The sequence below is a fragment of the bacterium genome, from assembly GCA_028820935.1.
In the GTDB taxonomy this organism is placed as follows: domain Bacteria; phylum Actinomycetota; class Acidimicrobiia; order Spongiisociales; family Spongiisociaceae; genus Spongiisocius.
Genome location: JAPPHZ010000031.1, coordinates 115,343 through 173,013, shown reverse-complemented (window position 1 = coordinate 173,013; position 57,671 = coordinate 115,343). Strand labels below are relative to the sequence as shown.

The 57,671-nt window shown below is 66.2% G+C and carries 47 protein-coding genes (2 of these 47 running past the window's edge); 28 read left to right on the top strand and 19 right to left on the bottom strand.

The window, feature by feature from the left end:
- The 6 genes from OXM57_09150 to OXM57_09125 all read left to right on the top strand — a co-directional run.
- Window positions 1-319: part of a hypothetical protein coding region (locus OXM57_09150; protein ID MDE0352848.1), annotated on the top strand (this coding region is incomplete at its 5' end). The annotated region extends 241 nt beyond the left edge of the window; the window shows 319 of its 560 annotated nt.
- Window positions 312-1,511, top strand: coding sequence for a restriction endonuclease subunit S (locus tag OXM57_09145; protein MDE0352847.1), 1,200 nt, complete (start codon window positions 312-314; stop codon window positions 1,509-1,511). The genes OXM57_09150 and OXM57_09145, both read left to right, overlap by 8 nt.
- Window positions 1,508-4,759, top strand: a complete 3,252-nt coding sequence (locus OXM57_09140) for a type I restriction endonuclease subunit R (GenBank protein MDE0352846.1) — start codon at window positions 1,508-1,510, stop codon at window positions 4,757-4,759. The genes OXM57_09145 and OXM57_09140 overlap by 4 nt, the downstream gene beginning before the upstream one ends.
- The gene (locus tag OXM57_09135; protein ID MDE0352845.1) at window positions 4,756-5,490 is read left to right on the top strand and encodes a SprT family zinc-dependent metalloprotease; all 735 of its coding nucleotides are present in this window, start codon (window positions 4,756-4,758) and stop codon (window positions 5,488-5,490) included. The genes OXM57_09140 and OXM57_09135 overlap by 4 nt, the downstream gene beginning before the upstream one ends.
- A 361-nt stretch (window positions 5,491-5,851) precedes the next feature.
- Window positions 5,852-6,709, top strand: a complete 858-nt coding sequence (locus OXM57_09130; protein ID MDE0352844.1) for a hypothetical protein — start codon at window positions 5,852-5,854, stop codon at window positions 6,707-6,709.
- A 1,485-nt stretch (window positions 6,710-8,194) separates the two neighbouring features.
- Window positions 8,195-9,289, top strand: coding sequence for a hypothetical protein (locus tag OXM57_09125; GenBank protein ID MDE0352843.1), 1,095 nt, complete (start codon window positions 8,195-8,197; stop codon window positions 9,287-9,289).
- Between the two features lie 21 nt (window positions 9,290-9,310).
- Here the strand turns inward: OXM57_09125 and OXM57_09120 are convergent, their stop codons facing one another.
- The 4 genes from OXM57_09120 to OXM57_09105 all read right to left on the bottom strand — a co-directional run bounded on the left by OXM57_09120 (window position 9,311) and on the right by OXM57_09105 (window position 11,884).
- Window positions 9,311-10,141, bottom strand: coding sequence for a hypothetical protein (locus tag OXM57_09120; protein ID MDE0352842.1), 831 nt, complete (start codon window positions 10,139-10,141; stop codon window positions 9,311-9,313).
- Window positions 10,111-11,127 carry a hypothetical protein gene (locus OXM57_09115; GenBank protein MDE0352841.1) on the bottom strand — a complete coding sequence of 339 codons (1,017 nt, stop codon included), beginning with the start codon at window positions 11,125-11,127 and terminating at the stop codon, window positions 10,111-10,113. The genes OXM57_09120 and OXM57_09115 overlap by 31 nt, the downstream gene beginning before the upstream one ends.
- A gap of 229 nt (window positions 11,128-11,356) precedes the next feature.
- A complete protein-coding gene (locus OXM57_09110; protein MDE0352840.1) occupies window positions 11,357-11,527 on the bottom strand; it encodes a hypothetical protein in 171 nt (56 codons plus the stop codon).
- Window positions 11,528-11,539: 12 nt separating this feature from the next.
- Entirely contained in the window at window positions 11,540-11,884 is a 345-nt protein-coding gene (locus OXM57_09105) for a hypothetical protein (GenBank protein ID MDE0352839.1), read from the bottom strand.
- 386 nt (window positions 11,885-12,270) lie between these two features.
- Between OXM57_09105 and OXM57_09100 the strand changes: the two genes are divergently transcribed.
- From OXM57_09100 to OXM57_09080, 5 genes are all read left to right on the top strand, one after another.
- Window positions 12,271-13,731, top strand: a complete 1,461-nt coding sequence (locus OXM57_09100) for an SDR family oxidoreductase (GenBank protein ID MDE0352838.1) — start codon at window positions 12,271-12,273, stop codon at window positions 13,729-13,731.
- A 155-nt stretch (window positions 13,732-13,886) separates the two neighbouring features.
- On the top strand, window positions 13,887-17,267 hold the full coding sequence (recC, locus tag OXM57_09095; GenBank protein ID MDE0352837.1) for an exodeoxyribonuclease V subunit gamma: 3,381 nt from the start codon (window positions 13,887-13,889) through the stop codon (window positions 17,265-17,267).
- Window positions 17,264-20,566, top strand: a complete 3,303-nt coding sequence (locus tag OXM57_09090; GenBank protein MDE0352836.1) for a UvrD-helicase domain-containing protein — start codon at window positions 17,264-17,266, stop codon at window positions 20,564-20,566. Before recC ends, OXM57_09090 begins: the two co-directional genes overlap by 4 nt.
- The gene (gene recD, locus OXM57_09085) at window positions 20,563-22,410 is read left to right on the top strand and encodes an exodeoxyribonuclease V subunit alpha (GenBank protein ID MDE0352835.1); all 1,848 of its coding nucleotides are present in this window, start codon (window positions 20,563-20,565) and stop codon (window positions 22,408-22,410) included. Before OXM57_09090 ends, recD begins: the two co-directional genes overlap by 4 nt.
- Complete coding sequence (locus tag OXM57_09080; protein ID MDE0352834.1) at window positions 22,407-22,538, top strand: hypothetical protein; 132 nt, start codon at window positions 22,407-22,409, stop codon at window positions 22,536-22,538. Before recD ends, OXM57_09080 begins: the two co-directional genes overlap by 4 nt.
- A 77-nt stretch (window positions 22,539-22,615) precedes the next feature.
- Here OXM57_09080 and OXM57_09075 read toward each other — a convergent pair whose 3' ends face one another.
- Window positions 22,616-22,825 (bottom strand): hypothetical protein, encoded by a 210-nt coding sequence (locus OXM57_09075; GenBank protein ID MDE0352833.1) that lies wholly within the window; start codon window positions 22,823-22,825, stop codon window positions 22,616-22,618.
- A 170-nt stretch (window positions 22,826-22,995) separates the two neighbouring features.
- Between OXM57_09075 and OXM57_09070 the strand changes: the two genes are divergently transcribed.
- Entirely contained in the window at window positions 22,996-24,642 is a 1,647-nt protein-coding gene (locus tag OXM57_09070; protein ID MDE0352832.1) for an acyltransferase family protein, read from the top strand.
- Here OXM57_09070 and OXM57_09065 read toward each other — a convergent pair.
- The 8 genes from OXM57_09065 to hutU all read right to left on the bottom strand — a co-directional run bounded on the left by OXM57_09065 (window position 24,586) and on the right by hutU (window position 33,967).
- Entirely contained in the window at window positions 24,586-25,389 is an 804-nt protein-coding gene (locus OXM57_09065; GenBank protein ID MDE0352831.1) for a PhnD/SsuA/transferrin family substrate-binding protein, read from the bottom strand. The genes OXM57_09070 and OXM57_09065 overlap by 57 nt on opposite strands.
- 80 nt (window positions 25,390-25,469) lie before the next feature.
- On the bottom strand, window positions 25,470-26,927 hold the full coding sequence (locus OXM57_09060; protein MDE0352830.1) for an FAD-binding oxidoreductase: 1,458 nt from the start codon (window positions 26,925-26,927) through the stop codon (window positions 25,470-25,472).
- Window positions 26,924-28,123 (bottom strand): imidazolonepropionase, encoded by a 1,200-nt coding sequence (gene hutI, locus OXM57_09055; GenBank protein MDE0352829.1) that lies wholly within the window; start codon window positions 28,121-28,123, stop codon window positions 26,924-26,926. The genes OXM57_09060 and hutI overlap by 4 nt, the downstream gene beginning before the upstream one ends.
- Window positions 28,120-29,487, bottom strand: a complete 1,368-nt coding sequence (locus tag OXM57_09050; GenBank protein ID MDE0352828.1) for a formimidoylglutamate deiminase — start codon at window positions 29,485-29,487, stop codon at window positions 28,120-28,122. Before OXM57_09050 ends, hutI begins: the two co-directional genes overlap by 4 nt.
- On the bottom strand, window positions 29,484-30,053 hold the full coding sequence (locus tag OXM57_09045) for a peptide deformylase (GenBank protein MDE0352827.1): 570 nt from the start codon (window positions 30,051-30,053) through the stop codon (window positions 29,484-29,486). Before OXM57_09045 ends, OXM57_09050 begins: the two co-directional genes overlap by 4 nt.
- Window positions 30,050-30,724: a hypothetical protein gene (locus OXM57_09040; GenBank protein MDE0352826.1), complete on the bottom strand. Its 675-nt coding sequence runs from the start codon at window positions 30,722-30,724 to the stop codon at window positions 30,050-30,052. The genes OXM57_09045 and OXM57_09040 overlap by 4 nt, the downstream gene beginning before the upstream one ends.
- Before the next feature lie 10 nt (window positions 30,725-30,734).
- Window positions 30,735-32,276, bottom strand: coding sequence for a trimethylamine methyltransferase family protein (locus OXM57_09035; GenBank protein MDE0352825.1), 1,542 nt, complete (start codon window positions 32,274-32,276; stop codon window positions 30,735-30,737).
- Window positions 32,276-33,967 (bottom strand): urocanate hydratase, encoded by a 1,692-nt coding sequence (gene hutU, locus OXM57_09030; GenBank protein MDE0352824.1) that lies wholly within the window; start codon window positions 33,965-33,967, stop codon window positions 32,276-32,278. Before hutU ends, OXM57_09035 begins: the two co-directional genes overlap by 1 nt.
- A 108-nt stretch (window positions 33,968-34,075) precedes the next feature.
- Here hutU and OXM57_09025 point away from each other — a divergent pair, with 108 nt between their 5' ends.
- Window positions 34,076-34,834 (top strand): helix-turn-helix domain-containing protein, encoded by a 759-nt coding sequence (locus tag OXM57_09025; GenBank protein MDE0352823.1) that lies wholly within the window; start codon window positions 34,076-34,078, stop codon window positions 34,832-34,834.
- Complete coding sequence (hutH, locus tag OXM57_09020) at window positions 34,831-36,357, top strand: histidine ammonia-lyase (protein MDE0352822.1); 1,527 nt, start codon at window positions 34,831-34,833, stop codon at window positions 36,355-36,357. The genes OXM57_09025 and hutH overlap by 4 nt, the downstream gene beginning before the upstream one ends.
- Here hutH and OXM57_09015 read toward each other — a convergent pair.
- Window positions 36,354-36,713, bottom strand: a complete 360-nt coding sequence (locus tag OXM57_09015; protein ID MDE0352821.1) for a PaREP1 family protein — start codon at window positions 36,711-36,713, stop codon at window positions 36,354-36,356. The two genes, hutH and OXM57_09015, sit on opposite strands and share 4 nt — an antisense overlap.
- Before the next feature lie 177 nt (window positions 36,714-36,890).
- On the opposite strand from OXM57_09015, the gene OXM57_09010 reads away from it, so the two are divergent.
- From OXM57_09010 to OXM57_09000, 3 genes are all read left to right on the top strand, one after another.
- Entirely contained in the window at window positions 36,891-37,265 is a 375-nt protein-coding gene (locus OXM57_09010) for a Rid family detoxifying hydrolase (GenBank protein ID MDE0352820.1), read from the top strand.
- Between the two features lie 127 nt (window positions 37,266-37,392).
- A complete protein-coding gene (locus OXM57_09005; protein MDE0352819.1) occupies window positions 37,393-38,676 on the top strand; it encodes a DUF4143 domain-containing protein in 1,284 nt (427 codons plus the stop codon).
- Window positions 38,677-38,764: 88 nt separating this feature from the next.
- Complete coding sequence (locus OXM57_09000) at window positions 38,765-39,931, top strand: adenosylhomocysteinase (GenBank protein ID MDE0352818.1); 1,167 nt, start codon at window positions 38,765-38,767, stop codon at window positions 39,929-39,931.
- A 61-nt stretch (window positions 39,932-39,992) separates the two neighbouring features.
- Here the strand turns inward: OXM57_09000 and OXM57_08995 are convergent, their stop codons facing one another.
- A complete protein-coding gene (locus OXM57_08995; GenBank protein ID MDE0352817.1) occupies window positions 39,993-41,030 on the bottom strand; it encodes an alcohol dehydrogenase catalytic domain-containing protein in 1,038 nt (345 codons plus the stop codon).
- Between the two features lie 95 nt (window positions 41,031-41,125).
- Here OXM57_08995 and OXM57_08990 point away from each other — a divergent pair, with 95 nt between their 5' ends.
- The 5 genes from OXM57_08990 (at window position 41,126) to OXM57_08970 (ending at window position 46,576) form a co-directional block, all read left to right on the top strand.
- Window positions 41,126-41,932 (top strand): ABC transporter ATP-binding protein, encoded by an 807-nt coding sequence (locus OXM57_08990; GenBank protein ID MDE0352816.1) that lies wholly within the window; start codon window positions 41,126-41,128, stop codon window positions 41,930-41,932.
- 20 nt (window positions 41,933-41,952) lie between these two features.
- A complete protein-coding gene (locus tag OXM57_08985) occupies window positions 41,953-42,825 on the top strand; it encodes an ABC transporter permease (protein ID MDE0352815.1) in 873 nt (290 codons plus the stop codon).
- A 58-nt stretch (window positions 42,826-42,883) separates the two neighbouring features.
- Complete coding sequence (locus OXM57_08980; protein ID MDE0352814.1) at window positions 42,884-43,957, top strand: ABC transporter substrate-binding protein; 1,074 nt, start codon at window positions 42,884-42,886, stop codon at window positions 43,955-43,957.
- A 96-nt stretch (window positions 43,958-44,053) separates the two neighbouring features.
- A complete protein-coding gene (locus OXM57_08975; GenBank protein MDE0352813.1) occupies window positions 44,054-45,559 on the top strand; it encodes an amidohydrolase in 1,506 nt (501 codons plus the stop codon).
- 36 nt (window positions 45,560-45,595) lie between these two features.
- The gene (locus OXM57_08970) at window positions 45,596-46,576 is read left to right on the top strand and encodes an amidohydrolase family protein (protein MDE0352812.1); all 981 of its coding nucleotides are present in this window, start codon (window positions 45,596-45,598) and stop codon (window positions 46,574-46,576) included.
- Here OXM57_08970 and OXM57_08965 read toward each other — a convergent pair.
- A complete protein-coding gene (locus OXM57_08965) occupies window positions 46,523-47,821 on the bottom strand; it encodes an amidohydrolase family protein (protein ID MDE0352811.1) in 1,299 nt (432 codons plus the stop codon). The genes OXM57_08970 and OXM57_08965 overlap by 54 nt on opposite strands.
- 62 nt (window positions 47,822-47,883) lie before the next feature.
- Here OXM57_08965 and OXM57_08960 point away from each other — a divergent pair, with 62 nt between their 5' ends.
- Window positions 47,884-48,318 carry an SRPBCC family protein gene (locus OXM57_08960; protein MDE0352810.1) on the top strand — a complete coding sequence of 145 codons (435 nt, stop codon included), beginning with the start codon at window positions 47,884-47,886 and terminating at the stop codon, window positions 48,316-48,318.
- Between the two features lie 40 nt (window positions 48,319-48,358).
- Here OXM57_08960 and OXM57_08955 read toward each other — a convergent pair whose 3' ends face one another.
- Entirely contained in the window at window positions 48,359-49,723 is a 1,365-nt protein-coding gene (locus tag OXM57_08955; GenBank protein MDE0352809.1) for a glutamine synthetase family protein, read from the bottom strand.
- Between the two features lie 152 nt (window positions 49,724-49,875).
- Here OXM57_08955 and OXM57_08950 point away from each other — a divergent pair, with 152 nt between their 5' ends.
- Genes OXM57_08950 through OXM57_08940 form a run of 3 tightly spaced genes read left to right on the top strand, consistent with a single transcriptional unit; the run spans window position 49,876 to window position 53,002 of the window.
- The gene (locus tag OXM57_08950) at window positions 49,876-51,219 is read left to right on the top strand and encodes an aminotransferase class III-fold pyridoxal phosphate-dependent enzyme (protein ID MDE0352808.1); all 1,344 of its coding nucleotides are present in this window, start codon (window positions 49,876-49,878) and stop codon (window positions 51,217-51,219) included.
- Window positions 51,206-52,180, top strand: coding sequence for a threonine/serine dehydratase (locus OXM57_08945; GenBank protein ID MDE0352807.1), 975 nt, complete (start codon window positions 51,206-51,208; stop codon window positions 52,178-52,180). The genes OXM57_08950 and OXM57_08945 overlap by 14 nt, the downstream gene beginning before the upstream one ends.
- A 21-nt stretch (window positions 52,181-52,201) precedes the next feature.
- Complete coding sequence (locus tag OXM57_08940) at window positions 52,202-53,002, top strand: DUF108 domain-containing protein (protein MDE0352806.1); 801 nt, start codon at window positions 52,202-52,204, stop codon at window positions 53,000-53,002.
- A 95-nt stretch (window positions 53,003-53,097) separates the two neighbouring features.
- Here OXM57_08940 and OXM57_08935 read toward each other — a convergent pair whose 3' ends face one another.
- Entirely contained in the window at window positions 53,098-53,898 is an 801-nt protein-coding gene (locus OXM57_08935; GenBank protein ID MDE0352805.1) for a phytanoyl-CoA dioxygenase family protein, read from the bottom strand.
- A gap of 145 nt (window positions 53,899-54,043) precedes the next feature.
- On the opposite strand from OXM57_08935, the gene OXM57_08930 reads away from it, so the two are divergent.
- Together OXM57_08930 and OXM57_08925 are read left to right on the top strand one after the other, a co-directional pair.
- Window positions 54,044-55,195 carry an MFS transporter gene (locus tag OXM57_08930; protein MDE0352804.1) on the top strand — a complete coding sequence of 384 codons (1,152 nt, stop codon included), beginning with the start codon at window positions 54,044-54,046 and terminating at the stop codon, window positions 55,193-55,195.
- A gap of 121 nt (window positions 55,196-55,316) precedes the next feature.
- Window positions 55,317-56,099, top strand: a complete 783-nt coding sequence (locus OXM57_08925) for a GNAT family N-acetyltransferase (protein ID MDE0352803.1) — start codon at window positions 55,317-55,319, stop codon at window positions 56,097-56,099.
- Between the two features lie 556 nt (window positions 56,100-56,655).
- Here OXM57_08925 and OXM57_08920 read toward each other — a convergent pair.
- Window positions 56,656-57,671, bottom strand: the 3' portion of a protein-coding gene (locus OXM57_08920; GenBank protein ID MDE0352802.1) for an alcohol dehydrogenase family protein. Its footprint extends 109 nt past the window's final position; only the last 1,016 of its 1,125 coding nucleotides appear in the window; the start codon falls outside the window, past its right edge — the gene reads right to left on this strand; it ends in the stop codon at window positions 56,656-56,658.

The window sequence follows — 57,671 nt, the reverse complement described above, 5'->3', positions numbered from 1 at the left end:
AGCGATCCAGAGGCTGAAGTCGGCGCGGGCCAAGGCCAAGAAGAGCCTCAGAGCCATTGACGGGTCACTGCTCGCCATATCTCGCCAGACCCTCGACGCCATGCCACCCGCCGACGCTCCAGCCAAGGCTATTGGAGTGCTACGGAACCGGATCGAGAAGCTTGTAACAGACCACTCCGCCACCATCGAACGTGACGCTCTCGCCTGGTATGACAACCTCGCCAATAGGTACGGCACCACCCTCCGCCAACTCGAGGCCGAACGAGACACAGCCACTGCCCGCCTCCACCAGCACCTCAAGGAGTTGGGATATGGATAGGTTGCAGGCATTGGGTGAAATCATCGAAAAACCGCAGGCTGGGTATTGGGGCGCCAGCGAGCGCTCTGGCGCGTCCACTGTTGCAGCAAGGGTGGTCCGGAATGGTGATGCCGCCAGGTCACAGACCATCACGACGGAGAAGCTCCCGCTCCGATGGTTCAGTCCGAAAGAGGTGGCTAGAGCTCAATTGCACATCGATGACACGGTTCTTGTTTCATCTGGAGAGGTTGGATTCGCAAGCAGAGTCGTAGGTTTGGATGCAGACTATCCGTCGCTCGCGTCCAACTTTGTACGACGAGTTCGTGCGGCAGACGGTCACAACCCGGTCTGGCTGGCACACCTTCTCCAACTGGCAGAAACTAAGCGGATTGCCGAGAGATTTTCGGGTGGAACGGCCATCCACAACCTTGGCAGCGACTTCTTTGGACGTTACCGAGTTCACGTGCCGCCGCTGGAGGAGCAGCGGCGGATCGGAGAGATTCTGGACACGGTCGACGAAGCCATCCAAACCACCGAACGCGTCATTGCCAAGCTTGATACGATCGCGGGCGCGCTCGCCGAGGCCTGCATTTCGAGAGTCGGCACAGAGGACCTTGTTCGCTTGGGCGATGAATGTCGTGTGCTCGGCGGTAAGCGGTTGCCTGCTGGACACGCCTACTCTCATACGCAAACGCCGTACCGTTACCTAAGGGTCGTTGACTTCTACAGGCGCAACGTGGACTACGACAGCTTGGCTGCCCTAAGCGAGGCGACATTCCAGGCGCTCGGTCGGTACGAGATTCGATCGGGCGAACTCTTCATCTCAATCGCAGGCTCTATTGGGTACGTGGGTGTCAACCAGCCCCCTCCCGGCATGAGAACCATCTTGACGGAAAACGCCGCTCGGATCGTGCCTTCGAAGTCCCTGGTACCTAGCTACTTGGCTCTCCAAATGAACTCCTCCGCCGTTCGAGCACAAGTGAGAGCTGAGATCGGGACTGGCGGGGGCGTACCCAAGCTCGCTCTGCATCGAGTCGCCAACGTCCGTGTCAGTTGTCCTGACACCAGAACCCAGAACGAGGTTGCCCAGTGGTACGAATCTGCGCGGGCAGCGAGGGACGCAGAGGCGAGGAGATTAGAGAAGCTGCGCAAATTTCGAGTAGGCCTAGCGGCCGATCTGCTCTCGGGCGAGGTTAGGGCGGTGCCAGCGTGAGCCTCGGACCCGAGTGGGAGTTGGTCGAGCATCCCTTACTGGACAACCTTGCTTCGCATGGATGGGAAACCCTGGTCTGGTCGGAACGACAACCGTCAGACAAGGTCAGCCGGTCGTCGGATCGTGATGCGCTCCTAGAGCAGCGGGTCCGTTCGGCGCTGGTGAGAATCAACCCTGGCCCGAACGGGGAGCCGTGGCTCAACGAGGCGCGGATCAAGGCGGCAGCTGCGGACCTGGGATCAATGCGGGCGGGGGTCAAGTTGCTCGAAGCCAACCGGCTGGCTACCAGGCTGTTACTCCGAGGGGTAACGGTCTCTGGGGTTGAGGGATGGGACGGGGGTCGGGACCGAACGATCAACTACATCGACTGGGAAGACTGGTCAGCGAACGACTACCTGGCTGTGTCGCAGTTCCCTGTTGCGACGCCTGGGAAGGCTCCGAACATCCGTCCCGACGTGACACTGTTCGTCAACGGGATCCCGCTGGTGGTCATCGAGGCTAAGCCTCCCGGCTCCGAGAGCGGTATCGCGGACGCGATCGATCAACTCCGCCGCTACGCCAACCAGCGGGGCACAGCAACTCCAGAAGGCGCGGAGCAGTTGTTCTGGACCAATCAGTTCACGGTCGCCACCACCGGAGAGCGGGCAGAGGCAGCGACGTTCACAGCCCTGCCCGAGCACTACATGGCCTGGAAGGACCCGTTCCCCTCCACCCGCGAGGAGGTGGCCCAGTCGTTGGGCAAGGCCGCAGGCGCGGTTACGCAGCAAGAACTCCTCACGGCGGGGATGCTGGCTCCGGAGCGATTGCTCGACATCGTCCGGCACTTCACTCTGTTCATGGAGGTTGGTGCTGGACGCACTGCCAAGATCGTTGGCCGGTACCAGCAGTACCGGGGCGTTCACAAGGCGATCCAGCGGTTGCTGACCGGGGAGACCAAGGCAAGCAACGGAGAGATCGACCGCCGAGGTGGGATCATCTGGCACACCCAGGGTTCGGGCAAGAGCCTGACGATGGCCTTCCTAATCAGAACGATGCGTAGCCATCCCGAACTTCGCAGGTTCAAGGTTGTCTTGGTCACCGACCGGACCGATCTTGAACGCCAACTCCGTGATACGGCAGCGCTCGTCGGGGAGACCATCAAGGTGGCTCGAAACGGTCCCCAGGCCCGAACCCTGTTGCGGCAACCGGGGCCTGCTGTGGTCATGGTGATGATCCAGAAGTTGGGCGACAAGAAGGGCCCAGGTGGCGAAGGAGTCGAGGAGGGGGAGATCTTCCCGATCCTCAACGAGTCGGAATCGATCCTGGTCATGGTCGATGAGGCGCACCGCTCTCACGCATCAGTGCTGCATGCCAATCTCATGAATGCTCTACCCAATGCGGCCCGGATCGGGTTCACCGGCACACCGATCATCATGGGTAAGCGGAAGAAGACCCGGGAAATCTTCGGCGGCTACCTCGACCGCTACACCCTTGCCGACTCCGAGGCAGACGGATCGACGGTACCGATTCTCTACGAGGGTCGCACCACAGACGCGGCCGTCAAGGGCGCTTCGAGGATGGATGAAGTTTTCTTCCGGTGGTTCGCTGATCTCACCGAGAGCCAGCGAGAGACCCTGCAAAGGAAGTACGCCACGGTCGGGCAGGTGCTGGAAGCCCCTGAGTTGATCGAAGCGAAGGCCAGGGACATCCTGCGTCATTACGTCAGCACCGTGATGCCCGATCGTCTCAAGGGCATGGTCGTAGCCACCAGCCGGAAGGCCTGTGTGCGATACCGCGCAGCTTTCAACAAGGCGCGCGATGAGCTCATCCGAGAGATCGAACAGAGACAGTTACACCCGACGAACGGATCTGGGCCTACTACGGATCCCGAAGAGTCGTTTCTGCGCAACGCGGCCGGCAAACGCGATCTGATCCGTGCGCTCGACTTCGTACCGGTCATCTCGGGCGACCACAACGACCCGCCGCACTATGCGCCGTGGACCAACAAGCCGGGTCAGCAGCGACAGATCGACAGCTTCAAGCTTCCTCTCGGTCTCGCCGACGAGAAGCAGAGTCCGGTGGCGCTACTGATCGTGAAGTCGATGCTCCTCACCGGCTTCGACGCGCCACAGGCACAGGCCCTGTACCTAGACCGGTTGATCCAGGAGGCGGAACTCCTCCAGGCCATCGCCCGGGTCAACCGGACCGCACCCAAGAAGGACCATGGCTTGGTTGTCGACTACTACGGAGTCTCCGCACAGCTCACCCGAGCTCTGACCGCCTACGCGAATGCGGACGGCAAGATCCTCGATCCCGATGTGGACGGAGCCCTCCGGCCGCTTACCACCGAGATCGAGAAGCTCGAACCGCAGCGCCAGCGCATACGGCAACTCTTCGTTCAACGCGGTATCGATCCCGTCCCGACCGTCGAGGCGATCGAAGCCTGTGTCCAGCTACTGGCCGACGAGCGCCTTCGAGCCGAGTTCGACGTAGCGCTACGGACCTTCCTCATCACCTTCGACACCGTCCTGCCGAGACCGGAAGCGCTTCCGTTCGTAGACGATGTGAACCTGTTCGGCGAGATCCAGATCCGGACCCGGCGCCGATACCGCGACACACCTGACGGTGACTTCGATCCCTACAAGTACAAGGAGAAGGTCCGCCGGTTGATCGACGATCACGTCACCGTCCTCGACCTCAGCCAGAAGATCCAACCGCTGAGGATCACCGATCCTGCCTTCCATGCTCATGTCAAAGCGATGGGCTCAGACCGGGCCCAGGCTTCAGAAATGGAACACGCGGCGCGTCACTACATACGCACGCACGTTGACGAAGACCCCGTCTACTACGCGAGGTTGTCGGAGAGGATCGACGAGATACTCGATCGCCTCGAAGAGCGTTGGGACCAGATCGCATTCGAGTTCGGAGAACTGATCGACGAGATCAACGCCGGCCGCACTGACGAAGACGACACAGGCCTCGACCCGGCGACCGAGCTCCCGTTCCACAACCAGATGGCCGAGAAGCTCGCGACATCCGAGTCTGATGCCGGCACACGCTTGATCAACCTGACCCGACACCTGGTCGATCGGATTCGTCAGATCATCCGCGTCGTGGGTTTCTGGGACAACGCCCACAAGCAAGACGAACTCCGAAAGGCCATCAAGCGGACACTCGATGACAGCGACCTCTTCGACTTCGAGAGCCTGGACGAGTCGTCAGCCGAACTCGTCGCCCTAGCCAAAGCCAACCAGCACCGGCTGACATGACAATCACAGCGGTCGCTGCACTCCACGATCTCCCCGAGTTGGTTGTCGGCGACCTCCTCTTCAAGGTGGCCCCACCCCGCGAACGAACGACGATCGAGATAGTCGTAGAACGCGACGCCTCCCTGGTGCTTAAGGCCCCACCGGCCGTAACGATCGAACGAGCCACCCGGTTCGTCAACGCCAAGCGCCAATGGGTCTACCGCAAGCTGATCGAAAAAGACGCCTTGTCGGGCCCACCAGTCGCCAAACGGTTCGTGGCGGGGGAGGGCTTCGCCTACCTAGGCCGCAGTTACCGACTCACCCTCACACCAGAGGGAACCGGAGTCCGTCTCGACCGAGGCCGCTTCCACCTCCCGGCCGACCAGGTCGATCACGGCGCCGAAGCCATGCAACGCTGGTACACCGAAGTCGGTACCAAGTGGCTCCGGAAGAGAATCCGCCCCTGGGCCGCCCGCCTCGGAGAAGAATCCGTGACCGTAGAGGTCCGCGATCTCGGCTTCCGCTGGGGCTCAGCCCGCCCACAGCCCGGCCCCCAACGTATCAACATCCACTGGGCCACCCTTCAACTCCCCCCGACCCTCATCGACTACGTCCTAGCCCACGAACTAGCCCACCTCCGCGAACTCAACCACACCCCCAAGTTCTGGTCCACCGTCGACCGCCTAATGCCCGGCTACGAGACCCAGAGGACCACCCTCGCCACCGCAGGCAAGAACATCTGGCTCGGTTAGCAGGCCCCCAAGGTTGATGAGTGGATCGCCGCAGACAAGGATGTTGCGATTGCTGTCAATCTCAGACAAACGATAACAGATTTATTGTGATCTCACACTATTGAAGTGTTCCTACGCTTGGGCACATGAAGCCCAAGTCACGTTTCATCCCCCCGGTTCTGATGATGAGCATTGAAGGCTCCGAGGGATAGCCTCCAAGACGTCTTGCGTAAGCATAAGGCTGTAACTACTCTAGTGTGATCAGACGTATGGCTCGGATAGACACCGACCTAGCGCATCGGTTTTGCTGGCACCTCAGCGCTGGAGGTCGGTCCGTCCGACCGACGCACGTCAGCATTACGGTTAGCCGGGCAGGTATCGAGTGGCCGAGTGGATTCCATTGAGTCAGAGAGAGAACCCTTCGGGAGATTTTGAAGGGCCATTTGAAGGAGTACCCGTCTGGCTCCGGGGTTCCTTGATTGATTGGGTGAGGCCTGCCTTGACTGGAGGCACTCCTTGGGACGGTTACTCCTTCTGGTCTATTGAGCAGATTCGATTTATAGAGCGCTCCTTGAGGCTGAAGCTTCCAACGGGTGACGAGGAACACCTGGGTCAGTGGATTCTCAGGCTGATGCAAGGCAATTCAGACTTTCTGCTGGATGTTGTAGACTTGGTACTTAGCAATCTTGCCAAAAGAACTAACGCGGTAGAGTTGCGGCGAATTCTTGAAGAAGCAGGTTCGATATGGACACCTGTACTCGAGGACCACCACTTCCGATTGGAGAGACGTGTCCAAGGGGAGGTCATGAAGAGAGCAAACCGCGTAATGGAAAGTCGGGACAATGCCAGCAAGCACTTGAAAGAAGCGTGGATTAGAGTATACGGCCGGAGTCCCGATCCTAGTTCTGCATATAGAGAAGCGGTACGGGCAGTTGAAGCTGCAGCTAAAACCGTAGTCAGTCCTAATAACAAGCTGACTACTCTGGGAACTATAATTGCTGACGTCAAGAGCAGGCCTACGAAGTTTGCTGTGTCCTTAGAGCCTGGCACAAGGGACAAGGATCCGGTTGAGGGCCTTGTCTATATGTTAAGGCTACTTTGGAAGGCACAGATAGATCGACATGGGACTGATGATCAGAACGCGCGGTTACATGTCAGTCTAGAGGAGGCGGAGACGGCTCTCCATCTGGCCATTACCCTCGTGCACTGGTTTCGAGAGGGATTGGTAACTGCTAGGTAGGTAGCGATACCTAGTCTACGGCTTATGCGCGCGTTATGCGCGCGAGGTTAGCTAAGTTTAGGAGACATGCCGAAACATATAGATCAGGCCGTACAGTATGAGTATTCCCTTCGGTTTTATCTAGCTTAATCGACAGGCCACCCCGGACTAGAATCTCATCTGTGGTAGATATTTTTTGAGATTAACCTCACCGCCTTGCAGTTGAAATAAGTATCTAGATACGAGTATATAGAACATCAAAAGAGCATGATCAGTATTGTAGCTAATGAACCTCCAGTCAGCACCATCAGGGATTGCATTTATGGTATCGCGCGCTGAGTCATACCAGCACATAATCCCAGTATTCAGACTCACTAGACAGTCAATTCGAGATGCCAGTGGGTAGCTGGCCGTAGCTTGTGTAAGGGAGTCTCGTATAGGCCTCAATTCACCGCTCTCAAATGCGAAGACAAAATATAGAGTAGGTGCTAGTTCGTATTCGTGGCCATACAGTTTCTTATAGATTTGAAGCACTGATGTGGCATTCCGACCGTAGTAACTAGACTTGTCCAGAGTCTTTACTGACCTCATATTGCTAACGATAGATTCCGCATCCGATGCACTAAGCCGTGTCTTCACTTCAACTACTGCGATTACGCTTTCCGATGGGAACAGGCGCTGGTCCTTTTCCTTGTCAGTCCATAGAGCGGGGGTCCTGAACGCGTCATATAGCACGACATCAAGTTGTCGAGTTCGTTGTCCGTTCTTGTCGACTATTTGCCCTCGACCCACCCCGATGGATGCTGGTAGCCGCTGGCGTAAGAATTCGCGTACTACAGATTCGTTCGCTTCTCCTATCGATAGATTGTGTGTTAGGGCAGCCCGTGACTGTTGCACACTAGATAGCATCTCGTCGGCTGCCCGGCCAAAGAGGTCAACCAAGTCATCCATGCCGACCATTCTATCAGCAAGCGAATATGTCGATCCCATCCCACCATAAGCTGCGGAAGGCGCCGGGCAGAGCGTGAAAAGTGGGAGAGTTGGTCGAGGCAGATCGGTCGTCCTCGTCGCGAGATTGCCTGATGAGGTTCCAGTAGCGGTTAGGGACAGGAGGAGGCTGCCTCCAGATTCTGAACAGTGCAGACACGTTGCTGGTCAACGAGGCGACTTTCGAAGAGGACTGAACCCCGGGCCGATGTGACCGGCCGTGATGTCGTTCGCTGGCGAACCGGCCCCAAGCCCTGGTCATGTCGGAGCGACGGAGGGCTGTTCACGGTCATACGGAGGGGCGGCTCAAACGCGGGTCTTGAATCGGGTGCCAGGATGGGTGACCGGTATGGAAGCCAAGCATGCACGCGAGCCTGCGCTCGAGGAAGCGATGGAGGCTGCCCGGCTCAGCCTGTACGGGGAATGACCATCGTCGTCGACGCCGGAGGGCTCATCGCCATCGACCGCATCCGCTGAGGGTCATGGCGGCCGGCGCGATCGGATAAGGTCGGAGTACGCATGACACAGTTTCCGTATATAAGCGACGAGCGGCGCATGGAGATGCTGGCGCCGCAGCTGGGCAGGGTTCGGGTCTTGATCGATACCGATGCGGCGAACGAGGTCGATGACCAGTTCGCCATAACCTGGGGGCTGCTGTCGCCGGAGCGGTTGAACATCGAAGCGATCGTGGCCGCGCCGTTCTCGCGTGCCTACTTCAGGGAGCCCCTCCTGGCGGCTGCGCGGGCGGACGTGGACGACTCGACCGCCGGCGAGGTCGATGACATCGCGGCCTGGTTGCATAGGCTGAGGGCTGCCGGAATCGAGCCAGAGGATGTCGAGTTCGAGACGACGGCCGAGGGTATGGAGTTGTCGTACGCCGAGATCGGCACCATCATGGGGTGGCTCGGCATGTCATCGGATGGGGTGGCGTTCCGCGGCGCTGACCGGTTCATGGAGTCACCCGACGACATCGTGGACAGCGAGGGCGCCCGGCGGATCATCGAAGCCGCCATGGCGGACGACGACCGGCTGCTCCATGTCGTGGCGATCGGGGCGGTCACCAACATCGCCGCGGCGCTTCTGATGGAACCGGAGATCATCACCCGGATGGTGGTGTCCTGGACGTCCGGATTTCCGACGTTCGTCAGGTTCAGCAACTCACCCTCGATGAACCTGGTGCAGGACCAGCACGCCTCACGCCTGCTCTTCGACTCGGGCGTGCCGCTCCTGTACCTGCCGGGGTACTACATCGGCGAGCAGCTCGTCATGTCGCTACCGGAGTCGGAGCGGTGGGTCGACGGCCGTGGCGAGATCGGCAGCTATCTCCATTACCTGTACACGCACAACCGCCTCCGGGCGCAGCGGCTCGTCGATCCCTTCCCGGGCCAGTCCTGGGTGTGCTGGGACTTCATCAACTTCGCCTGGCTGATCGATCCCACCTGGGTACCGACCGCATTCGTGCCGACCCCCACCCTGGACGAGGATCTTGAGTGGCGGCGTCTTCCCGGCCGGCCGCTGATGAGCGAGGCCACGGATGTCGACAGGGACGCCGTGTACCGGGACTTCTTCCGCAAACTCGACCAGCACGCCAAGACGGCGGGCACCCTTCGTTAGGGGGTTTGATCGGAATCGGGGCTACGGCCGTGTGGTCGCCTTGATCAGGTCCTGGCTGAGAACGACGCTCGATTCGGTGATGAAGGCGGGGTCTTCGAGGCCTTGGACCGCCCTTACCACGAGTCCGGTACCCGTCCCGGTCTCGGTGCCGAAGAGGGTCTGGAACATCGACAACGCATCCGATGACACGTGGCTCGACACCTCGTGCGATGCCAGAAGGTCGAATTCCGAAGCCATCTCCGCGGTGTCGATGGCCCGCAGAAGCCGGTAGATGTCGAATGCGTCCTTGGCGAGCCCGGCCCGACGGCGCGCGTCGGGACCCTCGAGACGCTCCCATATCTTGTGCACCTTCGCAACCAGCAGTGCGGCCGGACCGGCCACCTTCAGGATGCATGAGCGGTCAGCATCCGGCGTGAGAGAGATGATCTTCCTGCGCGCATGGCTGACAAGCGCACCTTCGAGCCCGTGGACCTTCATCGCCGCCCTATTGCCATGGACCCCAAGCCGGGCTGCTCGGCGGCCAGGCCCGCCAACTGCCCTAGGCACCAGCAGGTCAACCTGTGAGCGGTCGTCCCTCTTGTACAGCCCGGGTTGTTTCCCCAGCCGGAAGCCGGCGCGGCTCATTGCCTCAAGGATCGTGGGGGTGGCGCCCAGCAGCCCGGGATCGAGCGCAATGTCCGCGTCATAGGTGAATGGGGAGAGGGCGAAGCTGGCGCCCTCGTCCTCGGTGTGCACGTATGTCGCTTGGGCACCCACCAGGATCACCGCATCGCTGTGGGCCCCCAGCGCCTCCACAGCGTCGAGCAGCGTTTCCCGCGCCCCTATGTAGTCCGGGTCATAGGGAGTTTCCATACGTCCTCATTCTCCCGCATCCACTCCAGGAGGGCGTCCGCCTCCGCCGGTCCCCGTCCCGGCCCCGTCATGAGATCCAGCAGGGTCTGCGTGACGCGGGTGTATGCGATGCCGTTGTCATGCTCGGCTCGCTCGAACACCACGGGGTCGAACGGGACCACGAGGAGCACGTTGGCCCCTGTCTCCGCGGGACGCAGTCCCAGTATCTCCGCCGCGGTCTCGGGATCCTCTACGTAGAGCGTCGCCAGGCGCGGCTGGGCGACGGGCGCCAGGCGATACCCGGCGAAGGAGCCGGTGACGGTGTAACGGAACGCCGCTTCGCGCAGCCGGGCAAACAGCGCCTCCGTCCCCCTCGGCTCTAGCCAAGTCGTCAGAGTGTTGGAGGACGCGAAGTCGTAGTCCACAGCCCATCTGCGGGCCAGGGCCTCCCAGTCCACCGAGACGATTCGTCCCCGTGGGCTTTCCTTGGTGACGATCTCGTCCGGTTCCAGCAGGTTGGACACCCTTGACACCATCGCCGGAGAACTCGCGATCTCGGCCGCCAGTTGCCGGGTTCCGAAGGGAGTCCGGTAGTCCAGCAGGCCCCTGGCCACTCGGGCGGCTCGACGACCCCTGAGCGAACGGAGCGGGCGCTTTTCCCTGAAGGGGTTCTTGTCCGCCCCCTGGGTCTCGATGAACACAGCGGGGCGGTCGACGCTGAACCTGATGTTCCCCGTGGAGTCGGCATAACTTACCCCAGCTTCGGTCAGTCGTTCCCGGGCCAAGGGACTCAGGTAAGTCGAGATCAGCATGCAGGCGGGGGGGTCGGCGACCCGTTCACTCCCGGAGTTAGAGAGCACCTTCAGCTTTGACACGACGCTGTCGACGAATCTGGGTTCCACCGGATTCGTCTTGACCTCGACGATGACATCGGATGAGATTCCAGCAGGATCACGGATCTCCCAGATGGCGTCGACTATGCGAGTGGAGTCCTGTGGGAGACGCACGGCAGCCTCTCGTTCCCGCTCAAGGAGGCGCCACCGCGGGGGGAGGCGTTCGCCGATCTCTTTGGCGGCTGTGTTGATCAGCCTTGTTTCTGAAATAAAGCTGTTTCGCATCGTGTGAAACAGCGTATATTCCGCACCACCGTGTGTCAAGGCGGTCCGCAACGCGGCGCCCACAGCCCTGCGTCGCCACCAGATGGGGGCTTTCCAACTAACCCGGCCGAATCGAACCCTACGTAGCCTGCCCGTGGGCGGACACGCGCGCCGCCACGCCGAAGTGGTCCGACAACTTCTTCCCTGCGCGGAGGTTGCTCAGCGGGGACATGGACGTGGCGGCCAGATCCGCGCTCAGTGCGATGTGGTCGATACTGGCGCGTCCCTCGGAGGCGATGTCCGACGTCACGATCCGCATGTCCTACGGAAAGGCTGACTGCAGGGCGCTCCGAAGTTTGACCGGTGCGCGGCTGGTCGGTCCGATCGCCTGGTTGAAGTCACCGATCACGATGAGCCGCTCGCGCGGGAGCCGTTCGAGCACCTGGGGGAGACCGGCCAGAAACCGTTCATGGTCCTCCCAGCGTTTCTTGCGTTTGTCGCCGCGCCAGGCCTCGGTCCGTGCCCCGAACCAAGGAATGCAGATCCCTACGACGGTGACGTTGCCGAGCGGCGTCTGCGTGACTCCGGACACGAACCGTCCGGGCGGGAGGGTATTGATCTCGAGATCATCGACTTTCCGCCACCGCTGCCTAGACCAGAGCATCACCTTGCGGCGACCCTTCTTGATCGGATAGCCGTAGTCGGGCTGGGAGGAGATGCTGTGACCGCGTTGAGAACAGCAGGTCGTGGTGGGTCTCGGTCAGGCAGATCACATCAGGCTCGTGGCGATCGATGCGGCTCAGTAGATGCGGGGCGCGTCGCGAGCGGGGTGTCGCCCACTCGACGTTCCATGTGATGATCGAGAGCGTCACTACCGGGCTCCGGGGGCGACGAGTCCTTGCACTACCCGAATCGTAACGTCCGGTCCCTTGTCTGCGCGCGAGGCCCAGCGGCCTTTTAGGCCGGTGTCTGGCTAGGGCCGGCGCAGCCATAGACTTTGCCGTGAGCGCCCTCCCTGCGCGATGCATAGCCCGACGGAGTAAGGAGGATCCGGTGGCACGGGTGCTGGTCTTAGGCGCCTCCGGGTATGTGGGGAGCCATCTGATCCCGCGGCTGGTGGAGCGGGGGCATCAGGTCCGCGCTGCCGGACGCCGGCCGGAGGCTCTGGCCGGCCGCGGGTGGGAGGGTGTCGAGACGGTTCGTGCCGACGCTCTCGATCCCGGGTCGCTGGTTGAGGCGTTCGAGGGGATCGAGCTTGTCTACTACCTGATCCACTCGATGGCTTCGGGGAAGGACTTTCCGGAACTGGACCGCCGGGCGGCGACCCATGTTCGGGATGCTGCCGCGACCGCCGGGGTGGGCGGCATCATCTACTTGGGCGGGTTGCAGCCTCGGGAGGTGGCCTCGGCACATCTCGACTCCCGACGGGAGACGGGTGAGGTGCTGCGATCGGGCTCCGTGCCGGTTACCGAGATCCGCGCCGGGATAGTGGTGGGGCCGGGCTCGGCAGCCTTCGAGGTCATCCGCGACCTCGTCTACCACCTGCCCGTGATGGTGACGCCCAGGTGGGTCGACTCCATGACCCAGCCGATCGCCCTGGATGACCTGATCGAGTACCTCCTGCGGCTTCTGGAGGCGGAAGGGTCAGAAAGCCGGATCCACGATGTCGGAGGCCCCGAGGCATTGCGCTACCGGGATCTGCTCACCGGATTCGCCCGGGTGATCGGCAAGCGGCTCCTGATCGTGCCGGTGCCCGTCCTCACCCCTCGCCTCTCCTCCTACTGGCTGAACCTGGTCACCGCCGTACCGGCGAGCGTCGCTAGGCCGCTGATAGACGGTCTCAGACACGACCTGGTCATCGATCCCGTCGCCGACCTGGCCACCTCGATCCCTCTCCCTCTACACACCTATGAAGAGGCCATCAGCGCGGCCCTCGAGGCCGAGCAGGATGCCGAGATGCCGGCGCGCTGGACGGAGGGATCGTTCGCGATGCGCGACTATCGCTCGGATGTGTCGTTCTACAGCCGCGGCGAGCGGGTGGAGCGTTTATGCGAAGCGGCACCGGAGACGGTCTGGGAGGTCGTGTCGTCGATCGGGGGAACGAACGGCTGGTATTACGCCGACCCGCTGTGGAACCTGCGGGGCATCCTGGATCGCATGGTCGGGGGAGTCGGTAGGCGCCGGGGCCGCCGCCATCCGACCAGGCTGCGGGTGGGCGATGCGGTCGACTTCTGGCGGGTGGTGGCCATCGAGCCGGGTCGCCGCCTGACCCTCCTGGCGGAGATGCGCCTCCCCGGAACCGCGGTCCTCGAGTTCGAGGTGCTACCCGAAGCAGACGGATCCCGCACGGTCACCGCCGCCTACTTCCATCCGGCGGGTGTTCTGGGCCTTCTCTACTGGTACGCGTTGTGGCCCATCCACAAGCGCATATTCGCCGGCCTGGCCGATGCCATAGTCAAGCGCTCGCTGGACCGGATGCCCGCAAAGGTACGGGTGGTGCCCCACAGCAGCTAGCCGGACTGCGGCCAAGATGGAGCCCGCCGGGATCCGGATCACGATCTCCTCGCTGAGATTGTCGATGAATGCGATGTGTCGGTGGCGGGTGATAAGTTCGCCTCTGTGGAGGACCTGCACCGGACGCACGCTCTGAACCGATCTGGCAACTCACCGTGGCGTTGCTGATCCACGTCGGGTCGCATCCCGACGAGTTGGTGGGCGGGTTGTGCGAGATGCTGGCGTCACCCCCGGCGGATCCCTTCGCGCAGGAGGTGGTGGCCGTACCGACGCGCGGTATCGAGCGCTGGCTCACCCAGCGGATCGCCGCAGAATTGGCCGACCGGACGTCAGGCGACGGGGTGTGCGCCAACGTAGGGTTCCCGTCCCCGTATCGCCTCGTCCGGGAGGTGTTACGAGCGGTTCCCGAACTGGCCTCGGCGCTGGATGCCTGGGAGGGACCCGCTCTGACCCGTACCGTGGTATCGGTGGTGGACGATCACCTCGATGAGCCGTGGATGTGGCTCCTGGCCCGCTTCATCGACGCCCCGAGTGCGGTCGACACGCTCGGCAACAGCCAGCGCCTCCGGGCGGCCCGTAAGGTCGCCGGACTGTTCACCCGCTACGCCCGGCGTCGTCCCGAGATGGTCCGGGCCTGGACGGAGGGGGAGGATGCCGGACCTGATGGAGGGACCCTTCCCGAGGCGGACGTCTGGCAGGCGCGCCTGTGGCGGCTGGTCCGGGCACGGATAGGGACGCCCGGCCTGGCGGAACTGATCCCCTCAGCCCTGGAGCCGATCCGGAGCGGTGCGCTCGATGTGGATCTGCCGGAGCGGATCTTCGTGTACGGGCTCACATCGGCGGACCCGATGGATGTCGAGGTGTTCGAGGCGCTGGCCGCTACTCGCGATGTACACCTGCACCTGTTGCATCCGTCCCCCGTCCTGTGGCAGGACACGGCGGTCCTTGCGGAACGGGACGTGGTCGGTGCCGAAACGGGAAGGGCGTCCGACCCCACGGCGCACCTGCCCAGGCATCCGCTGCTGCGCTCCTGGGCGCAGGAGAGCCGTGAACTCCAGTTGGTTCTGGCGAGCCGGAGCTATACGGGCGATCCAACCGCCGGCGCACAGGGAACCGCGGCCGCCACGCTGCTCGGGCGGCTCCAGCACGACATCCGCTCCAACGCCCTTCCCGCTCCGGTCGACGCCACCGCCAACCGAGACCCGTCGGTCCAGATACACGTCTGTTATGGGGCCCGCCGGCAGGTGGAGGTTCTTCGCGATGCCATTCTCCATGTACTCGCGGGCGACGCCACGCTGGAACCCCGAGATGTCGTGATCATGACGCCCGACCTCGCCACCTTCGCTCCTCTCCTCGAAGCCGCTTTCCTCAGCGCAGTCGGCGGACCGGACTCCGGCGCCGATTTCCTTCGGGAACGGACCGGCGAGGATGCCCTGCCCGACCTGCGTCTCCGGATCGCCGACCGGGCGCCCGCCGCTACCAACCCGCTGGTCCGGTTCGCCGCGACGGTCCTCGACCTGGCCTGCTCCCGCCTCGAAGCGGGCACGGTACGCGAGCTGGTGGCGATGCCGGTCGTGCGGCGGTTGTTCGGGTTCGACGAGGAGACGGCCGACGCGATCACCACGGTGATCGAGGACACCAACGTGCGGTGGGGCCTCGATGCCGACCACCGCGCCGGGTGGAACGCCGGCGGGGTGGGGGACCACACCTGGCGGCGCGGGCTCGACCGGGCTCTTTCCGGCGTCTTCTACGCGGACAGCAGCGTCCGCGTGGTCGGCACGATCGCCCCTCTCGACGGGGCCGAAGGGCAGGAGGCATTGCCGATCGGGCTACTGGCCCAGATCATGGACCGGATCGTCACGGTCCGGGAGCTTCTCGGCGAGCCTCGGCCTTACTCCGAGTGGGGCCCGGCCATCGCCGCGGCCGTGCGCCTCCTGGCAGCACCCGCGTGGGACGACCAGTGGCAGTGGGGCCAGTTGGAGCGCCTGCTCGAGGAGAGCTTCCCGGGGGTGGAGGCCGGCGGTAACGATCCACTGCTCGATCCTGCCGAAGCCCGGTTGGTGGTGGACTACTGGTCGCAGGATGTGCCGAGCCCCCTGCACTTCAGGACCGGGGACATCACGGTCTGCACGCTGGTTCCGATGCGTTCGGTGCCCTACCGGGTGGTGTGCCTGCTCGGTATGGACGACCAGCGCTTCCCCAGGAGCAGCCGGGCCGACGGCGACGACCTGCTGGTCGACAACGAGGTCATCGGTGACTCCGACCGGGGCGCGGAGGACCGCCAGCTCCTCCTGGATGCGGTCATGGCGGCCGGCGACCACCTGATCGTTACGTACTCGGGGCGCGACCCGCTGACCAACGCCGAGTACCCGTCGGCGGTCCCCATCGCCGAGTTGGCAGACGTCTTGTCCGACATGGTGGGCGAGCCCGGCCTCGAGAGCCTCCGGACCCACCATCCTCTCCAGCCGTTCAGCGAGATCAACTTCGTCTCCGGGGGGCTCCGTGTGCCGGGACCGTGGGGGTTCGACCCCATGCAGTTCCAGGGGTCGCTGGCCGTCCAGCATCGCACCCGTGGGGAGGCGCCCTGTCTCCTGTTGCCGGCCCCCCAGGACGACGTCCTCTCGGAGATCCGGCTCGCGGACTTGGGCCGCTTTCTCGAGCATCCCGCCCGCGAGTTCATCCGCGCCCGGCTCGGCTTCGTGATCCCGCGCCAGGGAGAGATCCCCGATGACACCGTGCCCACCGAGCTCGGCCCCCTGGAGGAGTGGCAGGTCACCGACCGCTTCCTCGCCGGACTGCTGTCGGGTCACCCGATCGAGTTACTCGAAGCCCATCAGCGGGCCGGCGACACCGTGCCGCCCGGCGACCTCGGGCGGGCAGGCCTCGACCGGGCCCGCCGGCGGGCGGTCGAACTGTGGGAGGCAGCCAAGGAGGTGGGATACGACCCGGAGCGGCATGAGCAGTTCGCCGGAGCGGTGCGGGTGGGCGGCCGCACGGTCGAGGGCGTGGTAACGGCCGATCCGGGCGCCTCCCGAGTCGACATGGTCACCCCGTCGAGGCTCAAGGGTAAGCAACGCCTGAGAGCCTTCCTCCAGATGGTCTTCCTGTCCGCGCTGGACCCGCACCGCTCCTGGCAAGGGTTGCTGCTCGGTCGCCACCTGCGGGGCGACAAGCTCCGGAGCGTGAGGATCGGACCGATCCACGGTGACGTAGAGCGCCGTCGGCACCAGGCGGAGCGTTTGCTGTCGAGCCTCGTCGACCTGTACGTCGAAGGCCTCACCATCCCCATCCCGTTGCCCTGCGAAACGGCCTTCGTCTGGCAGATGAAGGTGGGCGGGAACCTCGGGAGCGCCCGCAAACAGGCCGAGAAGGCGTGGGAGACGGACCGTTTCTCGCCGGAGGCCAAGGATCCGGCCAACGAGTTCCTGTTTCCGTACCTGGGGACGATGTCCGCCCTGGAGGGGAGTTCCTTCCCGGACTACGCCCGGAGGCTGTGGGGGCCGATCCTCCCGCTGCTGGTGGAGAAGCCGGTATGACCGAAATCGGTCCTTACGACCCCTACGCGCCGATCGCCGACGGCCGCACGGTCATCGAGGCGAGCGCCGGTACCGGCAAGACGTTCACCATCGCGGCCGTGGTCACCCGCCTGGTGGCCGAGGAAGGGCTTCCGCTCGAGCGCATCCTCGTGGTCACCTTCACCAGGGCAGCCACCGCCGAGCTCAAAGACCGGATCAGGCGCCGGATCATCACCACCCTCAGTGCTCTCCGCGGTTCACATGTCGGGCCGGTCGACGACCACGTCAGCGTCCTGCTCGACGCCGACCCCGACCGGCAGGGTGAGTACTCGGAACGGCTAGGGGAGGCTCTCACCCACTTCGACCGCGCCCAGATCTTCACCATCCACGGTTTCGCGCTCCGGTTACTGGAGAAGCTCGGGTTCCGGTCACGGCTCTCCGGTGACATGGAGCCCCGTGAGATAGACGAACTGCTGTTGCGCCGGGCCGCCAGTGATCTGGTGGTGGGCCGTTTCGCCGTTCCCCGGCCGGATGACAGATTCGAGCAGGTCACCCAGGAGCACCTGGCCCAGATCGGCAAGGTCGTCGTCACTGTCCCGGATGCCCGGATCACGCCTGCGCCGGCCTCCGCCGACGGACTGGCGAGAGTCCGGGCGGAGATGGCCCGGGAGATGAGGACGGTGCTGTCTCGGCGGCTCTGGGCGGAAGGCATGGTCACCTTCGATGACACCCTCGTGGAGGCCCGCGACGCGCTGAACCAGGAGCGGGTCGGCGCCGGTGCCCGCGATCTGTTGAGAAGGCGCTTCTCCATCGCCCTGGTCGACGAGGCCCAGGATACGGACCCCATCCAGTGGCAGATCCTCAGGGCGGTGTTCGACCAGTCCCGCCTGGTCGTGATCGGGGATCCGAAGCAGTCGATCTACGCCTTCCGGGGCGCCGACATCGAGTCGTACCTCTCGGCCGTCGAGGACCCCGCCGGCCACCGCACCCTGGCCACCAACTGGCGCAGCGACGGCCCGCTGATCGACGCGCTCGACGCGCTTCTGGCAGGAGCCACCTTCGGCGACGACCGCATCGGCTACCGGCGGGTGCGGGCATCCGAACGGAACCGGACTGCCCGGATCCGGGGCGTCGGTGGAGCCTTGGAGATCCGCCGTTTCTCGGACGATTTCCCGCTGCCGCGCCAGCAATTCAGACCGTTCTTCTACGTGAGGGAGACTCGGGAGGCGGTTGCCTCGGATGTGGCAGCTGAGGTGGTCCGGCTCCTCGAAAACGAGGTCTATCTGGAGGGGAACGACGGTGAGGAACGACGGGTGGCCCCGGGCGACATAGCGGTGCTGTGCCGCACCGGTATGCAGGTCGGGATGATCCGGGAGGCCCTCGCGGCCGCGAGCGTCCCGTCGGTGGTGGCCCGGACCGGGAGCGTGTTCGCCACCCAGGCGGCCGAGCACTGGCGCCGGTTCCTCCTTGCGATCGAACGGCCCAGCCGGGCGGACTACCTGCGCCTGGCGGCCACCACCCCGCTCGTCGGTATGGACCTTCCCGAGGTAGCGGGTCTGGAAGGGGACACGATCCTCGACCTGCAGCAACACGTCCTGCGCTGGCAGGGCCTGCTCCACGACCGCGGGGTGCCGGCGATGTTCGCCGACATCGACCGGACCACGGGCCTCACGGCCCGGGTGCTCTCCCGACTCGAGGGCGAGAGGGAACTGACCGACCTCAACCACATCGCCGAGGAGATGCATTCCGCCTGGCGGAGGGGCCGGATCGGGTCGCTGGTGGTGTGGATCGAAGCCGCCATGGACGAGGCGGCCCGCAACGCCGAGGCGAACGTGGAGGATGCCGAGTCCCGCCAGCGCCGCCTGGACACCGATGCGGCGGCGGTGCAGGTTCTGACGGTGCATGCCGCCAAGGGTCTGGAATACCCCGTGGTGATGGCGCCATACCTATGGGACATCCCCCGACCCCCGGTCAGGATCCCGATCTTCCACGATCCCGAGCCTGCTCCGGAGGGGGAACCCCGTAGACGTGTCATCGTCGTCGGCGGTTCCACCTCACCCGGCTTCAAGTCGCACCAGGAGATCGCGATGTCCGAGGAGGCGGCCGAGGAGGGCCGGTTGCTGTACGTGGCGCTCACCAGGGCCAAGCACCGCCTCGTGGTGTGGTGGATCGAGAACACCATGTACTCGGACCGGACCAAGCTCCACCGGATCCTGAGCCGCGGGGGTGACCCTGATCGTGAGATCGAGCGGCTTGTCGAGGCCTCCGGGGGGACCATCGGCCATACCGTCCTGGGCAGGCCCCAGCCGACGGTGCCGTACTCGGGGGAGCACCGGACTTCCGACCGGCTCGAGCGGGCCCGCCTCGATCGTTCCCTCGACTACTTCTGGCGGCGGGTCTCTTTCACGTCCTTATCGCCGGATCGTCCCCTGGGCGGGGAGGCGGACACCATGGACGAACCCGACCGGGTGGATGAACCGGCAGAGGCGGGCGAGCCGGGCGGAGCGGGAGGCGGGCTGCTGATGGAGGATCTCCCTCGGGGGGCACGGTTCGGGTCGCTGGTGCACCGGATCTTCCAGAACGTGCCCTTCAATGCCCCCGACACCTCCGCGGCGATCGGCGCCGAGCTGGCCCATCTCACCCGCCACGCTTCCTGGGACTTCGACACGGATGCCTTCGTCGGAGGGATGACGGCGGCGATCCGAACACCCCTCGGACCCGGAGAGGACGCCCCGTCCTTGCGCGATCTCGACCCGGGGCGGACCCTCAAGGAGGTGGACTTCGAGCTACCGCTCCGTACTACGGCATCGACCATCACCCTCCGCGACATAGCAGCGGTCATGCTGGAACGTCTCGACGTCGACGATCCCCACCGCGGCTACTTCTCGCGGCTGCACGAGTTGGAACCCCATCGGTTCCGCGGTTTCCTGACCGGGGGAATCGACCTCGTCACCGCCCTTCCCGGCGGCTCGGGCAACCGCTACGTGGTTATGGACTTCAAGTCCAACACGCTCCCGGCCGCCGGCGAGCTACCCGCCGCGACCGACTACGGGCCCGGCCCGCTGGTTGCCTCCATGCACCACGGCAACTACGTGCTCCAGGCGTTGCTGTACCAAATCGCGCTCCACCGGTACCTCGAGTGGCGCCTACCCGGCTACCGGCCGTCCGTCCACCTCGGCGGTTCCACGTACCTGTTCGTCAGGGGCATGATCGGTCCCGACACTCCGGTCGTGGACGGGGAGCGGTGCGGGGTGGCGCGCTGGCTGCCGCCGCCGCACGCTGTGGTGGCCTTGAGCCACCTCTTCGCAGGGCGTAGATGATGGTCGCCATCGGACGGCTCGAAGCGGCCATCGCCGGACCTCAGGCTGTGGCCGGCACGTCCGGATTGCTGGCAGCCTTCAACGAAGGGGGTGCGCTCTCGCCGCTGGAAGTCCACGCAGCAATGGTGATCAGCCGCTTGTGGGACGAGTCCGACCAGGCGGTGATGCTGGCGGCCGCACTGGCCGTTCGGGGTACCCGCTTCGGGCACGTATGCATCCGGCTCGATACGCAGCGGGAGGCGATGGTGATCGAGGGCCGGCCTCCGGAGGTGGTGGAGGCACTTCCCTGGCCGGATCCGGAGGACTGGGTCGCGGCGGTGTCGCGGAGCGCGATGGTCGGCGACGGCAGCGGAGAGGAGCCTCTCGTGCTGGACGGCGATCGCCTCTACCTCGAGCGCTACTTCCGGCACGAGGAGCGGGTAGTCGACCTGATCGGAACCCGCACGGCCGTGCCCCGGACCACCCTCTCTCCGGAGTCCCGGACGGTCCTGGACGGGTTGCTCCCGCCCGTCTCCGACGACAAGCCGAACCTTCAGCATGCCGCCGCCGTCAACGCTCTAACCGGGAGGCTGACCGTGGTCGCCGGCGGTCCCGGCACCGGCAAGACGTACACGGTGGCCAGGATGCTGGCCGCTCTGGCCCGGACCTCCACGGACTTCCCGCGGGTGGCGCTGTGTGCTCCCACCGGGAAGGCGGCCGCCCGGCTGGGGGAGGTCATCGACGAGCTCGCGGCCGACGCGGAGCACCCGATCGTCCGGGAGAGGCTGGAGACGCTCCAGACGGGCACCATCCACCGGCTCCTCGGGTGGGCGTGGGGCCGAGCCCGGTTCGCCCACCACGAGCGCAACCGGCTTCCCCACGACATCGTGGTCGTCGACGAGATGTCGATGGTCTCGCTGCCGCTGGCCGCCAAGCTCATGGCCGCGGTGCGGGCGGACGCCACACTCGTGCTGGTCGGGGATCCGTACCAGTTGGAGTCGATCGAGGCCGGAACGGTCCTCGCCGACATAGTGGGTCCCGCCGCCCGGTCCCCCGATCCGGCCCAGCGGAGTCCCGTTCCGGGCGGACCCGAGATCGCCGGCTGCGTGGTGGTTCTGGAGCGGGTGCACCGCTTCGAGGAGCAAGGCCCGATCGCCGACTTCGCCTACGCGGTCCGGGACGCTGATCCGGACCGGGCGATGGAGTTGCTCAACCGGGGAGTCGACGGCCTTGACTGGGTGAGGGACCGGACCGAGGCCGGCTTCCGGAGGCTCCGAGACCGGGTGACCGAGCACCGGGCCCGGCTGGTGGAGGCGGCATCCCTGCCGGGCGGCGAGGAGGAGGCGCTGGCCCGCCTGGGCGGGATGGCGGTGCTGTGCGCCAATCGCGAAGGTCCGGGCAGCGTCGAGCAGTGGAGGCGCGACATCGAGGGCGCACTCGACGAGAGGTTCCCTGGCCTCCGGTACCGAGGAGAGTGGTACCCGGGGCGGCCGCTGATGATCACCAAGAACGACTACAACCTGGGCCTTTACAACGGGGACATCGGCGTGGTGGTCCAGGCCGGCGAGGGCAAGCGCGTCATGTTCGACCGGGGAGGCGTCCGCTCCTTCCCGCCCGGCTACCTGGGGGAGCACACGACCGTCCATGCCCTGACCATCCACAAGAGCCAGGGCTCCCAGTTCGATGAGGTGGTGGTCTCGCTCCCGATGGAGTCTTCGCGGTTGCTGACTCGCGAGCTGCTCTACACCGCCGTGACCCGGGCGTCCAAGAGAGTGACAGTCGTCGGTCCCGAATCCGCCATCCGCCTGAGCATCGAACGCTCGGTCCAGCGCGCCTCGGGCCTAAGGTCAAGGCTATGGGGATGAAAGTGCCGACTCAGGAGGATTCCGACGACGTGACGGCCCGCCTTGACGCCGTGTACTCGGACGAGCCCTCGGAGATTGACGACGAGTTGCTTGAGGCGCAGCGGAGAGCGTTGAACGACCGCTGGTGATCCTCTGGGGGCTCCGGTTATTCCCCGTTTGGCCTCTCGAGGCTGAACCCGCGTTCAACCCCGTCGGATGACCGATGTCATAGTGGAACGTTGAGGATGATCGTGACGGTTATCCCGAAGGCGGCGATGATCACAGCCGTGGCCCTCCACACCAGGGCCGTGGTCTCTTTGTGAATGGTCAGTAGGGCTTGTGCGATGTCGGTCCGTACTTCTGCCTGCCGCGCCTCGTCCTTGGCGTCGACGAGCGGCTCGGTGACCCGTGCGGTGTCCACAGCAGTCATTCTCATCTGCCCTTTCTCATAAATAACATATTACTGGCATCCTCAGCATAACAAGACAGTGAGTCAAGTCTCCTTCATGTAGCGTGTCCCTTTTTTCGCGACCTCGCCTCGCCACCGGACTGTTCGATCCGCGGCGACCCGGCCGGTCCGACGGACCTCGCCGATAGCATGGGACGATGGCAAATACCCCGGGGCGGCCGGTAGCGATCGGGGTCGATCCGGAGGCGAGTGCGCGGCGGCGGCTCCACGATCTCGACGCTCTGCGGGGGTTCGCCATGCTGCTGGGCATCGGCCTGCACGCATCGCTGGCGTTCTTCCCGGCGGCCTGGTGGGTTCAGGACCGGACGTCCGGCTTCGACGGGCTGTTCGACGAGTTCCTGTGGGCCGTCCACGGCTTCCGCATGCCGGTGTTCTTCCTGATGAGCGGCTTTTTCACCGCCCTGCTGTGGCGGCGCCGCGGCCTCGGCGCCCTGCTGAACCATCGGCTGCGCCGGGTGGCGCTCCCGCTCCTGATCGGCATGTTCACGATCGTCCCGCTGACCAGTCTCGTTGGTGACTGGGCGGCCAAGTCCGCGCCGGCAGCCCCGGTCGCGGACGATGACATCTGGGGGAAGGTGTTCACAGGTGACGTTGCAGGCGTGGAGCAGTTGCTTGAGAGGGGCTTCGATCCTGACCTCCGTGGCGAGCCGGGCGGATGGACCCTTCTCCATGCGGCCGCCCTGACCGGTGACGTGGAGATGCTGGAACTGCTGCTCTCGCGCGGAGCCGCGCCGGCGCCTGTCGCCACCGCCTCAGAGGGCGAGACGCCCCTCGGGGTGGCCTTCCACTTCGGCCACGAGGCGGCGGCGGACCTGCTGGTGGCCTACCGAGGTGGGGATCCGCTGCCCGAGGGCATGGAGTGGTCGGAGGTGCCGGGTTGGGGAGCGGGCGCCGTCGAGGCGGAGGGCGAAGATGGCTCAACTGTCCGGCTCGATCTGTCCACGATCCAGCGCTTCTTCCACCTCTGGTTCCTATGGTTCCTGCTCTGGCTGGTGGCCGGTTTTGCCATAGTTGCTTGGGCGGTGGACCGCCGGGATCCCAATGGCTCCGGGCAGGCGATCTGGCCGCGGTGGGTCATGTGGTCGATGATTCCCCTTACGGTCGTGCCGCAGCTGTCCATGGGCGGGGGCGGCGCGTATCCGGTCTTCGGGCCTGACACCTCGGATGGTCTCGTTCCGCTACCCCATGTATTGGCCTACTACGCCACCTTCTTCGCATTCGGCGCACTGATGTACCGGCGCAGCGGACGCGGTGGCAAGCTGCTGGTCGACACGATCGGGAAACCGTGGTGGCTCTTCCTGCCGGCCTCGTTCCTGATCGTGCTCCCGGCCGGACTGGTCTTCACCTTCGATGAGGCGGTCTTCTCCTGGCCGGTGGCTTCCGTACTGCAAGTGGCCTACGCCTGGGGTATGTGCTTCGGGCTGATGGGACTGTTCCGGGTGCTGCTGTCGAGAGAACGTCGCGGGGTCCGCTACCTCTCCGACTCCTCGTACTGGCTGTATCTATCCCACCTACCGGTCGTGGTGGTCGCGCAAGCGATCGTGAGGGACTGGGACCTTCCGGCGGAGGTCAAGTTCTTGATGATCTCGGTGGCCGTGACGGTCCTGCTCCTCCTGACCTACCGGTTCTTCATCCGCTACACCCCGATCGGGACGATGCTGAACGGCAGGAAGGCTCGCCCATCCGCACCCATCAAGCCGGCGACGGTCCCGCAGCGGGATCGGCTGTCACTTCCGGTCCGCGTCGCGCGCCTCGAGGATCACCGAACTCGGGATTCCACGTGACCGGACAGGCATGACATCCCGGTAGGCCTCGGAGTTGGCCGGCACGACACCGTCCAGGAGCGGTACGTCCGACGGTCCGACGGAGAGCAGGGCCGTTATGAGTCCCTTCCGTACCCGCGGGTGGAGCTGTGATCCCAAGCTGAAGGGAGGCGCCGGCCAGTGGACGGTGCGGTCGATCACGCGAAGTTCCGCCACCGCCTCGGGTCGCTCGGCCAGTGCATGCTCCCAGACGGTTACGTCAACGGAGGCGACGTCGCAGGTCCGGTCGGCCAGAGTTCCTAGCGAGGCCCGGTGCGAACCGGTCACGACTTGGTCGGCGAACCACCTACCAGGGAAGGATCGCTCGACATGGGCCATGAGCCCGAGAAAGCCGGACCAGGACTCGAGTTCGTTCACGGCCAGCCTGGTCTCCAGCGCGGCGCCCAAAGACGGCGGACCGGCCTCGTGGGTGACGATCACCGCGTGGTAGAACGGCCCCCCATGGCCGGCGAACACGGGCGCGGCCACGATCGCATGCGACATCCGGCCGGTCGAGATAAGCGATACGGTCGGGTAACCGCACATCCAGACCAGGTCGAGCGTGGGCGCGTGGCGGAGCGCCTCAACGGTGGTCTTCCCCGCCTCGTCATCGACTACCACCTCAACGCCTGTCACCTCCGACAGGTACCCGACCAGGTCGCCCATGATGGGTATCGTGTTGTCGCCCAGATAGGTTGCGGCTCTCAGAGGCGCTTCTGGCGTGCTCAACGTTTACCGTCCTCCTGACGTATCCCGCGAGCCGCCGCTATGTCATGGGTCGGCCTGCTGCTTCCGGACGGATGCCGAGCTTATACCCAAGGGCTGTTCGAGTTCCGGTTGCCGAAGGTGCCGCCGGTGCGGTACCGGTCCAGGGTGAACGGCTTCAACTCCTCGGGCTTCTCCCCGTACACGAGCATCTGAGCGGTGAGCTTGCCCACACCGATCATCTTGAAACCGTGGTTGGAATCGGCGATCACCCAGGCGTTGTCCGTGAGGTGGTCGAATACCGGCACGTTGTCGGGTGTGAACGCACCGATCCCACCGTTCCTGCGGTCCTTGAAGTAGGGCCGCAGGTTCTCGAGGCGCTTGAACAGCATCCCCAGGGCGGAGCAGTAGTAGTCGGCGAACCAGGACTCCGCCTGGTAGAGGTCATTGAGATGGCCGTAGGGCTCGACCTCCGCTCGCGGGCCGATCTTGATGGGGATCGTGCCGCCCTGGAGGCCGGGAGCGCCCACCCGCTCGGCCGCGTAGCGCGTGTACACGTAGGTGTGGTCCTTGATCATCGTCCCGTCCTCGCCATATATCGGCGTGTCCAAGAGCTCCACGTGGAGAACCGGAGAGTCCCGATGCTGGGCGGTGCGGAAGTCCACGCCTTCGGGAAGAAGGACCTCGCCCTCGAGGAGGCGCCAGTAGGTCCACATGTCCATCTGTTTCTCGGTGTGGCCGTCGGGATACAGCACGTCGAGGTGTGACGGTCCGCCCAGCCACTCCCACTGCTGGGGTGTCCACGCTCCGGCGCCCACCACGACCTGCTCGCACGATATCGGTCCCTGGTCGGTCTCGACCGCGATGACCGATCCCGATGCGTCCATCTCGTATCCGGTGACCGTGGTTCCGTACACGCGCTGCACGCCCCACTGCCGGCACTTCTGGTCCAGGCCCCAGACGGCGATATGGGTACCGGCGTAGCCGGACCGGCGCTCGTGGAGCACCACGTCGCAGTTCTCGGTCTTGAAGTCGGGCCACAGCCCGGTCAGGAACGCATGGGCGTCCGATCCGAAGTAGAGGTCCGACGGGTACCCGCTCGCGGCCTGGGATGCGTGGAGTTCGATGTAGTCCTCCTCCTGGTTCGCCTCCCCGACCGACACGTAGCCGACCTGCTGGAAGCCGAAGTTCACGGGATCGGACTCCCACACCTCCACGCTGGCGCGCAGGATGGGGTGGAGCTCGTTGGTCATGTAGAGGTTGCGGACGCATCCGCAGGCCAGACCGGTGGCCCCGGCGCCGGGACCCTGCTTGTCGATCAGCACGACATCGCTGCCCTTGCCCTTCCCCGATCGTTCGAGGTACATGGCGAGGTGGTAGGCGCTTGACAGACCGTGGACGCCGGCGCCGACCACCACGAACCGGGCACTCCGAGGCAGGGGCATGGAGTCGAAGACCGGTATCGCGGCCGGATTGGTCAGGCAACCGTCGATCTCGGGAGGCAGCGGGCGGTTGGCGAACGGGTACCACTGGTTGTGTCCGGTGGGGTTCGGGAGGTTCATGGGCTTGCCTTTCTACTTCGGGTTTCGTGTTCGGTGGATGGTTGGACGTAGTCGGCGCCGAGGGTTCGCCATATCAGCGGAACGCCCGGCCGGTAGGCGAGATGGTGGCGGCTCGGTGCGTCGAGAATGGTGAGGTGGGCAGGGCCACCCGGCGCCAGCCGGCCCACGTCCTTGCGCCGGAGAGCGGCCCCCCCACCGGTCGTGGCGGCGGCGATCGCCTCGTCGATGGTCATGTTCATGTCGCGCACCGCCAGCGCGATGCAGAACGAGATGGAAGTGGTGTAGCTCGACCCGGGGTTGCAATTCGATGCGATGGCCACGGTGACTCCGGCGTCGATGGCCCGCCGGGCGTCGGGGTACGGTTGGCGGGTGGAGAAGTCCGCCGCCGGGAGGAAGGTGGCCACGGTGTCGCTGGCGGCGAGGGCCTCGATGTCGTCGTCGGAGAGGTAGGTGCAATGGTCCACCGACGCGCAGTCCATCTCCACGCCGAGGCGGACTCCCGGACCGTAATCCAGCTGGTTGGCGTGGAGGCGTAGACCGAGACCGGCGGCGCGGCCCGCCTCGAGGACCGCCCTCGATTGGTCGGCGTCGAACGCCCCGCGCTCGCAGAAGGCGTCGATCCAACGGACGTGGGGTCGGACGGCCTCGAGCATCGGCCCGCACACCAGACCGACGTACTCATCGGTCCGGCCCAGATACTCGGTAGGCACCACGTGGGCGCCCATGAAGGTGCTCTCCGGGGTGACCTCGGCGGCGAGCGAAGTGGTCGCAACCTCGGATTCGACCGACAACCCGTACCCGGACTTGATCTCCACGGTGGTGGTGCCTGCCCGTTGGACCTCCTCGAGCCGCCGGGCCAGGCCCGCGCGCAGGGCTTCCCGACCCGCCGCCCGGGTGGCCTCGGTCGTCACCCGGATCCCGCCGCCGTCGTAGTGCTCACCGGCCATCCGCCGCGTGAACTCCTCCGCCCGGTCGCCTTGGAAGACCAGGTGGGTGTGGGAGTCCACGAACCCGGGTATCACGCACCTGCCTCCGGCATCCAGGCGCTCGTCCGCCACCGCGCCGGCAGGACCCACCGAGACCACGGTGTCCCCGTCGATCACCACCGAGGCTTTCTCCACGATCCCGAGCGGTCCCGCCCCGAGCCCGGGGGCGTTGGTGACCAACTCGCCGATGTTGTCGATCACCAGCGTCACGCCGCCACCACCTTGGCGATGGCCGAGTCGAGCTCGCCCGCCACGTCGACCGAGACGTGGGCGCCGCCGACCACCACCGGCCGGCCACCGACGACGAGGTTGTGAACCTCAGCGCTGGAGGCGGCGAAGATCACCGCGTCGAGAACGTGGGGAGTGTCGACTCCGGCGAGGCGGACCGAGTCCAGCCCGATGCTGGTGAAGTCCGCCAGGTAGCCCGGCTTGATGGCGCCTCCGTCCTTCCAGCCGAGCGACCGGTACCCGTTGACGGTGGCGACGGCGGCGAGCGTCTCGGTGGCGTGGACTCCCCGCCGGTTCGTCAGGATCCTTGCGCCGAGTTCCACTGCCCGGGCCTCCTCGAGGATGTCGATGACCGCGTGCGAGTCCGATCCCGCGCAGAGGGTCGCCCCTGCCCGGACCAGGTCATGGCTGGGCCCGATCCCGTCTGCCAGGTCGCGCTCGGTGGTGGGGCAGATGCAGCAGTGGGCCCCGGCGGCGCCGATCAGGCCGATGTCGGCACTGGAGAGGTGTGTGGCGTGGACAAGGGTGGTGTCCGGACCCAGCGCACCTGCGCCGGACAGCACGGTCGTCGGGGTTCGGCCGTGGACCTCGCGGCAGGCTTCGTTCTCGGCCGGCTGCTCCGAGACGTGAACGTGAAGGGGCAGAGCCCTGTCCTTGGCCCAGCGAGCCACCATCCCGATCGACGGCGGGTCGACGGCGCGGACCGAGTGGACCGCCGCCCCGACCCTGGTGCCCGGTCCGGGAACAGTCGCCCGCAGTCTCTCGACCCGACGTGTCCAGGCGTGGACCGACCTGTCGCTGAACCGGGCCTGTTCGGGACGCAGTGGGGCGTACCCGGATCCCGACCAGGGGGCGAACCCCCCGTGCAGGTACAGCGTGTCGAGCAGGGTCAGGCGGACTCCGGCGTCGCGCGCCGCGGCCACCAGGCTCGCCCCGAAGGCGTTCGGGTCGTCATAAGGGTCCCCTCCGGGCCGGTGGTGGACGTAGTGGAACTCGCCCACCACGCCTATTCCCGCCAGCGCCATCTCGGCGAAAGTCGCCCGGGCGAGCCGGTAGTAGTTCTGCGGATCGAGGTTGGCGGCCACGCCGTACATCAGGTCGCGCCACGTCCAGAACGTTCCTTCACCGCCATGGGTCCGGCCCCGCAATGCCCGGTGGAAGGCATGGCTGTGGGCGTTGGCCAGTGCGGGGAGGGTCAGGCCGGGCAGTTCGACGGCGTCCTGGGGAGGCGAGGCGTGGCCGGGTGAGACCCCGACGATGCGGTCACCGTCCACTTCGATCAGGACTCCGGGGGTGGCCGTCGGGCCGCCCAGCCAAGCCAACTCGCACCAGTAGCGGTTGCTCACGAGCCCACCTCGGCCACGAAGCGGGTGATGCGCTCGACGAAAGGGTCACGGTGATGCCGGTCGAACTCCTCCCAGGTGCTGAGCGTCGTGGGGTCGATCCGGTCGACCACCAGGACACCGTCGAGGTGATCGCACTCGTGCTGCCAGGTCCCGGCGGTGAGGCCGCGCAGGACCCGTTCATGATCGATCCCGTGGCGGTCGGTATAGCGGACGCAGAGGTTGACGCGGCGTTCGAGCTCACCTCGCAGCGGGACCGAAAGGCATCCCTCGTTGATGACCACCGTCCTGTCGTCGAGAGCGTCGTATTCGGGGTTGATCGCCACCGTGAGGGGTACGGGCGGCTTGTAGGGATAGCGCGGGTTGTCGTCGACCTCCATCACCATGATCCGGACGCGCTCGCCTATCTGGGTAGCGGCGATCCCCGAGCCGTTGGCGTGCCGCATGGTGTCGATGAGATCGTCGATGAGGTCCTGGGTCTCCGGGAGCGGGATGTCGCGGCGGGACACTTCTCCGGCCCGCACCCGCAGGGCCGGGTCGCCTATGGAAAGGATCCGCCGGACTGTCATGGCCGGCCAGGCCCGGGATCCGCGGCCGTGATCCCGCCGGGGAGTGTCCGGACGGCGTGCCACATCGGGTCCGAGTCGTAGTCCCAGTACTTACTGAGCTCCACCGTCAGGCTGCCGTCGCCGATCGGGCCTCCGCGCAGCCGCCCGTTGTGGATGCGGACGCTGTGGTACACGACGGGAGACAGCATCTCGGCCGCCTCTATGTGAACCGCGCTGTGACGCCAGGCCTCGCGGTCCCCCACCTCCTGGTGGACCACCAGGTTCGCCCACTGTTTTGGTGTCCTCTCCATGGAGCTATAGCTGAGGATCCCCGGGTACTGCCGGAACTCGGAGATCACGTCGATGTCGAACTCGTCGATAGCCTGAGCCTCCGCGGTCGACCGCCGGTTCCCGAGAAAGCCCACGATCAACACGTCCGTGCCACCCAACAGGGTCGCCGGGTCGCACATGACGATCCTGCGGCGCAGCTCATCCTCTTGCCAGGTCCTGACCTCGTACGGACGGAGCGCCAGTTCGCCCACCCGGGCGCGGCGGAGCAGGACACGCAGGTCCCGGCGGAGATGGTTCAGCACGGCCAGGTCGGCCTCGTAGTGAAGAAGGTCCGCGCATGCATGGCCGGCGGGGTTCTCGTCGGTCCTAAGGCGGTCCGGGCTGTAACGGACAGGCTTCACGCAACTCCCTTCAATAATCGGTCGCCACGCCGCCCTCGCGGGCTCGGCGGGCGACGAAATCATCGAGTTCCTCGCGGACCGCGGGGTCCATCGAAGGCGGCTCGTAGGCGTCCAGCAACTCCCTGGCCAGGGTCTCGGTCCGTTGGGCGGGATCGGGCCGTCCGGCCTCGTCCCAGGCCTCGAAGTTGCTCCAGTCGGAGAGGAGGGGGTTGTGGAACGCGTCGCGGTAGCGGGCCCGGGTATGAGCGGTACCGAAGAAGTGGCCGCCCGGTCCGACATCGGCGATGGCCTCGAGGGCCAGCGCACCGTCATCGGTCGTCGGCGGCTCGAGCGTGGCGCAGATCATCTGCAGCAGGTCGGCGTCGAGCACCATCTTCTCGTAGGAAGCCCGCAGGCCGCCCTCGAGCCACCCGGCCGCGTGCATCACCAGGTTGGCGCCGCCCATCACCGCTCCCCACAGCGAGAACATGCTCTCGTAGGCGGCCTGGATGTCGACAGCGTTGGAGGCGTTGGCGTTGGACGACCGGTACGGAAGGCCGTAGCGGCGCGCCAGCTGACCCCCTACCAGCGCGGCCTGTACGTATTCGGGGGTCCCGAAGGCGGGAGCGCCCGACTGCATGTCCACGTTGGAGGTGAACCCACCGTAGACGACCGGCGCACCCCGCCGGACGGCTTGGGTGAGGGCGATGCCGGCCAGGGCCTCCGCGTTCTGCTGGACCAGGGCTCCGGCGATCGTCACCGGCGCCATCGCGCCCGCCAGCGTGAAAGGAGTGACCACAACCGGCTGGTTCCGGGCCGACATCTCGAGGATCCCCTCGATCATCGGGGTGTCGAGCCGTAGCGGCGAAGAGGTGTTGACCACCGTGAACAGCGAAGGCTGGGCCTCGAGGTCGTCCTCGGTTATCCCCCGGGCGATCCGGGCCATCTCGATCGTGTCGAGGGTCCGCTGCCGTCCGAGACTGTAGGTGTGGAAGGCTTTGTCGCTGAGCGTGAGCAGATCATGGGTGGCGTGGAGGTGGCGGACCGAGGGATGGAGATCGGTGGGTTCCACCGGGTACCCGCCGTGCAGGTGTACTACGTTCAGGTGCTGGCTCAGCCGCACGAGTTGCCTGAAGTCGTCCCGGTTTCCGGTGCGCCGGTCCCGGCCGAGACCGGACACGTTGGGCGGGCTGGCCACGGCGGTGAACGCCAAGTGGTTCCCGCCGAGGTGGACATGGCGCCCCGGGTTGCGGGCGTGGAGGGTGAACCCGGACGGGGCGTGGCCGACCAACTCGGTGACCATCTCGGGATCGACACGCACCCGCGCCGAGTCGGGATCGACATCCGCTCCCTCCCGGCCTAGAAGCGTCCGGGCCTCGAGGTGCAGCATGTCCATCCCCACGTCGCGCAGTACTTTCAGGGACGCCTCGTGGATGGCTTCGACGCGGTCGTCCGGAATGGCCCGGACCGGCTGCCAGTGGAGCCTCGGCTGCCGGAACGGAAGCTGGGGGTTAGCCGGACCGCGGTCAGCGATGCGGGCGCGGCGCCCGCCGCGGCCACGTCTTGCTGCCATTACGCGTCACCCGTCTCCGCCATCGGGATGCGTACCCCCCGATCGGCGGCAACTCGGGTGGCCAGTCCGTAACCGGCGTCCGCGTGCCTGATGACGCCGGTGGCCGGATCGTTGAGCAGCACGCGTTCCAGCTTTCGTGCCCCCAGATCGGTGCCGTCGGCCAGGCACACCTGGCCGGCATGGATAGAGCGGCCGATTCCCACCCCTCCTCCATGATGGATGCTGACCCAGGATGCCCCGGACGCTGTGTTGACCAGCGCGTTGAGGAGAGGCCAGTCGGCGATGGCGTCGCTGCCGTCCGCCATGTCCTCGGTCTCGCGGTACGGCGAGGCGACCGATCCGGAGTCGAGGTGATCCCGCCCGATCACGATGGGCGCCTTCAGTTCTCCCGACCGCACCATGTCGTTGAACCGCAGTCCCAGCCGGTGGCGCTCGCCGTAGCCCAGCCAGCAGATCCGGGCGGGAAGCCCCTGGAAGGCGACCCTTTCCCCGGCCAGCGTGATCCAGCGCCGCAGGCCCTCGTCGTCGGGGAACTCCTCGAGTACGGCCCGGTCGGTGGCCGCGATGTCGGCCGGGTCGCCGGATAGGGCCACCCAGCGGAACGGTCCCTTGCCCTCGCAGAACAGGGGGCGGATGTAGGCGGGCAGGAATCCCGGATAGGCGAACGCCCGGTCGTACCCGCCCAGCTCCGCTTCCGCCCGTAGGCTGTTGCCGTAGTCGAATACCTCCGCGCCGGCGTCGAGGAATCCGACCATGGCCTCGACATGACTCGCCATCGCGGCTCGAGACCGGGTGGTGTACTCGTCCGGTTTGGCCTCCCGGAGGTCGTCGGCCTCCTCCAATGACAGGCCGTCGGGGATGTAGGCCAGCGGATCGTGGGCCGGCGTCTGATCGGTCACGATGTCGGCGGCGACTCCGTCCTCCAGGAGGCCGGGCAGGAGTTCCGCCGCGTTGCCGACCAGCCCCACCGAGAGCGGCCGGCGGGCCGCCACCGCCTCCGCGCAGCGGCGGAGGGCGTCGGTGTAGCCGTCGGCGACCACGTCCAGGTAACGGGTCTCGACACGGCGCCGTGCCCGGTCGGGGTCTACCTCTATGCAAAGGGCTACCCCGCCGTTCATGGTGATCGCCAGGGGTTGGGCGCCGCCCATTCCCCCCAGACCGGACGTAATGGTGAGGGTGCCGGCCAGGGTGCCCCCGAACCGCTTCCGGGCGATGGCCGCGAAACACTCGTAGGTGCCCTGCAGGATGCCCTGGGTCCCGATGTATATCCAGGAGCCGGCCGTCATCTGCCCGAACATCGTCAACCCGAGGTGTTCCAAGCGGCGGAACTCGTCCCAGTGTGCCCAGTCGGGAACGAGGTTGGAGTTGGCGATCAGCACCCGGGGCGCCCATTCATGGGTGCGGAGGACTCCGACCGGTTTGCCCGACTGGACGAGCATCGTCTCGTCGTGGGCGAGGGTGGTGAGCGTGCGGATCATGGCGCGGTAGGCGTCCCATGACCGGGCGGCCCGTCCGGTACCCCCGTACACCACCAGGTCGTCCGGACGTTCCGCCACCCCGGGGTCGAGGTTGTTCTGCAGCATGCGGAAGGCTGCTTCCTGCGGCCAGCCGCGACAGGTCAGACCGGTTCCGGTAGGAGCGCGGACACCTCCCACCGGCGGGCCCGAAGCGGGGTTCCTCTTTGCCGTCATCGCAGACCTCGCCGATCCGCAGGGATAAGTTCTCGCAGGGCGAACTGCTCCTTGAATAATACCTGATCCGGCCCTATCCTGTCAATGAACAGAAAGCGATTTCAGATAATGAAACTCGGGCAAGCAGCAGGGTCTCAGGATCGGGTGGCCGCGACCCCCGCTCGGTCCTCGCGCGGATCCGGATCGACGCTTCATGCGTCACGCTCGGCGGAGAGAGTCCTGAGCCTGCTCGATACGGTCGTGACCGGAGGGGCGGTCGGTTTGACCGAAGCGGCCGAGGCGACCGGCATACCGGTGAGCACGGCCCTGCGCCACCTGCGGGTCCTGACCGCCCGCGGCTACCTGGTCCGGGACGACCTCGGCAGGTACTCGGTGGGGCCGAGCTTCGTACGGGTCGCGCTGGCCGCCTTCCAGTCGGGCCCCTACGCCCGGCTCACGGCGGCGGCCCAACCGGCCCTGCAGCGTCTGGCCGAGGTAACCGAGGAGTCCGCGTACCTGGCGGTCAGGGATGGAAGCGAGGCCGTTTACATAGCCACGGTGGAGAGTCGCAGAGCGATCCGCCACGTCGGATGGGTGGGTAGGTCGGTGCCCATGGAAGGAACGGCGCTAGGGGAGGCGCTGGCGACCGAGGTGACGAATCCCGGCCGGCCCCCCGTCCCGTTCTTCAACATGGGGGCCATCGAACCCGATGTGACCGCGGTGGTGGCGCCCATCCACGGATCGGTGGGGGTCGTGGGCGCCTTCTCGGTCCTGGGACCGGCAGAGCGGTTGGTGGGGGAGCGCCTGGACCTGACCGCCGAGGCCGTGGTGAATGCGGCCCGAGTGACCTCCCTGGCGCTCTTCCCGCGATTGGCGGTGCCGGGATGACCGTGCCGCTCGAGGGTACCGGTGTAACGGTCCCGGATGTGGTCGGGGTTGCCCGCCGAGGCGAGAGAGTCCGGCTCACGGACGGCGCCCTGGAGCGCATGAGGGCCGCGCGCTCCGTAGTGGAGCACCTCGCCGAAGGTGACCCGGTCTACGGGATCACCACCGGCTTCGGCGCCCTTGCGACCACCACGATCCCGGCGGCACGGAGGGCCGACCTGCAGCGCTCGCTGATCCGTTCCCATGCCGCGGGCATGGGGCCGCCCGTGGAGGCCGAAGTGGTCCGGGCCATGATGTTCCTGCGGGCGCGGACCCTGGCGCTCGGGTATTCGGGCGCTAGGCCGGTGGTCGCCGAGGGGTTGGTACGCCTGCTGAACGCCGGGATCGTGCCCATGGTGCCCGAGCACGGCTCGCTGGGGGCCAGCGGGGACCTGGCTCCGCTGGCTCACGTCGGTCTGGGTCTCATCGGTGAGGGCGAGGTGGTGACCGAACAAGGGGTTGAGGGTGCCGCCGAGGTTCTCGCCCGACATGGGATCGAGCCGTTGGTGCTGGCGGAGAAGGAGGGCCTTGCGCTGACCAACGGAACCGACGGGATCCTGGGGACGCTGTGCCTGGCGGTCCATGATGCCTCGTACATGCTGACCGTCGCCGACATCGTGGCGGCGCTCAGCGTCGAGGGTCTCCTGGCGACCGACCGCGCGTACGCGGCCGACCTCCAGGCGTTGAGGCCGCATCCGGGCCAGGCTGCCAGCGCCGCCAATCTCCGGGCCGTCCTGGCCGGGTCACCGATCGTGGCCAGCCACCGCCACGACGACCTGCGGGTCCAGGACGCCTACTCGATCCGGTGCACGCCCCAGGTCCACGGCGCGGCCCGAGACACTCTGGCCTTCGTGAAGGAGGTGACCGACCGCGAGCTTGCCTCGGCCATCGACAACCCGATGGTCCTTCCCGACGGCCGCGTCGAGTCCTGCGGCAACTTCCACGGAGCGCCGGTCGCTCTAGCAGCCGACTACCTGGCCGTCGCCCTGGCCGAGGTGGGCGCGATCGCCGAGAGACGGCTCGACCGGCTGCTCGATCACAACCGTTCCCACGGACTCCCGCCGTTCCTCGCCGACGATCCCGGTGTCGACAGCGGCCTCATGATCGGCCAGTACACCGTGGCCGCCATGTGCGCCGAGAACCGCCGCCTCGCCGCCCCCGCCTCGGTCGACTCCTATCCCACCTCCGCCATGCAGGAGGACCACGTGTCGATGGGATGGTCCGCGGCCCGCAAGCTCCGCGTGGTCATTGCGAACCTGCGCCGGATCCTCGCCGTCGAGTGGGTCACGGCGGCGCGTTCCGTCGACCTGCGAGCGCCGCTCGAACCGGGGGTCGGCACCGCGGCCGCAGTCCGGCTCCTGAGAAGCCGCGTGTCGGGAGCGGGCCCCGATCGCATACTGTCGCCTGAGCTCCGGGAAGCCGAGGAGCTTCTGTCGGAGGAGGCCCTCGTGGAGGCAGTAGAGGCTGCGACGGGCCCGCTCGGCTAGGGAGTAAGACCCTCCAGCTTGGAGACCAGTCCGTCGACCTGGGCGAGGTAGTCCTCGACGTTCTCGCGGGGCAGCCAGCCTTCGTAGAAATTGGTGTGCAAAGTGCCTGCTAGGCCAAAGGCGGTCCGTATGTCCGGGTCTCCGGTCTCGTCCACGAGGCGGTTGACCGCGCGCCAGAGCTCGTGATGGCCGTTGTGGGGCCAACCTCTGGCCTCAGCGATGCTCTTGACCATCTGGGCAGCAGCACCCCAGCCCTTCTCCGAGGCCTGCAACAGGTCGTCGTCGGCCAGATGGGTTCGGGCCTTGGTGAGGAATTCCCGTCCTGTCGTGTTGTAGTACCGTGTCTTAGTGGTCATGGGGACACCATATCGTGATTGTGAGGTCAATGGAAGAGGTATGTCGCACCCCGGCGGGTTGGCTCCAAGCATGCGGGATTAGTCTCTCGCCGGTGAAGCTGCGCCGAGCGGGGACATGAGTCCTTGTGGGAGTCCGGTGGATCATGGGTAACAGCCTCTTGGAGTGACGGTACTGAAATGAAAGAAGAAATCCGCACCGATGCCGCGTCAGCGCCCTTGGGTCCGTACTCGCAGGGCATGCGGGTCGGCAGTCTTGTATTCACAGCAGGGATGGGACCGATCCACCCGGATACAGGCCAGATCGTCGGCGACACGATCGAGGAGCAGACGGAGCTGACCATCGACAACCTGAGCGCGGTTTTGGAGGAGGCGGGCACCAGCCTCGACCATGCCGTCAAGGCGACGGTGCATCTACAGGACCTTGGTGACTTCGCAGCGTTCAACCGGGTGTACGAGCGGCGCTTCGGTGATCCCAAGCCGGTCCGCACCACCGTGGGCAGCAACCTCCACGGCATCATGGTCGAGATCGACCTCGTAGCCGTCATCCCGTAGGGTCCGCGAAACTGATCTATGTAGGTTGAACACCCTAGCAATTGCCATCCCATTATCCTGAAAAGTGTAGGATAGATACTCCGATTAGTGTAGGATCGATTGTGGGCTCCTCGTTAGAGGGTGACGAATGCTGAGAGATCCAGGCTCCGCGACTCCCGAGCGGATGTATCTGGATCGGATCGTGGACGCCGAGGTTCCGGTGGCGCTGGGCTCCGCGGGAGCAGTGCTGATCGAAGGCCCCAAGGGATGTGGCAAGACGTGGACCGGTCAGCGCTTCGCCCACAGCGAGATCCTGCTGGAGGAACGTCCCGATCTCTGGGACATCGCCTCCCAGGTTCCGGAGCTGTTGCTCGATGGCGTAACGCCACGCCTGCTCGACGAGTGGCAGCGTGTCCCCGAGTTGTGGCACCTGATGCGCGTCGAATGTGATCGTCGCGGTCGGCCCGGCCAGTTCATTTTGACCGGGTCCGCAGTTCCGGCTGACGAACTTACGCGCCACTCGGGCGCCGGTCGGGTGAGTCGCGTCCGCATGCGCCCGATGTCACTAACAGAGAGCGGGACAGCCGAACCGGTCGTGTCCCTAGGTGGGTTGCTGGAGAGTCAGGCATTTGCCGCAGCGGAATCACCCGTCAACATCCCAACCCTCGTCGAGGCGGCATGTAGGGGTGGCTGGCCTCGGCTGATCGGCGCGCCGATCACGGAAGCCCGTCGTTTCACTCGTGATTACCTGAGCGACATATGCCGAGTCGATATCTCGGCAGTGGACGGCATCAGCCGCAGTCCCACAGGAGTCATGCGCCTGCTGCGGTCACTCGCACGCAACGTGGCGACCACTGCGGGGTGCCGGAAGCTGGCTTCAGAGACGGGCGGGGACGTTCGGGTGGGCCGTACCACGGTCAAGATCTATCTGGATGCGCTGAGCCGCTTGTTCGTCGTTGACGACCTACCAGCCTGGAATACGCATCTCAGGTCACGGACGAGCCTGATCCGCTCGCCGAAACGCCACTTCGTCGATCCGTCCCTGGCGCCGGCGGCGCTCGGAGTCGGCCCGGAACAGTACTTGAGTGACCTGGCCGCCTTCGGTTTCCTCTTCGAGTCCATGGTCGTCCGCGATCTGCGTATTTACGCCCAGGCCAACGATGCCAACGTCTACCACTACCGGGACACCTACGGATTGGAGGCCGACGCGATCATCGAAACCGGGGACGGCCGGTGGATCGCCGCAGAGGCAAAGCTCGGAGGTACTTCGACAATCGAGAAGGCCGCGGAGGCGCTGCTGAAGCTGAGAGACCGTGTGTCGAAGGAACGGGCGGCGACGCTCGCCGGGTTGGTGGTCATCACGGGCGGCCGCTACTGCTTCAAACGTCCTGACGGTGTGGCGGTTGTACCTTTGGCGTGTCTGGGACCATGACCATCACAGGTTCTGTACGCTCGCGGTGGTGGCTCAGAGAACAGATCCACCCCCGCTGGGAGTGCTCACGGGAGGAGTGTGTGGGGTGGTGAGCGACTGGGCGGTTGCCGAGGGGCGGATCGCTTGGGCCAGGAGGCGCATGCCGGTGCTGGGAGCGGCTCTGGCCGAACTGGCGCGGCGGCGGGTGTTCGACGGGCTGACGATCGGCTTCCGCCTCCATCTGGAGCCCAAGACGGCGGTGCTGGTCGAGGGGTTGCTGGCCGGCGGTGCCCGCGTGGTCGCGATGGGCAACGAGGGCACCACCCAGTTCGGCACTGCCGAGGCCCTGGCCGATCGGGGTTGTGAGGTGCTCGACCGTCCCGGCGACGGTGAGGGCGCGGTCCGGGATCACCTCGGCCGGATCGCCGCGGCCGAGCCCGATCTGGTGCTGGACAACGGCGCCGAGTTGATCGAGGCGTGCGTCCGCGCCGGCCGGACGCCCAGGGGGGCTACCGAAGAGACCACGTCGGGGGCCTTCCGCCTGCGGGAGGGATTGGCCGGGAAGGTGAGGTTCCCGGTCATTGTGATCAACGACAGCCCGTTGAAGGCGATCGTGGAGAACAAGCATGGGGTGGGGGAATCCGTGGTGGACGCCATCGTCCGCGCCACCAATATCTCCCTGCACAAGAAGCGGGTGGTGGTGTTCGGCTACGGATGGTGTGGCCGCGGCATCGCGCTCTATGCCCGCCGCCGGGGCGCCGATGTAGTAGCGGTGGAGCCCGATCCGGTCAAGGCGCTGGAGGCAGCCATGGACGGTTTCGACGTGGCCGGCGCGGACGGGGCGGTCCGGACCGCCGATGTGGTCATAACCGCCACCGGGCGCGAGCGGGTGGTGGGTTACGAATTGATCGAGACCATGCGCGACGGAGTTCTTCTGGCCAATGCCGGCCACACCGACGCCGAGATCGATGTGGGCCGCCTGGAGCGGGAGGCTCCCGGCGAGCGGGTGGCCCCGTCGCTATTCGCTCACGAGTTGCCCGGCGGCCGTACCGTGTTCTTGCTGGCCAAGGGCCGGATCGTCAACCTGGTCGCCGCCGGGGGTATTGGGAACCCCATCGAGGCCATGGATCTCGGGCTCACCCTGCAGGCCCGGTCGCTGGCTGTCCTGGCCACCTCCGCCGGCGACTTCCGGCCCGGCCCGCAGCCGGTGCCGCGGCAGATCAACGAACAGACCGCCACCGCCATGCTCGAATCCATGGGCCAGACCCCGGCCTGACCACCGCCCCGGTTGACTCGGGACTCCGACGGCTGACGGACCAACGCGCATTGAAGACGGGTCATGCGAACGTCACCACGTTCCTGCCCAGTACGCGGCGGTCCTTCAGGCTGAGGATGGCAGCCTCCAGTCCGTCAAGGTTGGTCCGGGTGGCGATAACGGTCTTCAGCAGGCCTTGTGCGGCCAGCGTGATGGCTGTTTCCAGGTCGCTCTTGGAGCCGGCCGCAGACGTGAGGATGCGGAGTTCGTTCTTGATGAGAGCTCCTGGGTGGATGTCCAGGGGCTGGTGGGTGTATCCGATCTGGACGAAGGAACCGCCCGGAGCGAGGCAGCCGAACCCGGCTCTCATCGTTTCCCTGGTTCCGACGGTCTCGAAGAACACGTCAGGCGCGCGACCAAGCATCCGGGCCGCCTCCGGCGGAAGAGCCTCGTAGCCTTCCGGATCGTCGATCACCAGGCCGGCCCGGGCGCCGAGGTCCTGTGCCAGCTCCAGCTTGGCTGTGTCGTCCGCCACCGCCAGCACGGTGGCGCCGGCCAGGGCCGCCACCTGGGTGAGCATCAGGCCGACCCCTCCGATGCCGTTGACCACCACCGGATCCCCTGTCCCGATTCCCGCCAGCCGGACCGCATGGACGGCGCTCATCCCGCTACAGGCCAGCACCGCGCCCGCCTCGAAGGGGACGGTGTCGGGCAGGGGAACCAGGTTCCCCTCCGGGACGATCACGTACTCGGCAAAGCCGCCGTCGGCGGTGAATCCGATCATTCCCCCCGAACGCGTGCAGAGCCGGTCCCGGTTCGTGTTGCAGTAGCGGCACGAGCCGCAGTTCATCACGTTGTAGACCGCCGCCCGCGAGCCAGGTGATCTCGCCCGAGCGCCCATGACCTCCCCTGCGATCTCGTGTCCGAGCACTCGCGGGATGCCCATCGGGTCGATTAGCCCCTCCAGGAAATGGAGTTCGGTCCCGCACACTCCGGCCGCCCTCACCCGGACCGGCGACCAGCCGTCAGGCACTCCCGGAACCTGGCGCTCTGCCAGCCGGAGCATGCCACCCTCGACGAGCTCGGCCGCCCTCATCAGCGCAGGAACGGATACCGCCACGAGCTGCAAGCGTACTCATGGCGAGGCTTGGGAGGCCGGGCGACCGAGCTACTAGCATCACATCGCTATCCCCATCGGTACGAGAGGAATGACGCGTGGTATCTGAGCCGAGTACCGGCTCGTCCGCCAGGTACATCCCGAGCCGTTACGCGGCGCTGGCCGTGGATCGCATCACCAAGGTGTTCGAGAAGGACGGAAAGCCGCTGGTGGCTCTACAGGACGTGTCGCTGAACGTTCGGCAGGGGGAGTTCCTCACCCTGGTGGGGCCGTCGGGATGCGGGAAGTCCACTCTCCTCAAGATCATCGCGGGACTCCTTAGCCCGACGGCCGGCAGCGTCTACCTCGCAGGTAGTGAGGTAACGGAGCCGCGCGAGGAGATCGGCCTGATGTTCCAGACCTCGACCCTCTTCCCGTGGCGCAACGTGATCCGCAACATCTCACTTCCCCTCGAGATCATGGGCACGATGGAGCCGGACGGGGAACGACGTGTCGCGGACGTGGTCGAGTTGGTGCGGTTGCAGGGATTCGAGCAGCACTACCCGCGGGAGCTCTCCGGTGGCATGCAGCAGCGCGTGGCCCTGTGCCGACTGCTGGTCTCGGATCCGGACCTGATGCTGCTCGACGAGCCGTTCGGTTCTCTGGACGAGTTCACCAGGGAGCACCTCAATACGGAACTGGCGCGTATCGCCGAGCACGAGCACAAGACAACGGTGTTCGTGACCCACAACATCCGGGAGGCGGTGTTCCTCTCCGACCGGGTGGCCGTGATGGGGACCACGCCCGGCCGGATACTCGATCTGGTTGACGTCGACCTCCCCAGACCGAGAGTTCCGGGCTCCCGACGGTTGGCGGAGTACACCGAGACCGTCAACTACATCCGCGAAGTGCTCGGTCTCTTCTAGCGAGCGGAAGGAGTTCTCGATTGGCTACCGACAGCATGTCCGACGCCGACACGCTCGGGGTCGGGTCTCTGCCAGGCTCCGGCTCGGACTCCCGTTTCCGCGGGTTCTGGTCCCAGATCCTTCTGACGGGTTCGGTTGTAATCGCCATTTGCCTGATCTGGGAGCTTCTCAGCAGTTGGGAGGCGATCACCGGGACCCGTCTGTCGTTCTGGCCGGAGATCGTGCTGTCGAAACCGTCGGAGATAATCCCGGCCTTCTTCGAGGCCATAAGCACCGGGTTCGTGCTGTGGCACTTCTGGGTCACCTTCCAGGAGACGGCCATCGGGTTCGTCATCGGCGCCGGCGGAGGATTCCTGTTGGGTACCTACGTAGCCCTGGTGCCGACCTTCAGGAAGGCCTTCTACCCGGTCATCATCCTGTTCCAGTCGACCCCCAGGGTGGCCCTGGCGCCGGTGTTCATCGCCTGGTTCGCCTTCGGAATCGCCTCCAAGATCGCGCTGGCAGCCACGATCTGTTTCTTCCCGGTCCTGATCAACACCATCACCGGGCTGACGGTGATCGACGAGAACGCGGGGCTGCTCATGAGATCTCTCAGAGCCACCCGTTGGCAGACCTTCCGTCATCTACGGCTCCCGAGCTCTGTACCGACCGTGTTTGCCGGGCTCAAGGCGGCTCTCACCTTCGCATTGATCGGTGCCATTGTGGGCGAGTTGACCGCCACCAACGAGGGGGCCGGCCACCTGATCGAGACGGCGGCCTTCCAGTTCCGCAGCGACGATGTGTTCGCGTACCTGCTGATGCTGGCCCTGATCGGCCTGGCGCTGTTCCTGGTGGCCGCATGGCTGGAGCGGAAGCTGCTCTTCTGGCATGTTGATCTTGAAGAGGCCACCTAAAGGGCCACCATATAGAATCGTGGTGAGCACCTGCTCGCCCGGACAAGGAGGAAGGGATATGAAACCAACTACCCGCTGGAGCCGACCCTGGTCGGTCGTACTGGCGCTTGCGATCGTGCTGGCCATGATCGGGGCTGCATGCGCGGAGGATGAGGAACTCCGAGATGTGAACCTCGCCTTGTCAACGACGAGTGGGTTCGGCTACGGCTACTGGATCGCCGTAGGTCTCGGTTACTACGAGGATGAGGGCCTCAATGTGAGCCTGCAGGGCACTCGAGGATCATCCGAGGTTGCCCAGATCCTGGCGGCCAACAACGCCGAGGCGGGAATGGGGGTTCCAGGGGCGATGCTGCCTGCTATCGAGGCGGGGGCGGGCCTGTACCCGTTCTTCACGTACGCTTACGGTGAGGTGTTCGACGTTGTGGTACCTGCCGGATCGTCGATCAACAACATCGCCGGCCTGGCCGGTCTCAAGATCGGCATCTCGGAGTTGGCCGGTGGCGAGGTTCCGCTCGTGCGGGCCTTGCTGGTCGAGGCAGGCCTGGATCCGGACAACGATGTGGAAATCATCGAGGTGGGGACTAACGCTCCGACCGTCAAGGCGGCTCTGGACGATGGACGGATCGACGCCTACTCGTCCGCCAAGTCCGACATAGCCTCGATGAACGCGGCCGGCCTCGACACCGTGTCGATCGCGCCCGCCTCGCTCAACACCCTTCCTGCCGAGGGGCTGCTGGCCGCCGAGGACTACAAGGATGACGACGAGCTGCTGATCGGTCTGGGCCGCGCCACGGCCAAGGGCCAACTGGTGGCTTACGCCAACATCGACGGCGCCGTGTGCGTGCTCAAGGAGCTGATCCCCGAAGAGTTCACCGATGACGCGGAAGGCCGGGCCGGCCTGGCGGCAGTGATCGAGATCACGACTGCCCCGCAAGAGGGCGGTGACTACGTGTTCGGTTTCCTGGACGCGGCCGGATGGAACACTTACGTGAACATCTTCATCCAGGGTGGTGTGATCTCCCAGCAGATCGACATGGGCCAGTATGTGATCGACGACCTGCTCGACGACATCAACGATTTCGACCAGCAGGCGATCGTCGACGAGGCCAACGACTTGGACACCGACTGCTGATTGGCTCCTGATCGGATACTGACAAACGCATCTTTTGTCGCAGGCGGCGACCGTCCCATCCGGGCGGTCGCCGTCAGCGGTCAGAGGATCCGTGGGTTGGGTGATCTTGACGAAGTAAAGGACACGGTGGCCGCCACCGCCGAAGTCGTCGACCTCGGCGGGGGAGTTGCCTTCCCCGGTTTCGCCGACAGCCATGTCCATGCGGTCAACTACGGGCGCTCCCGGATGGGTGTTCCGTGCTGGCCGTCCGATGTCTCTTCGGTGGGCGACATCGTCGGAAGGGTGGTGGACGCCGACCTCAGACTCCCGGCCGGCCGGTGGATCAAGGGCCGCGGCTACGACCCGGCCCGCTTGGCGGAGGGGCGCGCGCCCACGGCTTCCGAGCTGGACCTGCCCGGCGGCCGCTGCGTGGTGCTGGACAGCTTCGACTTCCACCGCCGGGTCGTCAACCACGCCGCCCTCGCCGCGGCCGGTATTGGTGCGGACACTCCCGATCCCCCCGACGGGGCGATAGTCCGGGATGAGCACGGCGTTCCCACCGGTGAGCTGCTCGACGGCGCTCGGGCCCTGATGGATCCGGTGGTGCCACCCTGGTCCGAAGAGGAGGACGAGCAGGCGATCGAGATCGCCACCGATTACTTCCTGTCCCACGGTTTCGCCTACGTGACCAATGCCGCCCCGCTCACCATGTCCCACCGGGGTGAGGAGGTGACGGCCTTCCTGCGGATGAGCGAACGCCGGGCCCTCCGGCTGCGGTTCACGTCGATGATCAGGGCCGAGCTGCTGGATGCGGCTGGGGATCTGGGGCTCCGTCCGGGCGCCGGGGGCCCCAACTTCCGCATCGGCGGGGCCAAGGTCTTCTCCGACGGAGCGTTCGGTCCCCGCACCGCGGCGATGCTGGAGCCCTACTCGGATTCCGGCACGTCCGGCACCATGCATATCGATCTCGGGGAGATGAAGGAAACGATCCGCAAGGGCGCCCGGATCGGATGGCAGATGAGCATCCATGCCATCGGTGACGCGGCTGTGGAGACGGTGGCAGGTCTGCTGGCCGCCCATCCACCGGCGGGCGGGACCCGCTCGCACCGGATCGAGCACTGCTGCCTCACTTCCGGCAGCGCCGTCCGTTCCATGCAGAAGGGGCGCATCATCCCGGTGCCGCAGCTGTCATTTATGCGCTTCCGGGCCCCCGATTTCCTGGCCGCGCTGGGCGAGGAGCGCTTGGCGGCGATGTACCCGCTCCGCACCTGGATCGACGCCGGCCTGAAGCCGGTCCATAGCTCGGACACGCCCGTCATCCCGGACGCCGCACCCATGGCGGCCGTCGCCACGGCCACTGCTCGGCTGGATGCGAGTGGCCGGGTGTGGGGCGCCGGGGAGGGCGTGGGCTTCGACGAGGCTCTGGCCACCATGACCGCGTGGCCCGCCGAGGCGGACGGGCAGTCCGGCGACCGGGGCAGGATCGCCGAGGGCTACCTGGCGGACTTCACCGTCCTTCCTCGTGATCCGCGCCGGCTCCCGCCGGACGAGATGGCGGATACCGCCCCGGTGATGACCATCGTGGGGGGTGATGTGGCGTGGCGCAGCGAGTCGCTCTCCTGATCGGCCTGGCTGCATAGGGGTCGCTCGGCTATGTCCATGATCGACATGCATGCCCACTACCTGTCGCCGTCGGTGCTCCACGAGGCGTCGGCGGGAAGCGTGCCGGTCGGCCTGGCGCCGGACGGCCGGTCGCTCCTGTTCCCGTCCGGCCCGTCCCGTCCGGTCCCCCCGCCCCTGAGCGAGCTGACCGATCGCCTCCGCTGGATGGAGGAGCGGACCATCGAGAGGCAGATCCTTGCGCCGTGGATGGACGTCACCGGCGACGACCTCGCTCCGGAGGCGGCGACGGTGTGGTGCCGGTCCATGAACGACAGTTGCGCTGAGGACATAGGGGATGAGCCCCGGTTCGGTGCTCTGGCGGCGCTGCCGGTGGTCGACGGCGAGGCGGCCGCACGTGAGCTCGTCAGGTCGGTCGAGCAGCTCGGTTTCGCCGGCGGCGCCATTCCCACCCAGGTCGGGGGTAGAGACCTCGACGTGGCCGGTCTGGAGCCCCTGTGGGAGGCGGCCGCGTCCCTCCGCGCCCTGCTCTTCATCCATCCCTTCCGGGTGATGGGAGGTGATCGGCTGAAGGCCCACTTCCTCGGCAACGTCTGCGGTAACCCCTTCGAGACCACGCTGGCCGCCCTCCGGCTGTACTTCGCAGGGACGTTCACCAGGTGGCCGGACCTGCGGGTCCTGCTCGCCCATGGCGGCGGCGTGCTGCCGACGCTGGCGGGCCGGGCCGCCCACGCGTCCCGACACGCACCGGGCTTCGACCGGGCGGTCGACCATCCGGACTCGATCCTGGAGTGCTTCTACTACGACACCATCCTGCACGATGCCCGGGCCCTGACCCTGCTGATGAATGCGGTGGAGTCGGCCCGGATCGCGGCGGGAACCGATTACCCGTTTCCCATGATCCTCGACCGTCCCACCGACCATGTCCGGCAGGCCGCCGACCAGGCCGGCCTCACAGAGGACGAGCTACACCGCATCCTGAGCGGCACCGCCGAGGTACTCCTCGGTCGCATGGGGTAGGGAACTACCAGCGGGCGACTTCACGAGCCGGCCTCCCTTCCAGACCATCGTGATCTGGGCGGAGTCGCCGAGGACAGTTATCTCGTCGAGCGGGTTGGAGGCGACCGCGATGATGTCCGCGTCGTAGCCTTCGGCCAGCACCCCGGTCTTGGGCGCTCTCGGGCCCAGCGTGGCCGGGCCGTTGGCGGTGGCGGCCTCGATCGCCTGGAGGGGGGTCATGCCCGCCTTTACCAGCGCGGAGAGTTCCAGCCCGTTGGTGCCCCACGGACCGCCGCTGACCATGATGTCGGCGCCGGTGGCGATCGGGATGCCCGAGGCGATGGCGAGTCGCATGGCGGCGGCGTGGGTCCGTTCGACCTTGGCCTGAGCGTGCCACGCCCAGTCCGGGATCTGGCCCTTGAGCGACACCAGGTACTCGACGGCGTGGCGGGTGGGAACGGCCATGGTCCCCATCTCCAGCATCAACTCGGCGGTCTCCTGGTCCAGGGTGCTGCAGTGCTCGATGGTGGTCACGCCGGCCCGGGCCGCCGCAGCCACGCCCGCCAGCCCGTGGCAATGGGCCCCGACCGCCATCTCGGCCATGGCCGCTTCCTCGACGATGGCCCGCAGCTCCTTGTCGTTGAACTGCCGGTGGTCGGGGTGGTCGAAGTGGCTCATCGTGCCGCCCGTGGCGTTGATCTTGATGACTTTGGCGCCCACCCGGATCTGGCGGCGGACGGCCTTGATACATTCCTCGACTCCGTCGCACACGGCCACCCAACCCACGCCCGACGCGGCCAGGTCGTCCCGCCAGGACTCCGGCATCCAGTGGATGTCGCTGTGTCCCGCGGTGGGACCGAGGGCCGCTCCCGCGCCGTAGATGTTCGGCCCGACCAGCGTTCCCTCGTCGACCAGCCGGCCGAGGTGGACGCCGAGCCCGCCCATCTCGCGGGTGCTCGTGAAGCCGGCCATCAACAGGGTGCGGGCATCCCGGGCCGCCCGGACCGACAGCATCGGCAGGGGAGTGGTGGCCAGCTGGGTGAGATCGGCCGCCTCCGTCCCGAAGAAATGGGAGTGGCAGTCCCACATCCCCGGCATCACCACCGGCACTTGATAGGTCACACCGCCCGGAGTGTCGGGCGCATCCGCTGATCCGCCCGCGTAGGTAATCGTGTCACCATCGATCACCACGCACCCGTCGGATACGGGATCGCCCTGTCCCGGGATCAGCAGCTCGGCTTCAATGCGTATCGAATCGGTTGTCACATGGTCCTCCGCTAACCGCACGATAGGCTAGGTGACCCGGAGTTTGTGACGAAGGGCTTCGATTGCGCGTCACCAGGAAGGTGTTCATCAACCGCGATCCGGACATCGTGTTCGACTACCTCGCCTCCCCTACGAACGAGCCGTTGTGGCGCACAAGCATCCTTCGCGCCGTGCCTGACGAATCGGGAGTGTCTGCGATCGGGGCAACCGGTAGGAGCCTGATCAGGTTCATGGGCCGGGACGTGGACGTACGCTGGGAGGTAGTGGAGTTCGAGCCGCAAGCGCGGCTGTGCAGGGAGTACACCTCGGGGGTTCGGGGCGGCCGGGACCGCTACATGCTGCAGAGGTTCGGCATGGGCGCCACCGTCGTTGAGTTGGAGGTGGAAGTTGATGCAGCCGGTCTGATGGGCTTGCTCACCCCCAGCCGGCGAACCTCGATGGAGCGCGAACTCCGCACCGACCTGCAGCGCCTAAAGGCCATCCTCGAAGACCGCTAGCCGGCGGTCAGTGTGGTCGGCCCAGGCAACTGCCAACCGACTAATACAGTTCGAGGTACTCGTTGGTCTCCCAGCCGCTGATCTCGTCCGTGCGCTGCGAATCCGGGTCCTCGTCCTCCTCGGCGGCGTACCGGCCCAGTTCGTAGCGGCGCACCGCCAGGAACGCGTCCTTGAACTCCTGGCCGAAGAATCCGGTGGTGGCATCGCTGGCCTCGAAGTGGTCCAGCGCCTCGCCGAGGGTGGCGGGGAGCTTCTCGAGCGACTCGTCCTCCTCCGCCGGCACACCCTGGCGGGAAGGCGCCGGGGGCTCCAATCCCTTCTCGATCCCGTCCAGGCCGGCGGCCAGGATGGCGGCGCTGGCCAGGTAGGGGTTCATCAAGGCGCTGGGGGAGCGGGTCTCGATCCGGGTCGCGTCAGGACCGGCCGCCTTCACGCGCAGCAGAGCCGACCGATCCTCCAGTCCCCAGGAGATGTTGGTGGGGCTGAAGGTGTGGGTGCGGCGCCGGCGGCGGCAGTTGATAGTGGGGGCCAGGAGGGCGTCGATGGCGTTGGCGTGGGTGATCAGCCCGGCCGTGAACCGGAGGCCCACCTCGCTGAGACCCTGGGGGTGGGACTCGTCGGCCATGACGTTCTGCCCGGTGTCCTTGTCCACCAGCGACATGTGGATATGGCATCCGTTCCCGGAGTGCCCGGCCCACGGCTTGGTCATGAAGGTGGCCAGGTAGCCGTCCTGGTAGGCGATCTGCTTGACGCCGTTCTTGAACGTGAATGCCCGGTCGGGACCGTTGATGCCCCGGCCGGGGGTGAAGTTGATCTCCCATTGCGACCCGGCGTACTCGCAGTTGGAGGTGATGATGTCGATACCCACCCCGGGCATCAGGTCCACGATCCGGTTGATGGTCGGTACCCACTCGTTACGGACCACGTTGAAGATGTGGTAGCCCTCGAACAGGCGCTCGTGGGTCTCGCCGTCGAGCAGGTAGAACTCGAACTCGCATCCGGTCATCGGCTCGAATCCCATATCGGCGGCCTTCTCGAGCACCCGCCGGTAGACGGCCCGCGGAGTGGCCTCCAGGGTCTGGCCGTCGTACCACTGCGCATCGCAGATCAGCCGGGCGGTATCGGAGGCCCACGGCACGATCGCGGCTGTGGATGGGTCGGGGAACAGGAGCTGGTCCCCGTACCCCACCTCCTCGTTGTACAGGCTGCCGGGCACGACATCCGAGCGGGTGTCGAGTACCGCGGTACCCCCGTACATGTTCAGGCCCTTGCGCGCAAAGCTGCGGGCGGCCTTGAGGGGGACGACCTTGGTGCGGGAAGTCCCGTGCAGGTCGGGCAGTTCGAACCGCACCCGCTTGATTCCCTGTGACTCCCAGTCGTCGAAGATTTGGTCGAACCCGGACACCTTCCGAACCTCCTCGGCCGGCCCCTCGCTCAAGGTATGGCGGAGGCCTTTGGTCGTGTGCCGCCGATTATAAGTGGTCGGGCATCGGCCGGTCACAGGCTGCACCCGCGGCCATGGCCCGCGCACAGTGCGAGCGGGTATAGTCGCCGGTGGTGACATCACATCCCCGCGAGTCGGCGGTTTTCTACCGCGTTCCTGACGACGATTACCCGACGATGGTCCGCGCCTCCGGGTTCCAGCTGTGGGATTCCTCCGGCAAGCAGTATCTGGACCTGTCCAGCGGCATCTCGGCCACCGCGGGGATAGGGCAGGGCCGGCCGGAGATAGCCGAGGCGATGGCGGCCCAGGCGCGCACCCTGTCCTTCGTCCACAACTCCCGGGTCACCAACGACCAGCAGGAACTGCTGGCGGCCCACCTCACCGATCTGGCTCCGGAAGGGGTGGGCAAGGTCATGTTCACCTCCGGCGGGTCGGAGGCCAACGAGCTGTCCATCCGCATAGCGCGCCAGTACCACCTGGCCCGCGGGGACTGGGAGCGGACCAAGATCATCGCCCTCTCGCCGAGCTATCACGGGGCCACGGTCGGGGCGCTGTCGATGACGGGCCGCTGGGATGTGAACCGGGCCTACGATCCGCACCTCATGCACACCGTGAAGGTGACCGCGCCGGTCAACTTCCGGGGACCCTTCGCCGGGCTGGAGGGGGAGACGCTCGCGGAGCGTGCCGCAGCGGCGGTGGACTCCGCGATCGAAGCGACCGGCCCCCATACGGTATCGGCCGTGATGGTCGAGCCGGTCTCCCCCTCGGCAGGCATGGCCGTGCCTCCCGCCTCGTACTGGCCGAGAGTGCGCGAGATCTGCGATCGTCACGGGGTCCTGCTCATCACGGATGAGATCGTGACCGGCGCCGGTCGCACCGGCGAGTTCCTGGCCATGGATCACTTCGGGGTGGTGGCCGATCTCTGCAACCTGGCTAAGGGGCTGAGCGGCGGTTACGTGCCCCTCGGAGCGACCCTCGTCCGGACCGAGATCGTCGAGGAGATAGCGGTCAACAGCCGGCGCATGGCCGAGGTCCACACCTTCAGCGGTGCCCCCATCTCCTGCGCGGTGGGTGTGGCGGTGCTCGATGCCATCGTGCGGGAAGGCCTGGTGGAGCAGGCCGCCAAGCGGGGGGAGTTCCTCCGCTCGTTGCTCGTAGACGAACTGGACGACCTGCCGTTCGTGGGCGAGATCCGCGGCATCGGCCTCATGCAGATGGTCGAGTACGTGCGGTCACGCGACAGCCGTGAGAAGTTCCCCCCGGAGTCAGACGTGGCCGCATCCGTGACAGCCGCCATGTACGAGCGCGGGGTGGTGCTGAACACGCTCGGCTCGCAGAGCGCCCTGGTGGGGGACTGCACCGTGTTCTTCCCGGCGCTGACCATCGGAGAGTCGGACCTGGAGCAGGGGGTCTCGGTGCTTCGCCAGGTTCTGGAGGAACAGCATGTCCGGTGGTGAGGTCACCCTCGACAAGGTCGTGGACGCCTACGAGCGGATGGCGCCGCCCGTGCGGGTCACACCCATCCTCCCGGTGGCCCGATCCTCCGCCGAAGTGGGCCGGGAGCGTCTCTTCCTCAAGGCCGAGCACCTGCAGGTCACCGGGTCGTACAAGGCCCGCGCCGCCTTCCACATCCTCCGCTCGTTCGACGACGAGGGCCGCCGGAGGGGGATCGTCATGTCCTCGTCCGGGAACTTCGCCCAGGCCTTCGCCTACGCCGGACCGGTGGTCGGGTCACCGGTCGCCATCGTCATGCCCGGCTACACGGCTGACGTGAAGGTGCAGTCCACCAGGGACTACGGAGCCCAAGTGGTCATCTGCCCCACATTCGCCGACCGCGACCCCACCGTGGAGCGCGTGGCTGAGGAGCAGGGGATGCTCGCGTTGCACTCGTTCGAGCATCCGGAAGTGCCGATCGGCCACTCCGGGATCGGCCTGGAAATCCTCGAACAGGTTCCCGATGTCGAGACCGTCCTGATACCCATCTCGAGTGGGGGGCTGGCCGCGGGCATCGCGGTGGCGATCAAGGAGAACCGCCCGGACGTGGAGGTCCTCGGTGTCCAGCCGGAGGGCGGCAACGCCGCCTACCTGTCCTGGCAGGCGGGGGAGGTGCGGACCATCGAGAACTGGCACTCGATGGCGGACGCCCTGTCGGGCCGGCGGCCGGGGGAACTGCCCTTCCGTTACCTCCAGAGGTACCTCGATGACATCCTGCTGGTGAGCGAGGAGGCCATCGCCGAGTCCGTGAGGACGATCCTGTTCCGCACCAAGACCCTGGCTGAGCCCGGCGGGGCCACCGCCGCGGCGGCCTTCCTCGACGGGCAGGTCGACAACAGCCGGGTCACCGTTGCGATCGCGTCGGGCGGCAACATCCAACCCTCGGTCCTCGACATGATCCTGGCCGGGACCGCCGGGGGCTGAACGGGTACCGGGACGTCAGTTATGAGCCTCGCGCGGCCCCGCATCGGCATCGTCGGCCACGGCCTGATCGGTTCCTACGTGTACGAGCAGATCAGTACCCGACCCGAACTGGGACTCGAGGTGGCGTTCGTCCATAACCGCAGTCCGGAGAAGGTGGCCCACCTGCCCTCCGAACTGGTTCTGGAGGATCTCGGGGACTTCGCCCGGCACGAGCCCGATCTGGTGGTCGAGTTGGCGCACGCATCGGTCACGAGGGCCCACGGCGCCGCGTTCCTCCGCCAGACCGACTACATGCCCCTGTCCCTCACCGCCCTTGCGGATGCGGCGTTGGAGGGCACGCTACTGGAGACTGCCGAAGCCCACGGCACCCGGCTCTACATCCCCCACGGTGCGGTGGTGGGGTTGGAGGCCCTCGCGGAGGGGCGGGACCAGTGGGACGAGGTCACGATGGTGATGCGCAAGAGTCCGTCCAGCATCGACTTCAGCGAGCATCCGACCCTGACCGGTGCGGAAATCACGGAGGACACGGTGATCTACGACGGTCCCACCAGAGGTATCTGCCCGCTGTTCCCTCGCAACGTCAACGCCCACGCCGCGCTGGCCCTGGGAGGGATCGGGTTCGACCGCACCCGGTCGGTACTGATAGCGGTGACGGACTCCCACACCTCCGACATCGAGATCATCGCCCGCGGCGAGGCCGCCGATCTGACGATCAGGCGGGTCAGTCCGATGAAAGGGGTGAGCGGGATATTCACCCTGATATCCGCCCTGGGCAGCGTGGTAAGCGCCAAGAGTCCGGGGACAGGCCTACAGATCTGCTGATTCAATGGCCGGTGGCCAGTTAGTTGTCAAGTATTACCGTAATCAACTAGCAACTAGCAACTAGCAACTAGCAACTAGCAACTAGCAACTAGCAACTAGTTTTCGTACCAGCCTACGCATCCGGGATACACGTGGCCGCGCGCCGGGATCATGCGGTGCGGAAACCACTCGGACGCCTGGTCGGTGTAGGTGCAACGCCCGCTGAAGTAGATCGTCACGAGCCCGCGTCGCGAGTGGTCGGACACGTTCGGTCCGCTCCTGTGGATGATCTCGCAGTGGTGGATGCACGCGTCGCCGGCCTTCAGTTCCACCGGCTCGAACTCGAGTTGGTCGGGGTCCAGGTCCGGGACCGCCCCACCGAACAGGGCATCCTTGCTGAAGTCCCGGTCGTGTTGCAGGACTTCGCGGTGGCTGCCGGGAACGAACTGGGTGCATCCTCGTTCCAATGTGGAGTCGTCGAGCGCCAACCACACCGAGAGCTTGCCCTTTCCGGACCAGAAGACATCCCAGTAGCCGTTGTCCTGGTGGGCAGGGGCGCCGCTCCCGCCGGGAGGCTTGAGAAAGGTCTGGTCGGTGTAGTAGACGATGTCCGGGCCGATCAGGTCCTCCACCACGTCGAGCGTCCTGGGTCGCAATGTGTAGGTCTCGAGGAGCTCGCGGCTGGCGTGGGCGGCATGCATCAGGGCGCGGAACTTCTCCGTCCTGGGAATGTCAATCCGATCGGCTAGCACGGGGTCGATATCGACGAGCGTGTTCTCGTGGGGCGGGTCCTGTTCGACGAGGCCCTCCATGATCCTCCGGATGTTGGCGAGCTCGTCGGCGTCCACGAAGTTCTCGACCTTCAGGAACCCGTTGCGCTCCCAAGCGCCGATCTGCTCCACGGTTAGTGCTTTCATGCTCCTCGAGTTCCTCCTCGCCTGCCGTTCGCAACTCTATCAACGGGCACTCGACGGTACGTCCACGCCGCTCACGGTTGGCGATCGGGGTGCGGGGTGCGCCTGCGGCAGGGCCGCATCGAGGCTGGTGGTCTAGCCTGGCCCAATGCGCCCCGATCCCCACCGGCTACCGAGGCTGGTGCTGCTCGTCTTCATCGGCGCCCAGGCTATGGGGATCGGGGTGATCATCTCCCTGCTGGCCGAGATACAGGACAGGTTCGGGTTTCCCACCTGGTCTCTGGGGCTGATCGCCGGCACATCGTTCGCGTCCACCCTGGTTGCCCATCTGTGGCTGGCGTCGTTCGCCGACCGGGGTTGGGAACGGCGGATGATCACCGTCGGGGGAGTCTTGGCAGCTCTGGCCCTGTTGTGGATGGTGGTCGCCTCGGCGCTTTGGCACTGGGTGGCCGCCCGGGCGCTGCTCGGTTTCGCCGAGGGGGTCTGCGTGGTCGCGGCTCGCCGGTTGATGCTGAGCTGGGATCCGGACCGGCAGGGCAAGGCGCTCGCCTCGCTGACCATGACGCTGACGATCGGGTTTCTCCTCGGTCCTCCCTTGGCCGGTTTCCTCCACGAGCTGCACCGGGGTCTTCCCTTCCTCTTCCCGGCGTTGGTGGAGGTGCTGCTGCTCCCGCTCCTGGTGACGGTCAGGCCCGGCGAGTACGGGCGCTCCACCGTGCGGCTGAATCGTCGGCGGCTGGCCATGATCCCGGGCCTCGCCCCCGGCCTGTTCCTGGCCGCCTCGCCCTGGCTGATGATCGGCATGCTCGACGCCCTGTGGGCCCGTTACATGACCGATCTGGGCGCCGGGCCGGTGGCGATCGGGCTCGGGTTCCTGGCGGTGGCGCTGCCGAGCGTCTTCGTCACCCCTGTCAGCGGCCGGCTATCGGACCGCATCAACCCGATCCGGTTGGCCCTCATAGGCGCCGCGGTCGAGCTCCCGCTCATTGTCGCCTTCGGGTTCGTGACGGGAATACCCACATTGCTGCTGGTGGGTGCCCTGCACTCGAGTTCCTGGTCCTTCGTGACGCCGCCCGGCCAGGCGGCCGTGGCCAAGGTGGCTCCCCGGGGTCAGGCCGCCGAGGCCCAGGGCCTCATCGAGTCCTGCGGTCTGGTGCTGGCTTCCTTCGGGGCGCTCGTCGGGCCTCCCATATACGCCGCGGCCGGTCCTCCCGTCCTGTTCTGCGGGGCGGCCGCGGTGCTGGCGATCACACCGTTGGCGGTGCTGGCGAAGCGGGACAGCTGGAAAAACGTCTTCTGACAGTGGCCACTCTCCGGCCAGGTTCGCGCGCTTCGGCCATCCCGGACCCCAACCGGCCGCACACCATGGACCCCGATACCATCGAGCGGATGGCCGAGCTGGCGCGAAAGAGTCGATGGACGTGACGGACCGCAACATGCTGGACCGGTTCGATTCGGCGCTGGCCGAGGCCTACCGGGAGACCGTCCGCAGCTGCGGCGGGGAGATCTGGGAGGCGAACGGCGTGGTGTCGTGGGCGAGTCCGCTCCCGCAGGCCTCACCCGCCTATGCCAATGGCGTGATGCGGGTTTCCCGGGTGATGTCCCCTCGCGAGGCATTGGGCATCACGGCTCGCTTCTTCGCCGCTCGCAAGCACGGTTACACGCTCCTGGCGCGATCGGACGACCGCGGGCTGTGGGCCGAGGTCGAGCGGAACGGGAAGGCGATGGCGGCAGAGTTGTCGGCGATGGTCACATCGGCGCCGCCTCCCCGCACGGCGCTTCCCGAAGAGGTGGAACTGCGACCGGTCGAGAACCCCACCGGGATGCTCGACTTCTGTGGCGTGGTGGCCTCGTCGCTCGGCCCCGAAACCGAAACCAGGCCGCTGGTCGATCGGATCCTCAGGCGGGTGCAGGCCCTGACCGGCCCCCACAGGTCGGCAGTGGTCGCGTACGAGGACGGCAGCGCGGCAGCCTGCGCCCTGGCAACACTCGTGGACGGCACCGCTCTGATCGGATGGGTTTGCACGAAGCCGGAATACCGCGGCCGGGGGCTGGCCACCTCGGTGGTCGACGCCACAGTCCGGTCCGGGTTCGAGGACGGCGCCGACCTGGCCGCGGTCCTGAGCCCACCGGCCCTGGTGCCGGTGCTCGATTCCCTGGGATTCGAGGAGATAAGCCGCTACCGGGAATACGTGTTGCCCTAGGGGCCACAACGGACAGGGGCGGCACGGCCCGGCGTCTTCTGAATTGAGACCCGTCGAGAACGCGAAAATCGCGGGAACGCACCCCTCCCGGCGGGCCCATCCCCCAGCCACCACCTCCTTCGGTCCGAGCGCGTCCCGCTATCCCCGGGCAGGGTTGGCTCGGATTGATCCCAGTACCGGTCCTTCGACGTCGATAGCAACGACCGGTGGTGCTTGTGACTGTTATCAGTATGCGTCGGGGTTGTGACGCTTTCAACCCCTTTGTCTGGTGGCGCGTCCACTCCGCCCATGACAGCGCCGTCCCTCGGCCGGAGCGGACCGATGAAGCGGACCTCAAGAGCCTGCGGGCGGCGCATCGGTAACACCCGTCACGGAGGCATCAATCGCGAGTGATTGCACATCGCCGGGCTGGTCGGTGGGGAGGCTGCCCACTCCTCCGATGGAGTTGCAACAGGGTCCCGAGATCGGTCCCGCCGAAGGCGGTCGTGGTGGGCTTGGTCACCGGGACATCCATCCTGCGATCGACGGATCCGTCAGTGCGTCGGGTCGGGAAGGCTCAGATCCTGATGACGAGGCTGCCGGTGTGACGCTTGGCCATGAATGCTTCCTGGGCGGCATGAATGTCCTCCAGCCGGAACACGCCGCCGACGACCGGACGTACCCGCCCGCTCTCGATGTGGCTGACCAGATCCGAGAACACCTGCGGCTCGTAAACGGTTGCGCCGTGCAGCGTCAGGTCTTTGAGGTACAGAGTCCGCAGGTCGAGTTCCACCATCGGCCCTGCAATCGCCCCGGAGGTCACGTAGTGGCCCCCTCTCCGCAATGCCTCCAGCCATCCTCCGAAGTCGGGACCGCCCACCACGTCGGCCACCGCGTGGAAGGGGCCTCCGTTGGCCTCCATGGCCGCTTCAGGCACTCGGTTGGCCTGCCGGGTCACCACCCCGTCCGCGCGGAGGGCGGCCACATCGTCGAGCTTGGCCGCGCTTGTGATGGCGACCACCCGGGCTCCGCGTAGCTTGGCCAGCTGTACCAAAGCGCTGCCCACCCCGCCGGAGGCGCCCGGTACGGCTATCGTCTCGCCGCTCCTCAGCCTGACCCTTTGCAACATGTGCTCGGCTGTGGACCACGAGCACGCGAACGTGGCTAACTCCACATCGGAGAGGTCACTGGAAACCGGGTGGACGTTCTCGCTCGGCACCAAGCAGTACTCGGCGAACCCGCCGTCGCGTTCGCTTCCCAGATAACCGACCGATAGCGAGTCTCCGGAGTGGCGGCTCCCGCGCAGCCACGGATCGACTAGGACCCGCCGCCCGATCAGACCCTCGGAGACGCCGCTTCCGACTTCGGTCACCGTGCCCACGACATCAGCCCCCTGGATCCGCGGGAACGTCAATCCTCCCCGGCTCCAACCGGCGTCGTGGGCGCTGGCCTCCCTGTGGGCGGAACCGGTGGTGGCGGTGGTGACGGAGCGGCTGTACCAACCCACCCGGGTGTTGATGTCGGTGTTGTTCACACCGCAGGCAGCAACCCGCACCAGCACCTCGCCGGGGCCGACCTCCGGAACGGGGACAT

What these genes read in the sequence shown, in the direction of transcription:
- OXM57_09080 (MDE0352834.1), top strand. Translation starts at nt 22,407, where the DNA reads ATGAAAGTGCCGACTCAGGAGGATTCCGACGACGTGACGGCCCGCCTT.
- hutU (MDE0352824.1), bottom strand. Translation starts at nt 33,967, where the DNA reads ATGACGGCAAAGAGGAACCCCGCTTCGGGCCCGCCGGTGGGAGGTGTC.
- OXM57_09135 (MDE0352845.1), top strand. Translation starts at nt 4,756, where the DNA reads ATGACAATCACAGCGGTCGCTGCACTCCACGATCTCCCCGAGTTGGTT.
- OXM57_09015 (MDE0352821.1), bottom strand. Translation starts at nt 36,713, where the DNA reads ATGACCACTAAGACACGGTACTACAACACGACAGGACGGGAATTCCTC.
- OXM57_09045 (MDE0352827.1), bottom strand. Translation starts at nt 30,053, where the DNA reads ATGACAGTCCGGCGGATCCTTTCCATAGGCGACCCGGCCCTGCGGGTG.
- OXM57_09145 (MDE0352847.1), top strand. Translation starts at nt 312, where the DNA reads ATGGATAGGTTGCAGGCATTGGGTGAAATCATCGAAAAACCGCAGGCT.
- OXM57_09070 (MDE0352832.1), top strand. Translation starts at nt 22,996, where the DNA reads ATGGCAAATACCCCGGGGCGGCCGGTAGCGATCGGGGTCGATCCGGAG.
- OXM57_08930 (MDE0352804.1), top strand. Translation starts at nt 54,044, where the DNA reads ATGCGCCCCGATCCCCACCGGCTACCGAGGCTGGTGCTGCTCGTCTTC.
- OXM57_09125 (MDE0352843.1), top strand. Translation starts at nt 8,195, where the DNA reads ATGACACAGTTTCCGTATATAAGCGACGAGCGGCGCATGGAGATGCTG.
- recD (MDE0352835.1), top strand. Translation starts at nt 20,563, where the DNA reads ATGATGGTCGCCATCGGACGGCTCGAAGCGGCCATCGCCGGACCTCAG.
- OXM57_08940 (MDE0352806.1), top strand. Translation starts at nt 52,202, where the DNA reads ATGAGCCTCGCGCGGCCCCGCATCGGCATCGTCGGCCACGGCCTGATC.
- OXM57_09075 (MDE0352833.1), bottom strand. Translation starts at nt 22,825, where the DNA reads ATGAGAATGACTGCTGTGGACACCGCACGGGTCACCGAGCCGCTCGTC.
- OXM57_09010 (MDE0352820.1), top strand. Translation starts at nt 36,891, where the DNA reads ATGAAAGAAGAAATCCGCACCGATGCCGCGTCAGCGCCCTTGGGTCCG.
- OXM57_08970 (MDE0352812.1), top strand. Translation starts at nt 45,596, where the DNA reads ATGATCGACATGCATGCCCACTACCTGTCGCCGTCGGTGCTCCACGAG.
- OXM57_08945 (MDE0352807.1), top strand. Translation starts at nt 51,206, where the DNA reads ATGTCCGGTGGTGAGGTCACCCTCGACAAGGTCGTGGACGCCTACGAG.
- OXM57_09025 (MDE0352823.1), top strand. Translation starts at nt 34,076, where the DNA reads ATGAAACTCGGGCAAGCAGCAGGGTCTCAGGATCGGGTGGCCGCGACC.
- OXM57_09120 (MDE0352842.1), bottom strand. Translation starts at nt 10,141, where the DNA reads ATGGAAACTCCCTATGACCCGGACTACATAGGGGCGCGGGAAACGCTG.
- OXM57_09005 (MDE0352819.1), top strand. Translation starts at nt 37,393, where the DNA reads ATGCTGAGAGATCCAGGCTCCGCGACTCCCGAGCGGATGTATCTGGAT.
- OXM57_09060 (MDE0352830.1), bottom strand. Translation starts at nt 26,927, where the DNA reads ATGAACCTCCCGAACCCCACCGGACACAACCAGTGGTACCCGTTCGCC.
- OXM57_09090 (MDE0352836.1), top strand. Translation starts at nt 17,264, where the DNA reads ATGACCGAAATCGGTCCTTACGACCCCTACGCGCCGATCGCCGACGGC.
- OXM57_08935 (MDE0352805.1), bottom strand. Translation starts at nt 53,898, where the DNA reads ATGAAAGCACTAACCGTGGAGCAGATCGGCGCTTGGGAGCGCAACGGG.
- hutH (MDE0352822.1), top strand. Translation starts at nt 34,831, where the DNA reads ATGACCGTGCCGCTCGAGGGTACCGGTGTAACGGTCCCGGATGTGGTC.
- OXM57_08980 (MDE0352814.1), top strand. Translation starts at nt 42,884, where the DNA reads ATGAAACCAACTACCCGCTGGAGCCGACCCTGGTCGGTCGTACTGGCG.
- OXM57_09035 (MDE0352825.1), bottom strand. Translation starts at nt 32,276, where the DNA reads ATGGCAGCAAGACGTGGCCGCGGCGGGCGCCGCGCCCGCATCGCTGAC.